Source organism: Streptomyces sp. NRRL S-87, from assembly GCF_000719335.1.
Taxonomy (GTDB): domain Bacteria; phylum Actinomycetota; class Actinomycetes; order Streptomycetales; family Streptomycetaceae; genus Streptomyces.
The window spans coordinates 173,015-230,685 of the sequence record NZ_JOGB01000005.1; the positions used below are offsets into that span (position 1 = coordinate 173,015).

Annotated in this window: 48 protein-coding genes (2 of these 48 running past the window's edge); 15 read left to right on the top strand and 33 right to left on the bottom strand. The window is 73.6% G+C overall.

What is annotated here, in order from left to right; translation table 11 throughout:
• The 3 genes in view from kdpB to kdpF are tightly spaced (at most 6 nt apart) and all read right to left on the bottom strand, a layout consistent with a single transcriptional unit that may run on beyond the window.
• Positions 1-319, bottom strand: the 5' portion of a protein-coding gene (kdpB, locus tag IF43_RS0105285) for a potassium-transporting ATPase subunit KdpB (protein WP_030194484.1). Its footprint begins 1,784 nt before the window's first position; only the first 319 of its 2,103 coding nucleotides appear in the window; it begins with the start codon at positions 317-319; its stop codon lies beyond the left edge, outside the window.
• Positions 316-1,980: a potassium-transporting ATPase subunit KdpA gene (gene kdpA, locus IF43_RS0105290; protein WP_030194487.1), complete on the bottom strand. Its 1,665-nt coding sequence runs from the start codon at positions 1,978-1,980 to the stop codon at positions 316-318. The genes kdpB and kdpA overlap by 4 nt, the downstream gene beginning before the upstream one ends.
• 6 nt (positions 1,981-1,986) lie before the next feature.
• Positions 1,987-2,076 carry a K(+)-transporting ATPase subunit F gene (kdpF, locus tag IF43_RS38655; RefSeq protein ID WP_037884112.1) on the bottom strand — a complete coding sequence of 30 codons (90 nt, stop codon included), beginning with the start codon at positions 2,074-2,076 and terminating at the stop codon, positions 1,987-1,989.
• Between the two features lie 262 nt (positions 2,077-2,338).
• Between kdpF and IF43_RS0105305 the strand changes: the two genes are divergently transcribed.
• From IF43_RS0105305 to IF43_RS0105320, 4 genes are all read left to right on the top strand, one after another.
• Positions 2,339-2,566, top strand: a complete 228-nt coding sequence (locus tag IF43_RS0105305) for a hypothetical protein (RefSeq protein WP_030194492.1) — start codon at positions 2,339-2,341, stop codon at positions 2,564-2,566.
• Positions 2,567-2,769: 203 nt separating this feature from the next.
• Entirely contained in the window at positions 2,770-3,102 is a 333-nt protein-coding gene (locus tag IF43_RS0105310) for a PadR family transcriptional regulator (protein WP_030194494.1), read from the top strand.
• Between the two features lie 2 nt (positions 3,103-3,104).
• On the top strand, positions 3,105-3,482 hold the full coding sequence (locus IF43_RS0105315; RefSeq protein ID WP_030194495.1) for a DUF1048 domain-containing protein: 378 nt from the start codon (positions 3,105-3,107) through the stop codon (positions 3,480-3,482).
• A gap of 167 nt (positions 3,483-3,649) precedes the next feature.
• Complete coding sequence (locus IF43_RS0105320; protein WP_030194498.1) at positions 3,650-4,888, top strand: serine hydrolase; 1,239 nt, start codon at positions 3,650-3,652, stop codon at positions 4,886-4,888.
• 72 nt (positions 4,889-4,960) lie between these two features.
• On the opposite strand, the gene IF43_RS0105325 is transcribed toward IF43_RS0105320, so the two are convergent.
• The gene (locus tag IF43_RS0105325; RefSeq protein WP_234331956.1) at positions 4,961-5,644 is read right to left on the bottom strand and encodes a HemK2/MTQ2 family protein methyltransferase; all 684 of its coding nucleotides are present in this window, start codon (positions 5,642-5,644) and stop codon (positions 4,961-4,963) included.
• A 42-nt stretch (positions 5,645-5,686) separates the two neighbouring features.
• Positions 5,687-5,935, bottom strand: coding sequence for a DUF6479 family protein (locus IF43_RS0105330; protein ID WP_030194503.1), 249 nt, complete (start codon positions 5,933-5,935; stop codon positions 5,687-5,689).
• Between the two features lie 187 nt (positions 5,936-6,122).
• Between IF43_RS0105330 and IF43_RS0105335 the strand changes: the two genes are divergently transcribed.
• The gene (locus tag IF43_RS0105335) at positions 6,123-6,524 is read left to right on the top strand and encodes an ATP-binding protein (protein ID WP_030194504.1); all 402 of its coding nucleotides are present in this window, start codon (positions 6,123-6,125) and stop codon (positions 6,522-6,524) included.
• Positions 6,525-6,685: 161 nt separating this feature from the next.
• Here the strand turns inward: IF43_RS0105335 and IF43_RS0105340 are convergent, their stop codons facing one another.
• From IF43_RS0105340 to IF43_RS0105365, 6 genes are all read right to left on the bottom strand, one after another.
• Entirely contained in the window at positions 6,686-7,708 is a 1,023-nt protein-coding gene (locus IF43_RS0105340) for a DNA topoisomerase IB (protein ID WP_030194507.1), read from the bottom strand.
• A gap of 8 nt (positions 7,709-7,716) precedes the next feature.
• Positions 7,717-7,908, bottom strand: a complete 192-nt coding sequence (locus IF43_RS0105345; RefSeq protein ID WP_030194509.1) for a hypothetical protein — start codon at positions 7,906-7,908, stop codon at positions 7,717-7,719.
• 66 nt (positions 7,909-7,974) lie between these two features.
• On the bottom strand, positions 7,975-10,356 hold the full coding sequence (locus IF43_RS0105350) for a molybdopterin oxidoreductase family protein (RefSeq protein ID WP_030194511.1): 2,382 nt from the start codon (positions 10,354-10,356) through the stop codon (positions 7,975-7,977).
• Between the two features lie 150 nt (positions 10,357-10,506).
• Positions 10,507-10,911, bottom strand: coding sequence for a hypothetical protein (locus tag IF43_RS0105355; protein WP_030194513.1), 405 nt, complete (start codon positions 10,909-10,911; stop codon positions 10,507-10,509).
• Positions 10,912-10,940: 29 nt separating this feature from the next.
• Positions 10,941-11,387 carry a roadblock/LC7 domain-containing protein gene (locus IF43_RS0105360; protein ID WP_234331957.1) on the bottom strand — a complete coding sequence of 149 codons (447 nt, stop codon included), beginning with the start codon at positions 11,385-11,387 and terminating at the stop codon, positions 10,941-10,943.
• A gap of 93 nt (positions 11,388-11,480) precedes the next feature.
• Positions 11,481-12,278: a hypothetical protein gene (locus IF43_RS0105365; protein ID WP_051794706.1), complete on the bottom strand. Its 798-nt coding sequence runs from the start codon at positions 12,276-12,278 to the stop codon at positions 11,481-11,483.
• Between the two features lie 328 nt (positions 12,279-12,606).
• Here IF43_RS0105365 and IF43_RS0105370 point away from each other — a divergent pair, with 328 nt between their 5' ends.
• Positions 12,607-13,026, top strand: a complete 420-nt coding sequence (locus tag IF43_RS0105370) for a hypothetical protein (protein WP_158939163.1) — start codon at positions 12,607-12,609, stop codon at positions 13,024-13,026.
• Between the two features lie 147 nt (positions 13,027-13,173).
• On the opposite strand, the gene IF43_RS0105375 is transcribed toward IF43_RS0105370, so the two are convergent.
• Entirely contained in the window at positions 13,174-13,371 is a 198-nt protein-coding gene (locus tag IF43_RS0105375) for a hypothetical protein (RefSeq protein WP_030194521.1), read from the bottom strand.
• A 121-nt stretch (positions 13,372-13,492) separates the two neighbouring features.
• Here IF43_RS0105375 and IF43_RS0105380 point away from each other — a divergent pair, with 121 nt between their 5' ends.
• Positions 13,493-16,363 (top strand): helix-turn-helix domain-containing protein, encoded by a 2,871-nt coding sequence (locus tag IF43_RS0105380; RefSeq protein WP_063753269.1) that lies wholly within the window; start codon positions 13,493-13,495, stop codon positions 16,361-16,363.
• A 72-nt stretch (positions 16,364-16,435) separates the two neighbouring features.
• Here the strand turns inward: IF43_RS0105380 and IF43_RS0105385 are convergent, their stop codons facing one another.
• Positions 16,436-17,236, bottom strand: coding sequence for a BTAD domain-containing putative transcriptional regulator (locus IF43_RS0105385; RefSeq protein ID WP_037887400.1), 801 nt, complete (start codon positions 17,234-17,236; stop codon positions 16,436-16,438).
• A gap of 371 nt (positions 17,237-17,607) precedes the next feature.
• On the bottom strand, positions 17,608-18,291 hold the full coding sequence (locus tag IF43_RS0105390; protein WP_030194529.1) for a 1-acyl-sn-glycerol-3-phosphate acyltransferase: 684 nt from the start codon (positions 18,289-18,291) through the stop codon (positions 17,608-17,610).
• A 200-nt stretch (positions 18,292-18,491) separates the two neighbouring features.
• On the opposite strand from IF43_RS0105390, the gene IF43_RS0105395 reads away from it, so the two are divergent.
• Complete coding sequence (locus IF43_RS0105395) at positions 18,492-18,737, top strand: acyl carrier protein (protein ID WP_030194534.1); 246 nt, start codon at positions 18,492-18,494, stop codon at positions 18,735-18,737.
• A gap of 69 nt (positions 18,738-18,806) precedes the next feature.
• Here the strand turns inward: IF43_RS0105395 and IF43_RS0105400 are convergent, their stop codons facing one another.
• The 10 genes from IF43_RS0105400 to IF43_RS0105445 all read right to left on the bottom strand — a co-directional run bounded on the left by IF43_RS0105400 (position 18,807) and on the right by IF43_RS0105445 (position 34,319).
• The gene (locus tag IF43_RS0105400) at positions 18,807-20,561 is read right to left on the bottom strand and encodes a polyketide synthase (RefSeq protein WP_234331958.1); all 1,755 of its coding nucleotides are present in this window, start codon (positions 20,559-20,561) and stop codon (positions 18,807-18,809) included.
• A 23-nt stretch (positions 20,562-20,584) separates the two neighbouring features.
• Positions 20,585-26,863: a type I polyketide synthase gene (locus tag IF43_RS0105405; RefSeq protein ID WP_030194541.1), complete on the bottom strand. Its 6,279-nt coding sequence runs from the start codon at positions 26,861-26,863 to the stop codon at positions 20,585-20,587.
• Positions 26,864-26,933: 70 nt separating this feature from the next.
• Positions 26,934-28,145, bottom strand: coding sequence for a beta-ketoacyl synthase N-terminal-like domain-containing protein (locus IF43_RS0105410; RefSeq protein ID WP_030194544.1), 1,212 nt, complete (start codon positions 28,143-28,145; stop codon positions 26,934-26,936).
• Entirely contained in the window at positions 28,142-29,449 is a 1,308-nt protein-coding gene (locus tag IF43_RS0105415) for a beta-ketoacyl synthase (protein ID WP_078909931.1), read from the bottom strand. Before IF43_RS0105415 ends, IF43_RS0105410 begins: the two co-directional genes overlap by 4 nt.
• Complete coding sequence (locus IF43_RS0105420) at positions 29,430-30,173, bottom strand: SDR family NAD(P)-dependent oxidoreductase (protein WP_030194550.1); 744 nt, start codon at positions 30,171-30,173, stop codon at positions 29,430-29,432. The genes IF43_RS0105415 and IF43_RS0105420 overlap by 20 nt, the downstream gene beginning before the upstream one ends.
• Positions 30,173-30,469 (bottom strand): acyl carrier protein, encoded by a 297-nt coding sequence (locus IF43_RS0105425; RefSeq protein WP_199922675.1) that lies wholly within the window; start codon positions 30,467-30,469, stop codon positions 30,173-30,175. The genes IF43_RS0105420 and IF43_RS0105425 overlap by 1 nt, the downstream gene beginning before the upstream one ends.
• A gap of 36 nt (positions 30,470-30,505) precedes the next feature.
• A complete protein-coding gene (locus IF43_RS0105430) occupies positions 30,506-31,300 on the bottom strand; it encodes an SDR family oxidoreductase (RefSeq protein ID WP_030194556.1) in 795 nt (264 codons plus the stop codon).
• A complete protein-coding gene (locus IF43_RS0105435) occupies positions 31,294-32,319 on the bottom strand; it encodes a beta-ketoacyl synthase N-terminal-like domain-containing protein (protein ID WP_051794712.1) in 1,026 nt (341 codons plus the stop codon). Before IF43_RS0105435 ends, IF43_RS0105430 begins: the two co-directional genes overlap by 7 nt.
• A complete protein-coding gene (locus IF43_RS0105440; protein WP_030194562.1) occupies positions 32,319-33,512 on the bottom strand; it encodes a beta-ketoacyl synthase in 1,194 nt (397 codons plus the stop codon). Before IF43_RS0105440 ends, IF43_RS0105435 begins: the two co-directional genes overlap by 1 nt.
• 3 nt (positions 33,513-33,515) lie before the next feature.
• Positions 33,516-34,319 carry an alpha/beta fold hydrolase gene (locus IF43_RS0105445; RefSeq protein WP_051794714.1) on the bottom strand — a complete coding sequence of 268 codons (804 nt, stop codon included), beginning with the start codon at positions 34,317-34,319 and terminating at the stop codon, positions 33,516-33,518.
• A 272-nt stretch (positions 34,320-34,591) separates the two neighbouring features.
• Here IF43_RS0105445 and IF43_RS0105450 point away from each other — a divergent pair, with 272 nt between their 5' ends.
• The 7 genes from IF43_RS0105450 (at position 34,592) to IF43_RS0105480 (ending at position 43,974) form a co-directional block, all read left to right on the top strand.
• Positions 34,592-35,524, top strand: a complete 933-nt coding sequence (locus IF43_RS0105450; protein ID WP_030194570.1) for a sterol desaturase family protein — start codon at positions 34,592-34,594, stop codon at positions 35,522-35,524.
• A complete protein-coding gene (locus tag IF43_RS0105455; protein WP_051794716.1) occupies positions 35,521-37,122 on the top strand; it encodes an MFS transporter in 1,602 nt (533 codons plus the stop codon). Before IF43_RS0105450 ends, IF43_RS0105455 begins: the two co-directional genes overlap by 4 nt.
• Positions 37,119-37,793 (top strand): 4'-phosphopantetheinyl transferase, encoded by a 675-nt coding sequence (locus IF43_RS0105460; protein WP_030194576.1) that lies wholly within the window; start codon positions 37,119-37,121, stop codon positions 37,791-37,793. The genes IF43_RS0105455 and IF43_RS0105460 overlap by 4 nt, the downstream gene beginning before the upstream one ends.
• 112 nt (positions 37,794-37,905) lie before the next feature.
• Positions 37,906-39,507 carry an isocitrate lyase/phosphoenolpyruvate mutase family protein gene (locus IF43_RS42370; protein WP_063753270.1) on the top strand — a complete coding sequence of 534 codons (1,602 nt, stop codon included), beginning with the start codon at positions 37,906-37,908 and terminating at the stop codon, positions 39,505-39,507.
• On the top strand, positions 39,504-40,622 hold the full coding sequence (gene aepY, locus IF43_RS0105470) for a phosphonopyruvate decarboxylase (RefSeq protein WP_234331959.1): 1,119 nt from the start codon (positions 39,504-39,506) through the stop codon (positions 40,620-40,622). Before IF43_RS42370 ends, aepY begins: the two co-directional genes overlap by 4 nt.
• Positions 40,619-41,746 (top strand): 2-aminoethylphosphonate aminotransferase, encoded by a 1,128-nt coding sequence (locus tag IF43_RS0105475; protein WP_030194585.1) that lies wholly within the window; start codon positions 40,619-40,621, stop codon positions 41,744-41,746. The genes aepY and IF43_RS0105475 overlap by 4 nt, the downstream gene beginning before the upstream one ends.
• A complete protein-coding gene (locus IF43_RS0105480) occupies positions 41,743-43,974 on the top strand; it encodes an FAD/NAD(P)-binding protein (RefSeq protein WP_051794719.1) in 2,232 nt (743 codons plus the stop codon). The genes IF43_RS0105475 and IF43_RS0105480 overlap by 4 nt, the downstream gene beginning before the upstream one ends.
• Positions 43,975-44,071: 97 nt before the next feature.
• On the opposite strand, the gene panD is transcribed toward IF43_RS0105480, so the two are convergent.
• From panD to IF43_RS42375, 9 genes are all read right to left on the bottom strand, one after another.
• A complete protein-coding gene (gene panD, locus IF43_RS0105485; protein WP_030194591.1) occupies positions 44,072-44,491 on the bottom strand; it encodes an aspartate 1-decarboxylase in 420 nt (139 codons plus the stop codon).
• A gap of 83 nt (positions 44,492-44,574) precedes the next feature.
• Positions 44,575-46,266: a carbamoyltransferase N-terminal domain-containing protein gene (locus IF43_RS0105490; RefSeq protein WP_234331960.1), complete on the bottom strand. Its 1,692-nt coding sequence runs from the start codon at positions 46,264-46,266 to the stop codon at positions 44,575-44,577.
• Positions 46,267-46,425: 159 nt separating this feature from the next.
• Entirely contained in the window at positions 46,426-47,259 is an 834-nt protein-coding gene (locus tag IF43_RS0105495) for a hypothetical protein (RefSeq protein ID WP_030194597.1), read from the bottom strand.
• 30 nt (positions 47,260-47,289) lie between these two features.
• A complete protein-coding gene (locus IF43_RS0105500) occupies positions 47,290-48,864 on the bottom strand; it encodes a carbamoyltransferase C-terminal domain-containing protein (protein ID WP_030194599.1) in 1,575 nt (524 codons plus the stop codon).
• Positions 48,858-50,387, bottom strand: a complete 1,530-nt coding sequence (locus IF43_RS0105505; RefSeq protein ID WP_051794721.1) for an amino acid adenylation domain-containing protein — start codon at positions 50,385-50,387, stop codon at positions 48,858-48,860. The genes IF43_RS0105500 and IF43_RS0105505 overlap by 7 nt, the downstream gene beginning before the upstream one ends.
• 219 nt (positions 50,388-50,606) lie before the next feature.
• Complete coding sequence (locus IF43_RS0105510) at positions 50,607-51,839, bottom strand: MFS transporter (RefSeq protein ID WP_037887401.1); 1,233 nt, start codon at positions 51,837-51,839, stop codon at positions 50,607-50,609.
• Positions 51,836-52,063, bottom strand: a complete 228-nt coding sequence (locus IF43_RS41445; RefSeq protein ID WP_030194612.1) for an MbtH family protein — start codon at positions 52,061-52,063, stop codon at positions 51,836-51,838. Before IF43_RS41445 ends, IF43_RS0105510 begins: the two co-directional genes overlap by 4 nt.
• Positions 52,064-52,089: 26 nt before the next feature.
• Positions 52,090-56,061, bottom strand: coding sequence for an amino acid adenylation domain-containing protein (locus IF43_RS36090; RefSeq protein ID WP_158939165.1), 3,972 nt, complete (start codon positions 56,059-56,061; stop codon positions 52,090-52,092).
• Between the two features lie 17 nt (positions 56,062-56,078).
• Positions 56,079-57,671, bottom strand: partial view of a phosphopantetheine-binding protein gene (locus IF43_RS42375; protein ID WP_051794726.1) — the 3' portion only. It continues 321 nt past the right edge of the window; only the last 1,593 of its 1,914 coding nucleotides appear in the window; its start codon lies off the right edge, out of view; it ends in the stop codon at positions 56,079-56,081.

Consider the following 57,671-nt stretch of genomic DNA (forward strand, 5'->3'; position numbering starts at 1 on the left):
CCTTGCCGCGGCCCTCGGCGACCGCCTCGGCGAGGTTCGCGAAGATCGTGGTCATCCACAGCCAGGCGGTGATGGCCCAGCCGAACCAGTCCGTCGGGTCCTTGATGGCGAGGACGGTGGTGACCACCGAACCGATGAGGACGACGAACATGACCGGCGACTTGATCATGACGCGTGGGTCGAGCTTGCGGATCGCGTCGGGGAAGGACTTGACCAGTTGCGTGGGGTCGAAGAGGCCGCCGCCGACGCGGTCGGCAGGCGGCTTGTGGGCCGTGGGAAGGTCCTCGTGCGGAGCACGGGTCGGAGTGGCGGTGCTCATGATGCGAGCCCTTCGGCGAGCGGCCCCAGCGCGAGGGCGGGGAAGTAGGTCAGACCGGTGACGATGAGGATCGTGCCGACGAGCAGGCCCGCGTAGAGCGGCTTGTCGGTACGGAGGGTGCCTGCCGTCTCGGGGACGGGCTTCTGCTCGGCCAGCGAGCCGGCCAGCGCCAGGACGAACACCATGGGCAGGAAGCGGCCCAGGAGCATCGCGAGGCCGATCGTGGAGTTGTACCACTGGGTGTCGGCGTTCAGGCCGGCGAAGGCGGAGCCGTTGTTGTTGGCGCCCGAGGTGTAGGCGTACAGGACCTCGGAGAAGCCGTGGGCACCCGGGTTCAGCATCGAGTGCGGCGGGGTGGGCAGGGCCATGGCGGCGGCGGTGAAGCAGAGCACCAGGGCCGGGGTGACGAGGATGTAGCAGGCGGCGAGCTTGATCTCGCGGGTGCCGATCTTCTTGCCCAGGTACTCGGGCGTCCGGCCGACCATCAGGCCGGCGATGAACACCGCGATGATCGCCATGACGAGCATGCCGTAGAGGCCGGAGCCGACACCGCCTGGGGCGATCTCGCCCAGCTGCATGCCCAGCAGCTGGATGCCGCCGCCGAGGCCGGTGTAGGAGGAGTGGAAGGAGTTGACTGCGCCGGTCGAGGTCAGGGTCGTGGCGACCGAGAAGATCGCGGAGGCGCCGACGCCGAAGCGGGTCTCCTTGCCCTCCATCGCGCCGCCCGCGACGTCGAACGCCGGGCCGTGGTGCGCGAACTCGGTCCACATCATCAGCGCGGTGAAGCCGATCCAGATGGCGGCCGTCGTCGTGAGGATCGCGTAACCCTGGCGCAGGCTTCCGACCATGCGGCCGAACGTGCGGGTCAGCGCGAACGGGATGACGAGGATCAGGAAGATCTCGAAGAGGTTGGAGAACGGGGTCGGGTTCTCGAACGGGTGGGCGGAGTTGGCGTTGAAGTAGCCGCCGCCGTTCGTGCCCAGCTCCTTGATGACCTCCTGGGACGCGACCGCACCGCCGTTCCACTGCCGGCTGCCGCCCGTGAACTGGCCGACCTCGTGGACCCCGGCGAAGTTCTGGATCGCGCCGCAGGCGACCAGCACGATCGCGCCGATCACGGCGATCGGCAGGAGGATCCGGACAGTGCCGCGGACCAGGTCCGCCCAGAAGTTGCCCAGCTCACCGGTACGGGAGCGCGCGAAACCCCGTACGAGCGCGACGGCGACGGCCATGCCGACCGCGGCGGACACGAAGTTCTGCACCGCCAGGCCGCCGGTCTGCACGACGTGCCCCATGGCCTGCTCGCCGTAGTACGACTGCCAGTTGGTGTTGGCCACGAACGACGCGGCGGTGTTGAAGGCCTGGTCCGGGTCGATCGACTGGAAGCCGAGCGAGCCGGGCAGGACGCCCTGGGCGCGCTGGAGCGCGTACAGGAAGAGGACGCTGACCGCGGAGAAGGCGAGGACTCCGCGCAGGTAGGCGGGCCAGCGCATCCCGGCGGACGGGTTGGCGCCGATCGCCTTGTAGATCCACTTCTCCGGGCGGTAGTGCCTGTCGGAGGAGTAGACGCGGGCCATGTAGTCGCCCAAGGGGCGGTAGGCCAGCGCGAGCGCGGCGATCAGTGCGAGGAGCTGGAGCACACCAGCGAGAACGGGACTCATCGGTGGCTAGAACCTCTCCGGCTTGACGAGGGCGAGGACGAGGTAGCCCAGCAGGGCGACGGCCACGACGAGGCCGACGATGTTCTCGGCGTTCACAGCTTGGTCACCCCCTTGGCGATGAGAGCCACCAGCGCGAACACCGCGACCGTGGTGACGACGAAGGCCAGATCGGCCATCGCGAGCTCCTGAGTGAAGTGGGTCGATGAATCGGCCAGATGGCCGATGACGAGACAACCGTGTCTTCAAGCCGGCGTTAAGGCGCCTTGACGGTGTCCATACGGGCGCAGGGGAACTCTTAACGCCACCCTTGCGGGAAGGGACGGGAAGGCCCGGTCAGCCCAGGTGGGGCAGGCCGGCTGTGGCCAGGGCGGAGCCGGCCTGCGCGACCAGTGCGACGGCCAACTGGCGGTCCTGTTCCGTGGGCAGCGGGCCGGGGCGGGGTTCCGGCGCGGAGACCGAACCCGCCCACCTGTGGCAGCGGCTGCTCCAGAACCAGCGCGGCTCCGTCGTCGCCCACGCGGTCCGCCGCGACACCGAAGCCGTGATCTGCCGGCTGCGCTTCCGGCTCACGGCCGACGCACGCTGATGGGCGTTGACGCACCTCTGACGGCGACTTGACGGTGGTGCCACCCCGCCGGCTCGTCCGGCGCAACGTCAGCGCCATGAGCGGACGCGCCGTCGAGGCCGCCGGGGAACCCCTTCGCTAATCCGTCTTGCTAAGTACCGGTAGTCGGCGTTACGGTGTACCGGTAGTCAACGTTGCTTAATAGCTCAGGGGGGAGGTGTTCCATGGCCAAGCTGCTGACCGAGATGCTCAAGGGCACGCTGGAGGGCGTCATCCTCGCGTCCCTGGCCGGCAGACCCGCCTACGGGTACGAGATCACGGCGCGCCTGCGGGAGCAGGGCTTCTCCGACATCGCCGAGGGCACCGTCTACGCGCTGCTCGTCAGGATGGAGAAGCGCGGTCTCGTCGACGTGGAGAAGGTCGCCTCGGAGAAGGGACCGCCGCGCAAGGTGCACTCCCTCAACGCCCAGGGGCGTGAATATCTCGAAGAGTTCTGGAGGACGTGGAGCTTCCTCGCGGAACGACTGGAACAGCTCCGCGAAGGGGAGGGCGGGTAGCCATGTCCGAGGTCGAGAAGAGCGGGATCATCGCGAAGGTGATCGGGCCCAAGAAGCGGTGGAGGGCCTACAAGGCGCGCGTCAAGGAGCTGCCCGCAGGCCACCGCACGGCGGTCGGGGCGATCGAGCGGCACCTGATGCACTTCGTGCCGGTCGACGCCGACAGCAATGCGGCGATGTTCGAGGACCTGGCCGACCTGTTCGAGGGGGCCGCCGCGGACGGCACGCCGATCCGCGAGATCGTCGGCGAGGACCCGGTGGAGTTCGCCGAGGCCTTCGCGCGGAACTACTCGGACGGCGGCTACGTCCCCGCCCGCGCGCGCAAGCGCCTCACCGACGACATCGAACGCGCCGCCGCCGAAGCGGCCGGGACGGTCTGACGGCGGCACGGCGGCACGGCGGCACGGCGAAACGGCGCACGTCCACGGGGGTGGCTCCCGGCGGGCCACCCCCGCCGCATGTCAGCGGCGGTGCCGCGAAGGCGACCGCACACATCACGGACGCCGCATCGAACTGGAGCTCGTAAGAACGGGCAGGGGGATTCACGATGGGACGAGGCAACAAAGGCTTCTCCGCGGCAGGACTTCGCAGACTGGGTGAGGTGCTGCGACGGCACGTGGAGTCCGGGAGGATCCCCGGGCTCGTCGCCCTGGTGAGCCGGGGCGAGGAGACACACGTCGAAGCGATCGGGACGATGCACCACGATGGCGGCCGTCCGATGCGCCGGGACACCATCTTCCGGATGGCCTCGACGACCAAGCCGGTCGCGTCCGCCGCGACGATGGTCCTGCTGGACGAGTGCCGCATACGGCTGGACGACCCGGTGGACCGGTGGCTTCCCGAGCTCGCCGACCGGCAGGTCCTCAAGCGGGCCGACGGGCCGCTCGACGAAACCGAGCCGTCGCGGCGCCCGATCACCGTGCGGGACCTGCTCACCTCCACGCTCGGCCTCGGGCTGGACATGACGGCGCCGACCTCTCCGATCATGGGCGCGATCTTCGAGCGAGGCGTGTACGGCCAGGAGGACGGCTGGCTGCTGCCGGCACCGGAGCCGGACGAGTGGATGCGCCGCCTGGGCACGCTCCCTCTGATGCACCAGCCCGGCGAGCGGTGGCTGTACAACGTCGGCGACGACGTGCTCGGAGTGCTGGTTGCCAGGGTCACCGGCCAGTCGTTCGAGGCGTTCCTGCGCGAGCGCGTCTTCGAGCCGCTGGGGATGAAGGACACCGGCTTCCACGTGCCCGCCGACAAGATCGACCGGCTGCCACCCCTGTACGCGCCGGATCCGCAGACCGGCGAGTTCACCGTGGCGGACGCGGCCGAAGGGGGACACCACAGCCGGCCCCCGGCGTTCCAGTCGGGCGGCGGCGGACTCGACTCCACGGTCGACGACTACCACGCCTACTTCCGGATGCTGCTGGATCACGGGACTCACGGCGGCCGGCGGATCCTGTCCCGGCCCGCGGTCGAGCTCATGACCACCAACCGCCTCCCCGCCGAGCAGCTGGCCGAGCGGGAGGACCGGGCCCGCAACCTCGTCCACCTGTCACACGGCCAGGGGCAGCACGGCGGCTGGGGCTTCGGGATGGCGGTGCGCACGTACCGCGGCGATTACGCGCCCGTCGGCCAGTTCGGCTGGGACGGCGGAACAGGCACCACCGCGTACGCCGACCCGGACCACGGGCTCGTCGGCATCCTCCTCACCCAGACCGGGATGTCCACACCGGATTCGGCGCGGGCCATCAGCGACTTCTGGACCACCCTCTACCAGGCGATGGACGACTGACCGGCCCACCTGGTCGAGGCAGACCCGACGCCGGCCAGAGCGTCAGAATCGACGCCGGCCGGACGATTGCCGTCAGAGTCGCCGTGCGCGGACGACGACCAGTTCCTCGCGGTCGGCGCCGTCCTGCACCAGGCCCTGGGCCTGCAACCAGGCCCGCCGTGAACGCAGGACCGGCCCCCACGCCACCTCGGCGCGGTCGGTGACCTGTGCCGGGAGCCCGTGGTCCGCCAGGAGGGCCAGGGTCCGCTCCGGCCCGCACAGCTGGGAGTGGACCATCAGCAGGACGCCCCCGGGCCGCAGCACGTCCGCGGCGGCCGCGCAGACACGGTCGATGACGGCCCGCCCGTCGGCGCCCGCGTCCCAGGCCCGGGCCGCTCCCTTCGGCGGAGAGGCGTCGGGCGTGGGGACGTAGGGCGGATTGGCCAGCATCAGATCGAAGCGGGCCCCCGCGGTACGGGCGGCGAAGTCGCCGTGCAGGACGCGCAGACGCAGGCGCCGGCGCCAGGCGTTCAACCGGGCCGCCAGAACGGCGCGCCACGCGATGTCCACGGCCGTGACGGTCGCGCCCCGGGCTGCCGCACGGAGGGCGAGCGCTCCGGTGCCCGTACCGATCTCGAGTACCTCGTCACGAGGTCCCAGGCGCTCCCTGGCGAGGGCGTCGGCGAGCAGCAGGGTGTCGGCCTGGGGGCGGTACACGCCGGGCGGCGCGATCAGGCCCGTGACGGGGATCTCGTACGTCGAGGCGGTGCTGGTCACCCGTACCTCCGGCAAGGCGCGCCCGACCACGAGCGCTGCGGATCAGCGGTGGCGCGGCCCGTCGGGGCCGCCGGTCGACTCGTCCGGCGTCTGCCAGGAGTCCTCACGGGCCCGGGCGGGCGGCGTGTGGTCCATGGGCCGCGCACCGGGATCCCTGCGCGCCCGGACGCGGCGGGAGCCGTACCAGAACGCAGAGATCAGCACCGCGACCACGACCACTCCGGCCGCGATCATCCACAGGCTCGGGGATCCGACGGCGGCAAGGGGAACGGAGGCGAGAGAAGCGATCATGCGCCGCGTCTACCCCTGGTCCCGGATTTCTCACACAGGAAGTGTCCGCTGCACCGCCCGGTGAGCGGGCGGCGCGTCGTCGACGTCGCGCTACCGGGGATCGGCGGGTCCAAGGGGGAATGGGGTCGGCGACGTGGGGCAGCAGCGCGGGTCAGAGCCGGTAACGCGAGCGGTTCGAGGAGGGCTGATGGCCCATCCCGTACGACGCCGGTGCGACTGCGGCACCGTGGGGGCCGCGGCCCGGGCGCGCGAGGAGGTCCGCCGCTTCGTCGACGACGCCCGCACCTGTGGCCACGTCGTCCCCGCCGTCGTCCAGGAGACCGCGCTGCTGGTCGTGTCCGAGCTGGTCACCAACGCCGTCCGCCACACCCCGGGGCCCTGCACCCTGGCGCTGGCCTGGGCCGGGGGCGGCATCGACGTCGACGTCACCGACACCAGCCCGGAAGTCCCCCGCCTGCGGGCACAGGACGTGGCGGGCGCCGGCGACGGGTTCGGCTGGCGACTGGTGAACCGGCTGGCCGAGGGCGTGGAGGTCCGACCGACGCCCGAGGGCGGCAAGACCGTCCACGTCCACCTCGCGGCGGCCTGAGCGCCGACCGGCTCGGGGGCATGCCGGCCGGCCGTACCGTGGTCGGGATCGGAGTCCTGCGCACAGGACCATCCTCAGGACCCGGCCCGCTTGCAGGAGCTCGGCAGGACCGGCCCGCGTGCACGGGCTCGGTCAGGACCGGCCTGCTTGCACGGGCTCGGTCAGGGCCGGCCCGCGTGCAGGAGCCTCAGAACGGCCCGCTCGACCGCCCCCTGGGTGGCGGGCCGCCCCAGGGGGCCGTCCTCGCCCAGGACGCCGAGGGCGGGGGCGACGGTCCGGCCGTCCTCGTAGAGCTCGATGACGCGGGGGTCGATGTAGGAAGCCCTGCACACGGCGGGCGTGTTGCCCAGGTATTCGCTGACCTCGCGCACGGCGCGCGCCTCGATCCTGCCGCGCCGGACGGGGGACGCGTCGGCCGCGCCCTGGGACACGGCCAGTGCCACCGCCGCGAGCACGGTGGCGTACCAGGTCCTGAAGTCCTTCGCGGTCACGTCCCGACCCGACCCCGCCCGCAGGTACGCGTTCAGGTCCTCGGCGTGGACCTCGTGCCACGCCCCGTGCTCCCAGTACGCGAAGAGCCGCGGCCCGGGTTCCCTGCGCCGGATCAGCGCCCTGACCACCCGGTGAGCCTGCTCGTCCACGAGCGTCCGGGTGATCGTCCGGCCGGACTTGGCCGGGAAGTGCAGCCGGATCTCGCCCCTCCGGCACGTGGCGTGCTCGCGCAGCAGCGTGGTGAGGCCGAAGCTTCCGTTGTCCCGGGCGTACCGTTCGCCCCCGATCCGCAGGAACCCCAGGTCGAGCAGCCTGGTCATGCAGGCCAGGACCCGGGCCCGGGTGAGGCCGCGCCCGGCGAGGTCGTGCGTCACCTGCGCGCGCAGCCGGGGCAGCGAGCGGGCCACGCTCTGGACGTGCCTGTGCTTGGCGGCGTCCTGCTGTTCACGGAACGCGGGGTGGTAGAGGTACTGGCGTCGCCCGGCGGCGTCGGTACCCACGGCCTGGATGTGGCCGTTCGGCCACGGGCAGATCCAGACGTCCTTCCAGGCGGGGGGTATCACGAGGGCGCGGGCCCGCCGCAGGTCCGGCTCCGCCGGCGGGCGGCCGTCCGCGCCGAGGTACCGGAAGCCCCGGCCGTGGCGCACCCGTCGCAGGCCGGCCACGTGGGGGTCGCTGGTCCGCAGCCGCACGGCGGCTGTCAGTCCGTGTCAGGGTGTGCCTGCGTGCGCAGGGTCCACGCCTGTCCCGAACAGTCGTAGGGCAGCGGCGGGAAGCGGTGCCCCCGTACGTCGGTGCTCTTGCTCCACAGGTGGACCTTGCCGCAGTCGCAGGCGTAGATGCCGCTCTGCGGCACGACCTCACCCGGCTTCCATGGTCCTGGGTCGCTCATGCCAGGCGTCTACCCGCACGGACGCGGTCACACCCCGGCGGTGGCGGTGGGTTCGTGCGCGGCCGGTCAGACCTTGAGGGGGCGGCCGGGGCGGCCGGGGCGGCCGGCTCGTTCGACGAGCCTCAGGGCCGCTGCGGCCGTCTTGAACTGCGGCTGCTTGGAAACGGGATCCCAGACGGTGGCGATCACCTCGTTCGCGGCCCGCCCCGGAACTCCGGAGCGCGGGGCGCAGCCGGCCGGGGTGTCCCAGTACCCGTAGTGGAAGGGCACGAACAGGACTCCCGGGCGGACGGAGCCGATGCGCAGTCGTCCGCGCAGTGCTCCGCACCGCGTGGTGACCTCGACGAGGTCGCCTTCCGCCAGCCCGAGGCGGGTGGCGTCGGCGTCCGCGATCTCCACCCACACGTCCGGGGCGGCGTCCGCGAGTTGGGGCGTGCGTCCCGTCTTGGTGCGGGTGTGGAAGTGGTAGAGGGTGCGTCCGGTGGTCAGGTGGAAGGGGTGGTGCTCGTCCGGCCACTCCTGCGGCGGGACGTAGGGGGCGGGCCTGATGAGCGCCTTCCCGTCGGGGTTCACCGACCGGTACCACTCCTCGCCCAGCGGCTCGCCGGTCACCAGGTCCTTGCCGTACGACTCGCACAGGTCCGGATGGGCCCAGGCCGCGCCGTGGCGGTAGAGGCGGTCCGTGCCGTCGGGGGCGTGCCCGGTGCACGGCCACTGGATGCCGCTGGGGCCGCGGAGCTTCTCGTAGCTCAGCCCGCTGTAGTCGCAGGGGCGTCCGGCGCTGCACCGCTTCCAGGCCTCGAAGGCCTCCTCGGGACCGCTCCAGTGGACCAGGCGGCCGCCGTCCTTGTCCTCGAAGCCCATACGGGCCGCGTAGTCGAGGAAGATCTCCAGGTCCGGCCGGGCCTCGCCGGGTGGGTCCACGGCCTTCTCGGACAGGTGGACGGTGCGGTCGGCGTTGGTGAAGGTGCCCGTCTTCTCGCCCCACGTGGCTGCGGGCAGCACCACGTCGGCGAACTGCGCGGTCTCGGTCAGGAACAGGTCCTGGACGACCGTGAACAGGCCGTCCTGGGAGAGGATCGAGCGGATCCGCGCCAGTTCGGGCAGGGACACGGCCGGGTTGGTGGCGCTGATCCACAGCATCCGTACCGCGCCCTGCTCCGCCAGGCGGAAGATCTCCATGGCGTGCGTGGGAGGTCCGTCGTGGGGGATGGCCGACGGTTCCACGTTCCAGAGCCGCGCCAGGTCGGCCACGTGGTCCTCGTTCTGCCAGTTCCGGAAGCCCGGCAGGTCCCCGTCGGCTCCGCACTCGCGCGTGTTCTCCGCGGTGGGCTGGCCGTTCATCTGGAGGACCCCGGCCCCGGGACGGCCGAGCATGCCGCGCAGCAGGTGCAGGTTGTTGACCTGGACGGCCGCGGCGGTCGCCTGGTTCGCCTGGTAGAACCCCTGCAGCACCGTGGACAGCAGCCGGTCGGCGGTGCCGAGCAGCTCGGCGGCCTCCTCGATCGCGACTGCCGGTACGTCGCAGATGTCGGCGGCCCACCGGGGCGTGCACGGTTCGACCTGCTCGCACAGGGCGTCGAAGCCGACCGTGTGCCGGGCGATGAACCCCGGGTCGGTCCAGCCGTTCCGGACGACCTCGTGCAGCAGGGCGTCGAGCAGTGCCACGTTGGTGCCGAGGCGGGGCGCGAGGTGTACGGTCGCCCGGCGCGCCACCGGGGTGCGCCGCGGGTCGACGCACAGCAGACGGGGCGGGTCCGGACCGTCCAGCCGGTCCAGGATGCGCATCCACTGGACGACCTGGGTCTCTGCGATGTTGTGTCCGAACAGGGCGACGGCGTCCGCGTGGTCGATGTCCTCGTACGAGCCGGGCTGGCCGTCGCTGCCGAAGGACTCCTTCAGCGCCTCCGCCGCCGTCGCCGTGCACAGACGGGTGTTGCCGTCGAGATGCGGGGTGCCGATCCCGGCCCGGGCGAGGACGGCGAGCGTGTAGTACTCCTCCAGGAAGAGCTGCCCGGAGGTGTAGAAGGCGAGCGCCTCCGGCCCGCGGGAAGCGATGAGTTCCCGCGACCTGGCCACGATGCGCCCCATCGCCGTGGGCCAGTCGCTGTCGACGAGGCGTCCGCCCTCGCGGACCAGCGGCCGGGTCAGCCGGTCCGCGGAGCCGTTCGCCTGCCACGCGTACAGGTCCTTCGGCTCCAACCGGCCCCGGTTGACGCGGTCGCCGGACCGGCCGCGGACCCCGACGATCCGCCCGTCCCGGACGGCGATGTCCATCGCGTCACCGTCGGAGTGCAGGAGCGAAGCCGCCCGCACCCATACGTCCACGTCCTGCTCGGACACCCCCTCGGCCAGGCAGGAGTCGGTGCGTACGGGCCACTCCCCGCCCCGGCCGTAGGGGGTGCGGCGCCCCCACGGATCGGCGATCCGGTCACCGGACCCGCCCATCGGACTCCGCCTCACGGCCGCTCCTCTCCACCGTCCGGCGCCGTCGGCGCCGAACCCTTGACGGACGGCGCCTACCCGGAGCGCGCCGTCCGACACGGTGCCGTCAGGGGCGGAGGGCTGCGCCGGACGCGCGTACGGGCGCGGGGCCGCTCACAGCTGTCCCTGGTCCTTCAGGACGCGGCGGGCCTGGGCGAAGAGCATGCCCACGTTCACCGTCTTGCGGCAGACGACCACCGCCACGACCTCGTCGTCGCTCTCCACCCTGAGGAAGAGGTGCGCGAGGTTGTCGCTGTTGACGAGGATCTCCTGGAAGTAGTGGCGGTCGCTGACGACCCCGCGGCGCTCCTTGAAGATGCCCTCGATCATCAGGACGTTGCGGCCCTGGAACAGGTCGAGGGTGGCCGCCGCCAGCATGTCGAGCACCTCCGGCGGGTGCGAGTCGACGGTCTCCACCGACAGCAGCATGCCCGTGGACATGTCGATGACTCCCGCGGCCACGCAGTCCGGTACTTCGGCGCGCAAGGCCTTGACGATGCTCGTGACCCGCCCCGCCATGGTCTGCGGTCCTCGCGATTCCGACCCGCTCATCGTGCTCCTTCTTCGGTTCCGTCGGGCTGTCCCGCTGCCGGGTACCGCGGAGCGGCCGCGTCCGCCTCGGGTTGGGTGAGCAGGGTGGTGATGCGTTGCGCGGAGGCCTGCGCCTCGATGTGCAGGCGGGCGATGTCCATGCCCGCGTCGCCGAGCACCCCGATCAGCGCCATCTCGCCGAGGGCGTGGGTGACGAGGTAGCCGTCGGTGAACCGGGACACCGTGTGGTGGAGCATGCCCCTGCTGGTCATGGACCCTGCCCGGCGGGCGATGCTGAGGGTCGCCGCGGTGAGGGCGGCCAGGCTCTCGGGTTCCGCGGTGTCGTCGGTCTCCGCGGTGATCAGCAGGCCGTCGACGGAGGCCACCACGACGTCGGTGACGCCGACGACCTGTTCCCTCAGTGTCCTCACCTCTGCTACCAGCTGGGCTTTCCTGGTTGTCACTGCTCTCCTGTCATGTTCGTTGTGCGTGTGCCGCCGGTGGCGGTCGACGAGGGCGTCCGCCACCGGAACGTGCTGCTCGGCCCCGCCGGCCCGCTAGTGACCGGCCGCCGGCCTGAGCGGCAGGACGTCGTTGACGCCGCTGGCCCCCGGCAGGCGGCGCGGCAGGCCGCCCGCGGTGGTGCCGGGTCTGACGAGGTGGTCCCTGGGCCGGGCGGGTACCACCGCCTCGGCCAGCCCCTCCATCAGCAGCCGGGACACCTCCACCGCGACGGCGTACAGGCTGCGGCCGAGGAGGAACGCGATGTCCCTGGCGCTGCGTCGGCCGTTCAGCCGGAGCAGGACCTCCCGACGTTCTCCGGTCGCGGCGGTGTCCAGCGCCGCGGTGCCGGCCTCCGTCCGGCTCAGCCGGGTGCGGAAGGGCGAGAAGGGGTGGCGGCGCGAGACGAGGGCCCGGATCCGCCGTTCCGCCTCGCGTACCAGCCAGTCGGGTTCGATGGCCTGGGGGGCGGCCAGTCGACAGCCGTATGCGTCCCGGTCCAATCTGAAACCATCAATTCTGCCCATTCCGACGGCGAGGGCTCCGTCCAGCGCTGCGGCTACGCATATCAGCTGCAATTCCGCGGCGCCGACCAGTTCGCGGGCGATGAGCTCGGCTCCGACGGCATGCCCCGCGGTAGTCGACCGGGTGGCGGAGGCCCAGTCCGCCTCGCTGAGCCGGCCGGATCGCAGGAGCAGGGTCTCCGCCCCGGGCGCTCCCGGTGAGACCACCTCGACGATCGCGCCGCCGCTGAGGTGGAAGGCTCCGCCAGGATCCCCGGCCACCAGCAGTGTTCCGGAGATCCGGTCCAGCGGCGCCTCGGTCAGGGCCCTGGCGAGTTCCAGCCCCCTCACGTGCGACGGTTTCCTGAAGGCCGGTACATCAATTTCTGACATTCCCCTGCAATCGGCCGCGCTTTCCATGGATTCCCGTCACTGAAAATCCTGATGCGTCAGCCCGGGAAGAGATAGTCAGCCTAAAGGGTTAATGGACGGCGGGCGGCTTGACGTCCGTTTATTCGCGCCAAGTGAACTTTTGTGATCTGTTCAAATCCTCTTGGTTTCGGATTTGGTTGCTCTGCTCGGAGGATCTGTGCTGTGCCTGCCGGGGGCTCGCCGCCGGGTGGTCGGCTGCGTCATGACGGCGGGTGCGCCGCCCGGCCGCGTTGTCAGGCTGCGCGCCATGGACGACGATCTCGAGCTGCGTACGTTTCGGGTCGGCGAGATCCGCGCCGAGTTGCGTGAGCTGCGCATCCGGGACGACCTCGAAGGCATGCTCGAGGGCACGCCGTACCTGCACCGCCGGTTCAGGATCCTGCAGTTGGAGAAGCGGCTGGCGAAGTCGCAGGGTCTGTACGTGCACGACCTGGACCGCATTCGGGCCGATGCGGCCGCGCGGGTGGACACCTGGCTGCCGCGGGCCAGGGTGGAGGCGAGGCTGAGTGCGCCCTGGCTGCCCGACGGCGTGGTCGAGGACGGTCATACCGAGCTGTCGGTGGTGTGGTTCCAGCAGCCCGGCGCGGACCCCTTCGGCCGGTTGGCCGAGATCCTGCGTCCGCTGGACTGGACCGCGCTGGCCCGGTTCGAGGCGGACTTCGACTGATCGGCCCGCGTGGCAGACCGAGGGCATCTGGACCACGCCGCCCCCGTGAGGGCCGAGCGGGCGTGACGGTCGAAGGGCGGGTGGGCAGGCGTGGGGGTCCGGGGGCGTAGGTGGCCGCAGGGGTCCGGGCGGCCGCGACGAGGGCCGTCACACCACCGAGGCCAGGGCGGAGGTCACGGCGGCCGCGAGCGTCAGCACCGCGGCGAACGTCACGGCGGCCCGTGCCAGGGCGGTGGCGTAGGACGCGCCGTCGAGGCGCGCGAGCTTGCCCGCGCCGGCCGCGGCCAGCAGGGCGAACAGCAGCACCAGCGCGGTGACGACCAGGACGAGTACGGGAGTGGGCACGACGACTCCGAGCGGTTGACCGGCCAGGGGCAGGACCGAGCGTCGGGGAAACCGTGTTCGCCGTGGTTCGGACGGGGGATGATGAACACCGACGAACACGCGGGGCGAGAGGGTCGGGCAGGTGGACAGTGGACGCCGGGAGCGCGACGCGGCACTCGCGGAGCTGCGCAGGCGGCTGGACGACGGCCTCGCCCTGGCCGGTCTGACCAAGACCCAGCTCGCCGCCCGGGCCGAACTGGGGCGCACGACGGTGCAGGAGGCCTTCAACCACCGGGCCCCGGTGCCCACGGCCGGCACCGTCGCCGCCCTCGCCGACGCGCTCGGCCTGCCGGTCGCCGAACTGCTCGGCCTGCGCCGGTCGGCGACCGCGGCCCCCGAGGGGCCGGCGGAGGCCGGGCCCCTCGGCAAGCCGATCGGTGACTGGGACCCGCATCACCTGGAGGTCCACCCCGCCGGACCCGGGGTCGGCCCCACGCCCGTTCCGCTGCTCTCGGGGTACGTGTCGCGGGAGCACGACCGGGTACTCGCCGACGCGGTCGCGGCGGCCGGTGCGGGGCACCGCCAGATGGTGGTGCTCGTCGGGTCGTCCTCGACGGGCAAGACGCGGGCGTGCTGGGAAGCCGTACAGCCCTTGGCGGCGCAGGGGTGGCGGCTGTGGCACCCCTTCGACCCGTCACGGGTGGAGGCCGCCCTCGAGGATCTCGCCCGCGTCGGTCCGCGCACCGTCGTCTGGCTGAACGAGGCCCAGCACTACCTGGGCGACGCCCGCCGGGGGGAGCGGGTCGCGGCCGCCCTCCGCGCGCTCCTGACTGCCCCGGACCGCGGCCCGGTCCTCGTACTGGGGACCCTGTGGCCCGAGTACGCGCGCCGGTACACGGCCCCGCACACCCCGGGCGCCCCGGACCCCCACAGCCACGTACGGGAGCTCCTGGCGGGCCGGATCGTCCCGGTGGCGGAGGTCTTCGACGCGAAGGCGCTGCGGGAGGCGACCGTACGGGCGAAGGCGGGTGACCGGCTGCTCGCCGACGCGCTCGGCCGGGCCGGGACCAGTGGGCGGGTGGCCCAGGACCTGGCGGGGGCCCCGCTGCTCCAGCACCGCTACCTGACGGCGAGTCCCGGCGCCCGGGCGCTGCTCGAAGCGGCCATGGACGCACGCCGTCTGGGCGTGGGGCTCCACCTGCCCGAGGACTTCCTGACCGCCGCCGCCGTCGACTACATCGGCGAGGAGGACTACGACGGCCTCCAGCACACGGCCGACTGGGAGCGGGCGGCGCTGAACGAGCTGGCGCAGCCGGTCCACGGCAAGCAGGCTCCCCTGCGGGCGACCGGAACCCGGCCCGCTCGCCGGCCACCCGACGGGGCGTCCGGGACCGCTCCCGGCGAAGTGCCCGGTGCCGGGCGGATGTTGCGGCTCGCCGACTACCTCGAGCAGTACGGTCGCGGCGCCCGGCGTCGAGACTGCCCTCCCGAGTCGTTCTGGAGCGCCGCCCACGCGCACCTCACGCACGCCGACGACCTCCGCTCCCTGGCCGCACAGGCGACGGCCCGGCACCGTCTCCGGTGGGCCCACCACCTGTCCCGCCGGGCGGACTCCGTCGAACGGGGCGGGACTCCCGCACCTCCGGCGCAGGGGGTGACGGCGGAGGACCGGCTGCACGACCTGATGGACCTCGTGTGGGAGAGCCGGGACCCGCGGGACCCCGAGGTCGTGGCGGCCTTCGCCCGGGACGCCGCCGCCTGGGGGCCCGTCACCCTCCACACGAGGGGGATCTGGCGGGTCGAGGAGGGGGAGTTGGCCGAGGCCGCGGAACTCTTCCGGCAGGCGGCGGAGAGCGGGCACCCGGAGGCGCTGGGCGACCTGGCGATGCTGCGGGAGGGCGCCGGGGACCCGGACGGTGCCGAGGACCTCGCGCGCGCGGCGGCGCGGGCCGGTCACACCGCGGCCCTGCAGCACCTGGCGGAGCTGCGGGAGCAGAACGGGGACCGCCCCAAGGCACTGGCGTCGGCCCGGGCGCTGGCCGACGCCGGGTCTCCCGGGCTGCTGTGCGACCTGGCTTCACGCAGCCGGGAGGAGGGCGACGCGGCGGCCGCGGAGGAGCTCTACCGCCACGCCGCCGACGCCGGCTCCGTCCGCGCCCTCCACCTCCTGTCCCTGTTGCGGGAGGAGGCCGGCGACCGGACGGAGGCCGAGGCCCTGGCACGGCGGGCGGCCGACGGAGGCCGCGTGCAGGCCCTGTTCGACCTGGCGGTCCGACGCGCGGCGACGGGCGACGTGGCCGCCACCGACTCCCTGTTCCGGCAGGCGGAGGCGGCCGGCCATCCCGGGGCGACGCGGGCCCTGGTCGTCCTCCGGGAGCGTGCGGGCCGCCCCGAGGACGCTGAGGCCCTCGCACGGCGGGCGGCCGGCGACGGTCGCCCCGCGGCGCTGCGCGACCTGGCCGTCCTGCGTGCGAAGACCGGTGACGGGGCGGGTGCGGAACGCCTCTTCCAGGAGGCCGCCGACGCCGGCCATCCGTACGCGATGCTGGAGCTGATCCGGTGGCGGGACGAGAGCGGCGACCGACCGGGCGCCGAGGCGCTCGCCCGCCGGGCCGTCCACACGGACGTCCACAGGCGCCACCACCCCCTGCACGAACTGGCGCGCTGGCGGGACAGGGACGGCGTCAGCGGTGATACCGAGCCGCTCTACCGCGAAGCCGCCGCGCTCGGGGACGACGACGCCCTGATGGGTCTGGCGGTGTCCCGGGACCGGGACGGGTGCCACGGCGACGTGGAAGGCCTGTACCGGGAGGCGGCGGACGCCGGCAGCGTCGACGCGCTGCGCGTCCTGGGGCGCCGGTACGAGGAACGGGGGGACGAGCGGTCGGCCGCGGCCCTCTTCCGGGAGGCGGCGGACGCCGGCCAGGGGCTCCACTTCCGCCTCGGCAGCCGGTGGCCGGCCGGTCTGGACGCGGACGGCGAGCCCACGCCCCCGTGGGGCGACGAGGGCTGAGGGCGTACGGCGCACTGCGGGTCCCGGGGGCAGCGGGCGGGTGCGGGAGGGGCAGCGTACGGGGCCGCCGTGTCAGATGCTCCGCGCCGCCGTGCCGCTGAGTTCGAAGTGGGCACCCAGGGACGGGTCGTGCGTCAGGACGGCATGGTGCAGGCGCTGGAGCCGGGGAGCGGGCTCGATGCCGAATTCCCCGACCAGGTTGCGTCGGATCCTGTCGAATATGGACAGCGCTTCCGCCGTCCGGCCGCCGCGGTACAGCGCGAGCATCAGGTATTCGTGAAGGTTTTCCCACGTCGGCCGGTCGTCGACGAGGGAGTAGAGTTCGCCGACGATCCCCTTGTGATTGCCCAGTTCCAGCTCGATCTCGAACCGCTGCTCCTGCGCGAAGGAGAGCCGCTCGTCGAGTTGACGCCCGATGGAGTCGAAGAGGGGGAGCTCGCGGAGGTCCTCGAGGGCCCGGCCCTGCCACAGCGAAACGGCCCGCCCCAGAACCTGTGACGCCCTTTCCGGGCAGCCGCGCCGGCGGAGTTCGGCAGCGGTGGTGAGCAGGGTGTCCAACTCGGCGACGTCGAGAGTGTAATCACCGGGGTTGAGACGGTAGCCGGGGGGCTGCGTGGTGATGACCGAGGAGGCGTCCAGTCCCAGACCGTCGAGGTGTTTACGGAGTTTTGAGACGTAAACGTGGAGCGCGGTCGACGCGGTGCGCGGCGGGGCGCCCGACCAAAGGGCCTCGGTGAGTCTGCTGGAGGAAACCGCCTCGCCGCGGTGCACGCAGAGATAAGCGAGAAGGGACCGCAGCTTCAGGGCTTTCGGGGTCGCCTGGAACCCTTCCCCCGTCTCGATCTCGACAGGTCCAAGCACCCGGAACCTCATATCCCCTACCTCAGTCCGATCCGATGCAACGGCGACAGGGAAGGGGCACTCGCCTCCCCCCAAGGCCAGCTGACGTGATCATGACTTAGGGGTTCGATGCCAGTCAACACTGGCTTGAACGCACAAGGCGGATTTGAGGTCGATTTGAGGTTCGTAATGATTCCGTTCCGCCGAATCGAGATGCGCGGTATTGATGCGGAACGGCATTGGTCCGAAATGGTGGGCATTTCGGCCCGTTGGGTGCCGGGTGCGTCAACTGGTCGGGGATGCGCGGTAGTTGCCCACATCGGCGCCGGGGGGCCTCGCGTGACGTCGCTCACAGACCGGGCCGGGAGTTTCGTCGGGGACCGCCGGCACCGGCCGCGGCCCGTTCACGTTCCGGTGGTTTGTCGGCTCTTCACGGTCGCCGCGTACACGTGGACGTACTCCTGACCCGTCAGTGCGGCGATCTGCTGAGTGATCTGGTCGGTCACGGCCCGCCTCACCCGGCGCTCGGATTCCCTTCCGACGTGTTCGTCGAAGGTCATCGGGGCGCCGAAATGAACGTCGAAGCGCGCCACGTAGAGCCGCTTGGCCCCGGCGGGATGAACCCGCTCGGTCCCCGCCACCCCGCAGGGGACGACCGGCATACCGCTGCGCAATGCGATCCACGCGGTGCCCGTGTTGCCCTTGTACAGGCGACCGTCGGGCGAGCGGGTGCCCTCGATGTGGACGCCGACGGCGTTTCCCTCGCCCAGGACGCGCAGCGAGGTTTCCAGGCCGGCCATCATCCCCGAGCCGTTCGCGCTGTCGACGGAGATCATCCCGACGGCGCGGAAGAACAGCCCCTGGAACCATCCCTTCAGGCCCGGCATCGTCAGCCAGCCCTGCTTTCCCACGAAGTACAGGGGACGGGGGGTCAGCAGCGCGATGAAGATGGAGTCGAAGAACGAAAGGTGGTTCGCCGCAATGATGAACGGTCCGGTAGCCGGTATGTTCTCGACCCCGAAAACGCGCGGGCGCAGAACCACCTTGAGCGGTATGACGAGAAGCCGCCTGGTGAGCATTCGAAGCATGTGCAGGTCCTATCGTCCTCGGACTTCCGGCCGCAATCCTAGGAGCGACCCCGGTCGCGGGCAAGGCCGATCAGCGGGGGAGTCAGCAGCGCGAAAGAGTTGTTTTAGGTGCCGCGAAAGCGGTGCTTTAGCGGGAGGCAACACCGCCGTGGTTAGACTCCACCGCGTTTCCCTGTACGAAAGAGAAAGACGAGGATGCCGTGTCCCGACCTGCCGACCTTGCTGCCGTCCGCGCGTTCGTCGAGCGGGAACTCGTCGACTTCGGCGCGGAACCCGGCACGATCTCGGACGGGGCCAGGCTGGGCGAGCTGGACATCGACTCGCTGGGCGTCGTGGAACTCACCGCCTCCATCAAGCACGAGTACGCCGTGGACGTGCCGCTCGAGGCGCTGACCAAGGACCTCACCGTCGCGCAGGTCGTCGACCTGATCCGCGCGGCGGCCTGAGGCACCTCCCGGCCAGGGGTTCGGCCCGGACACCGTCCGGGCCGAACCCCTTTCGCATGCGCTCCCGTGCTACGCCGGCGGAGCGTGGCGCCGGCGCTCCCACGGGTAGGCCGGCAGGTCGATCACCCGGCGGGGCAGGTCGGTGAAGCCCGGGGAGCGGTGCGCCGGGAGCCCCGCGACCGCCGGGGACGCCGCGTCCGCCGGGGACACCGCGTCCGTCGGGGACGCCTCGCCCGTCGGGGGCACGACGCCCCCGGCGAGGGACCGCAGCGCCGCCGCCGCCTCGTCCCGATCGCCCGCAGTGATCCGCACGGCGGTCGGCAGCGGGGCGCGGCCGTGGGTCACGGTGTAGGCGAACGCGGGGTAGTCCCCGTCCTCGACCGAGGCGAGCCGGTCGGCCAGCAGCGCCGCCCACGTCCGCAGCGCCTCCGGCGTCCGTGCGGACACCTCGAATCCGGTCACCGGTGCCACGGGGCCCCCGGGCGCCTCCGGCTCGGGCGCCGCACCGACCACGACATGGGCGTTGGTGCCGCCCATGCCGAACGAGCTCACCCCCGCGTACGCCCCCGCCCCCGCCCGCCACGGCTCCAGCGCCGTGGGGACCCGGAAGCCGGTGCCCGCGAGGTCGATCCGCGGGTTGAGCGCGGTGAAGTGCGCCACGGGCGGCACCGCGCGGTGGCGCAGGCTCAGCACCGCCTTGAGCAGTCCGAGCACCCCCGCCGCGGACTCGGTGTGGCCGATGTTCGCCTTGGCGGACCCCAGCAGCACCGGTGCCCCGGAGTTCGCCCGCCCCAGGGCCTCGGCCAGCGCCTCCACCTCGATCGGATCCCCCAAGGAGGTACCCGTGCCGTGCGCCTCCACCAGGCCGATGTCCGCCGGTTGCAGACCCGCGTCGGCCAGCGCGGCACGGATCAGCCGGGTCTGGGCCAGCACGTTGGGTGCCGTGAACCCGGACGAGCGCCCGTCGTGGTTGACGGCCGAACCGTGCAGGACGGCGTGCACCCGGTCCCCGTCCCGCAGCGCGTCGGACAGGCGCTTGAGCACCACGATCCCGCAGCCCTCGGAACGGGTGAAGCCGTTGGCCCGCGCGTCGAACGGCCGGCACAGCCCGTCCGGCGACAACGCTCCCGTGCGCGCCGCGAGTTCGGTGGCGAGCGGGGACAGCACCAGGCTGACCCCGCCCGCCACCGCGACGTCGCACTCGCCCGCCCGCAGCGCCTGGCGGGCCAGGTGCACCGTGACCAGCGACGAGGAGCACGCCGTGTCCACCGCCAGCGCCGGTCCCGCCAGCCCCAGGGTCTGCGCGAGCCGGCCGGCCGCGGACCAGTGTCCGTTGCCGGTGGCCCAGTACGCGTCGGGACGCCCGCCCATCCACTCCCGGTAGTCCTGCCCCGTGACCCCCACGTACAGGCCGGTGCGCCCGCCCGTGGCGCCGCGGGCCGGGATGCCCGCGTCGTCCAGGGCCTCCCACGCCACCTCGAGCAGCAGCCGGTGCTGCGGGTCCATGGCCCGCGCCTCGCGCGGGGCGACCCCGAAGAACGGGGCGTCGAAGGACAGGACGTCGTCGAGGAAGCCGCCGCGGTGCGGCACGGCGTCCCAGGCCTGCCCGAACGGTCCGCGCCGCTCCTCGGGCAGCGGACCCACCGCGTCCACGCCCTCCGCCAGCAGCCGCCAGTACCCGTCCAGGTCACGGACGCCACCCGGCGCGCGCAGCCCGGCGCCGACCACCGCCACGGGCTCGGCGCCCCGCAGGGCCGCCAACTCGGCGCGCAGCGCACGGATCGTCTCCATGGCCCGCGTCATGGGGGTCACCCGTGCGGGCACCCCTTCCTCCTGAGGCCGTGACATCACGCCTCCCCTTCCGTGAGTCGCTCCGCCAGGGCCCCGGCCAGGGGCCGCAGGCTGCCGTACGTCCACAACAGCGTGGGTGACAGCACCAGTCCGAGGTCGGCCTCGAGCCGGTTGCGCAGCTCCAGGCTCATCAGGGAGTCCAGGCCCAGGGACTTGAACGGCGTCTCCCGGTCGATGGACTCCGCCGGGATCCGCAGCACGCGGCCCGCCAGCTCCCGTACCCGCTCCTCGACCAGCTCGGCACGGCGCTCCGGCGCACAGTCCGCGAGCCGCTGCCGCACGTCGGCCGCCCCGGACCCGGCGTCCCGCGCCGGACCGAGCAGCGCCGACCAGCTGGGCCGGCCCGCCGCGTCCGGATACGTCTCGAACCAGCGGCGGGCGTCCAGCTCCACGTAGCCGACGACCACCTCGCCGGCGGTGAGGAAGTCCTCCAGCGCACGCCATGCCTCGGCGGCCTCGAACCCGCCCATGCCGCGGTCCGCGAGCCGGTCGCCGCGCCCGGCCAGCCGGGCCGCCAGACCGATGTGCTCGAACGTGCCCCACTGGACGCTGAGCGCGGGGCGCCCCGCGGTGCGGCGGGCCTCGGCCAGCGCGTCGAGGTAGGTGTTGGCCGCCGCGTACGCCGCCTGGCCCACGTTCCCGACCAGGCCGGCCGCCGACGAGAACAGCACGAACAGGTCGAGCGGATCGTCGGCGGTCAGCCGGTCCAGGTGCGCCGCACCGTCGACCTTGGGTGCCAGCACCTCGGCCACCCCGGCGGGTTCCAGGCTGCGCACCACCGCATCGCGCAGCACACCGGCGGCGTGGAACACGCCTCGCAGGGGCGGAAGTTCGGCCCTGACGGTGGCCAGCGCCAGATCCAGCGACAGGGCGTCCGCGACGTCCGCGTGCACCACCGCCACCCGGACGCCGGCGGCCCGGAGCACCTCGATGCGGGCCGCCGCGTCCGGGCTCGGCGCCGAACGGCCCAGCAGCGCGAGCGAACCCGCCCCGCGCTCCGCCAGGTGCGCGGCCAACGACAGGCCCAGGTCGCCCAGGCCACCGGTGATCAGGTAGGTGCCGTCCGCGCGGAACCGGCCGTGCGGCAGCGGATCGGCCACGACCCGCCGCACCTCGTGCGGCCCCTGCAGCACGAACTTGCCGATGTGGTCGCCGTGCGAGAGGGCGCGCAGCGCCTCCGCGGCGTCCGCGAACCCGTACGGGGTGACCGGCAGCGCCGTCAGCCGGCCGGCCTCGACCTCGTCCCACACCGCGCGGAACAGCCGGGCGAACCGCTCGGGCCGGCGCATCACCAGGCCCTCCAGGTCGACCGCCGCGAAGCTGACGCCCTTGCGGAAGGGTGCCAGGCCCAGCGTGCGCTCCCCGTAGATGTCCTTCTTGCCGACCTCGACGAACCGGCCGTCCTCCGCCAGCACCTCCAGGCCGCGCGGGATCGCCGCCCCCGTCAGGGAGTTGAGCACCACGTCGACGCCGCGGCCGCCGGTGCGCTCCAGGACCGCGTCCGCCCACGACAGGTCCCGCGAGTCGAAGACGTCCGCGATGCCCATGTCCCGCAGGTAGGCCCGTTTGGCGACGCTGCCGGCCGTCGCGATCACCTCGGCGCCGAGCAGCCGCGCCACCTGGACGGCGGCCAGGCCCAGCCCGCCGGCGGCGGAGTGCACCAGCACCGTCTCGCCCGGCTCGATCCGGGCCAGGTCGCGCAGCGCGTACCAGGCCGTCGCGGCGACCAGCGGCAGCGCGGCGGCATCCTGCTGGGTCATGGCCGGGGGCACCGGCCGCACGTGGTCCGCACGCACCGTCAGATGGGAGACGACCGCCCCGAACTTGCAGGCCACCACCCGGTCGCCGATCCGGAACCCGGAGGTGCCCGGGCCGACGGCGACGACCCGCCCGGCGCAGTCCCCGCCGAGCAGCTCCTGACCGCCCGAGGCGTCCGGGTAGGTGCCGACGGCCTTCATCACGTCGATGAAGTTCAGCGAGGCGGCGTCCACCTCGATCTCCACCTCGCCGGGGCCCGGCTCGCGGCGTACGAGCGGCAGGTAGCGCAGCGACTCCCACAGGCCCGGGCGCGGCCCCGGATGCAGCCGGAACGGTTGGCGCGGTGCGTACGGCGGTGTCGCGGCCGCCGCGTCGGACGGCTGCCCGCCGCGCTCCAGCCGCCCGGCCAGGCGCCGCCCCTCCCGCAACAGGACCTGGTCCTCCCGCTCGGCGGCGAACAGCTCGCGGCGGACCCCCGCCGCCCAGCCCGGCTCCCGCGCCGTGTCCACCAGCCGGGCCGCCAAGGCGGGGTGCTCGCCCTGGAGCACCCGGACGAACCCCCAGTACAGTGCGGCACCCGGATCGGGTGCCTCGGCCGGCCCCGCCGGCCGGGCCCGCGTGGTGAGCACCGTCAGCCGGGGGGCCCGGGGCCGGTCCACGCAGGCGCTCGCCAGCGCGCCCAGCGCCAGCAGGCCGGCGCGCTGCTCGGCCTCGGCGGCCGCCCGGTCGCCCTCGTCCCCCGCGGCCGCGTCCCCGGGCCGGCCGGGGGTCCCGGCCGGCGCCACGAACACGACCTCGGCGACGTCGTGCCCGTCCAGCGCCCCGGCCCAGGCGGCCCGGTCCGCGGACGCGCCCGGCGGCAGCGTCACCGCCTCCGCCCCCAGCTCCCGGGCCAGTTCCGCGACGGCGTCGGCGGCCGACCGGGGGCCCGCCACCCGCCACCTGCCGCGGACCTCGCCCGGTTCCCCGTGCTCGCGCTCGCGGAACGTGAAGCGGTGCACCCGCGCCGCGCCCGCCCCGGGCTCCTCGCCGAGGGCCAGGGGACGCAGCTCCAGCCCGACCACCTGGGCCACCGGCTGCCGCTCGGGCCCGTACAGCGAGAGGTCGAACCGGCCGTCGGCCCGTCGCACCGCGCGCACCCACAGCTCGGTCACGCCCGCCGGACGGCCGGGCAGCAGGTGCAGCCGCTCCATGGCGACCGGTACGACCGTGCCCTCCTGCCCGCACAGCGCGAGGGACACCTGGAACGCCCCGTCCCACAGGGCGGGATGCAGCAGGAACCGCCGCGCGCCGGGACGGCACCCGTCGGGGAGCACCACCCGTCCGAGCGCCTCGTCGCCCGCGACCCGGAGTCCGCGCACGCCCTGGAAGGCCGGACCGTAGTGCAGCCCGCGGGCCGCGCACGTCCGGTAGAACTCGGCGGCGTCCACGTCCCGGGCGGCCACCGGCTCGCCGGGGAAGGCCGGCACCTCGGGCCGGTCGTCCTGGTAGGAGGCCCGGGCGCGCACGTGCCGGACCCAGCCCTCGGCGCCCGGCGGCAAGGAGGACAGCTCCAGGCTGCCGCCCTCCCCGGTGTCCTCGCGCCACACGCCGCCCAGCCGCAGCGGCCCGTCGGCGGGCAGCGTCATGTCGCTGTGGAACGCCAGGTCGCGCAGCGACGGAGGCACGCCGCCGGTGCGGCCCAAGGCGGTGCCCAGGCACAGCTCGATCGCGGCGGCGGCGGGTACCACCACGGCGTCGTGCACCCGGTGGTCGGCGAGCCAGGGGTGCGAACCGGTGCCGAGCTCCAGCGTGCCGTGCCGTACCCCGCCCTCGGTGGGCAGCGGCGCGAGCGGGAAGGCGAACGCCGCCGACCGGTCGGTGCTCTGCGCGGCCCCCACCCAGTAGCTCTGCCGCTGCCACGGATAGGGGGGCAGCCCGGCGTCGCGCGTCGTCGGCCGCGGACCGTACGGGGTCAGCCCCGCCACATGGCCTCGGGCGAAGGCCTCCGCGAGGTCGGCGCACGACCCGCGGTCGCGGTGCAGGGTGCCCAGGACGGCCGGGGGCTCCTGGCGCAGGGCGCCGAGCCGCTCGACCGCCGGGACCAGCACGGGATGCGCGCTGACCTCCACGACATGGGTGACGTCCTCGTCCAGGAGCCGGTCGACCACGGTGGCGAACCGCACCGGGCGGCACAGGTTCTCCACCCAGTACGCCCCGTCCATCTCCGCGCCGCCGAGCGCCTCGGCCCGCACGGTGGAGACCAGTTCCAGCTCCGCCGGGCCCGGTCGGACCGCGCCGAGCACCTCGTGCAGTTCGTCGGCCAGCTCCAGCATGAGCGGGCTGTGGGAGGCGTAGTCGACGTTCACCAGGCGGCAGTACGTGCCGTCCGCCTCCAGGAGTTCCTTCAGCAGCAGCACCGATTCGGCGTCCCCGGACAGCACGCAGGAGCCGGGGCCGTTGTGCACCGCCAGCGCCACGCTGTCCTCGAACCCCTCCAACGCGGCCCGGGCCGCGTCGGCGTCCAGGTCCACCGCGAGCATCCGGCCGGTGCCGGCCGCGGTGCGGCGCAGCACGGCGCTGCGCCGCGCCACCACCAGGGCGGCGTCCTCGAGGGAGAGGACGCCCGCCACGGTCGCGGCGGCGATCTCGCCCTGGCTGTGGCCGACCACGACGTCCGGCTCCACCCCGGCGGCCCGCCAGGCCGCCGTCAGCGCCACCGACACCGCCCACAGCACCGGCTGCACGACGTCGACGCGCTCCAGCCACGCGTCGCCGGCCGCACCGGTGACCACCTCGACCAGGTCCCAGTCGGTGTGCGGGGCCAGCGCCACCGCGCACCGGTCGATCTCCCCGGCGAACACGGGGTCCTGCGCGTACAGGTCCCGCCCCATGGCCGCCCACTGGGAGCCCTGCCCGGGGTAGACGAACGCGGTCCGGCCGCGCCGGCGGGCCCGCCCGGTGACCGTGCCGGGCCGGACGGTGTCCGGTGCCGCGGCGTACGCGTCCAGTGCCGCCCGCGCCTGCTCGCCGTCCGCGGCCACCAGTCCCGCGCGGAACGGGAACTGGTCGCGCAGCCAGCCCAGCGCGGCCGCGATCTCGCGCGGCCGGGCACCGGGCCGGTCCAGCGCTGCCCGTACGTCGCGGGCCCGCTGGGCCAGGGCGGCCCGGCTGTGGGCGCTCAGCGGCAGCAGGAACGGCGCGCCGGCTCCCGCCGCGTCCGGCGCGGGCCCGGCATCCGCGTCCGTGGCCGCCTCGGCGGGAGCCGGGGCGACCACGGCGTGCGCGTTGGTGCCGCCCCAGCCGAAGGAGCTCACGCCGATGTAGACCGGGCCGTCGGACGGCAGCGGCAGCGGCTCGCGCACCACCGACAGACCCAGGTCGGCGAAGGGGATGTCCGGGTTCAGCTCGGCGGAGTGCAGGCTGGGCGGCACCACCCCGTGCTTGAGCGCCAGCACCGCCTTGAACAGGCCCGCGAGCGCGGCCACCGGCTCCAGATGGCCGATGTTGCTCTTCACCGAGCCGATGCCCAGCGGAGTCGTCCGCCCCGGGGCCCGGCCCAGTACGGCGCCCAGCGCGCCCGCCTCGACGGGGTCGCCGACCCGCGTGCCGGTGCCGTGCGCCTCCACGTACAGGACCTGCTCCGGCGGGATCCCGGAACCCTCGTACACCCGGCGCAGCAGGTTCTCCTGACCCTCCCGGCTCGGGGTCACGACGCTGTCGCCGCCGCCGTCGTTGTTCACCGCGGTGCGCACGATCACGGCGTGCACCCGGTCCCCGTCCCGGCGGGCCTGCTCCAGGGTCTTGAGGTAGACCGCGGCCACCCCCTCGCCCCGGACGAACCCGTCGGCCCCGGCACCGAAGGCGCTGCACCGGCCCGTGGGCGACAGCCCGCCGAAGTGCGTGAGGCCGATCGTCACGTCCGGGGTCAGCATCAGGTTCGCGGCGCCCACCAGCGCCCCCTCCACGTCCCCCGACAGCAGCGCCTGGCACGCCAGGTGCAGCGCGACCATCGACGACGAGCAGCCCGTCTCCAGGGTGAGGCTGGGGCCGGTCAGCCCCAGGAAGTACGAGATGCGGGCCGACAGCATGTCGAGCGCGTTGCCGGAGATCGAGTGCTGGGTGGGACGGGCCCCGCGGTCCTCGCGCAGCCGCTCGTAGTCCTGCCACAGCCCGCCGAAGTACACGCCCGTGCGCGAACCGCCCAGCCGGGCCGTGGGGATGCCGGCGTCCTCCAGCGCGAGCCAGCTGGTCTCCAGCATCAGCCGCTGCTGCGGGTCGAGCACCTCGGCCTCGCGGGGCGAGACGCCGAAGAACGCCGCGTCGAACCTGCTGACGTCCTCCAGGAACCCGCCGTGGCGCTGGATCTCCTTCTCGGGGTCCAGCGGGCCGTCCGCGTTCCAGCGGTCGGCGGGGACGGGGCGGACGGCGTCGTGGCGGTCCATCAGCATCCGCCAGAAGCGGTCCGTGTCGGGAGCGCCGGGGAACCGTCCCGCCATCCCCACGATGGCGATCGTCCCGGCCGGGTCGTGCTGCACTTCCTACCTCCGTACACGGGTTCCGGGAGACCGGGCCCGTTCGATCACGAGTTCTCAGCTGCGGCGGGGTTCAGGGGCGCGGGGCGCGCACCAGGACCGCCGACGCGTGGCCCTGGACGTCGGTCGTCAGGACCAGCGCGGGCCCGTCCCCGGGTGGGTGCGCCCCGCCCACCGCGAGCTCCGGCAGCCGCGGGTCCCAGCCGTCCAGGCCGGGCGTCGGCGGCGTGCGGCCCTCGGTCAGGGCCTTCGCCGCCAGCGCGACCTGGAGCAGGGCCGTGCCCCCGGCGCAGTCGCCCAGGGCGCCGAACGGGCTGAAGACCGGGGTGCCGCCGGTGGTGGCGGCGGCCAGCGCGAGCGCCTCGTCCCGGTCGGTGGCCTCGTCGCCGCAGGCCGAGGAGACCACCAGGCCGATCCGCTCGCCCCCCGGGCCGGTGGCGGCCACCGCCCGGCCGATCGCGCGGTGGGCGGTGCCGGCCACATCGGTCCCGCGCAGGGCTTCCAGGCCGGTGACCTCCGCGTGCACCCGGGCACCCCGGGCCCTGGCCCGTGCGGCGTCCTCCACGACGAACACCACGGCCGCCTCGCCGGGCAGTGCTCCGGCGCGCCCGGCGGCGAACGGGGCGGGGTCGCCGGTGCTCCGCCCGGCGGCCAGCCGGACCGGGTCCAGCACGTCCACGGCCGCCACCAGCACGGCCCGGGCCTGGCCGGTGCGCAGCCAGTCGGCCGCCACGGTCAGCGCGTGCGCGCCCGCGCAGCGCCCGGCGGTCAGGGTCAGGACGGGCCCCTGGGCGCCGGCGGCGATGCACAGGTCCGAGACGGCCGCGTTCAGGCTGCCCTGCGGACCCTGGTACGGGCTGACCAGCTCCGGACCCAGCGTCAGCCCGTCGTGCAGCACCTGCAGATAGCCCGTCAGGCCGCCCGCCGCGGTGCCCAGGACCACGCCCACGTCCTCCGCGGCCCACGGGTGCGGGTCCGCGCCGCCCGCCCCGGCCCCCGCCGGGTCCAGCCCGGCGTCCTGCCAGGCGAGCAGGGCCACCCGGGAGGCCAGCAGGGACTCCCGGCTCAGGGCGCGCAGCCGGCGCCGCCCGAAGGCGGGTACGTCCGGCAGGTCGTCGGCGAGCGCGGCGGCCCGCGAACGGGCCGCGCCGGGGTACAGCTCGCCGGGCGCCGCCCGGTCCGCGAAGGGGGTGCGGCCCGCCAGCAGGCCTTCCCAGACCGCGTCCAGGCCCTCGCCGAGCGCGCAGGTCAGGCCGATGCCGGTGAGGGCGACGGAGCCGTTCATCGAGTGCTTCCTGCCGGGATCGTACGGACGGGTCGGGCGAGGCCGGGGCGGGTGGAGCCGGGGCGGGTGAACACCGTGCACGCGGTGTTGCCCCCGAAGCCGAACGCGTTGTTCACGGCCACGCGCACCGGCAACTCCCGGGCCCCGCCCCGGACCACGTCCACCGGGCACTGCGGGTCCAGGACGTCCAGGTGCGCCGTGGGCGGCACCACCCCGTCGCGCAGCGCCAGGACGCAGGCCACCGCCTCGATCGCGCTCGCCGCGCCCTGGGTGTGGCCCAGCGCCCCCTTGAGGGAGGTCACGGCGGGTGCGTGGGCGCCGAACACCGCGCGGATGGCAAGGGCCTCGACGCGGTCGTTGGACGGAGTGCCCGTGCCGTGCGCGCTGATGTGGTCGACGCTCTCCGGGGCGAGCCCGGCCCGGGCCAGGGCCCGGCTCATCGACAGCACCGCGCCGCGGCCCTCGGGGTGCGGGGCCGTCATGTGGTGGGCGTCGGCGGCCGAGGCCCAGCCGGCCAGCTCCGCGTACACCCGTGCCCCGCGGCGGTGCGCGTGTGCGGCCGACTCCAGGACGAGGACGGCGGCACCCTCGGACACCACCAGCCCGGCCCGGTCGCGGTCGAAGGGGCGCAGCGCGTCGGGCGCGAGCGAGCGCAGGCTGGCGAACATCGTCATCACGCCGCTGGACAGCTCGTCGACACCGCCGGCCAGCATCACGTCGGCGCGCCCGGCGCGGATGGTGTCCGCCGCGTGCGCCAGCGCGCTGTTGCCGGATGCGCACGCCGTGGCCACCACCAGGCTGGGCCCCCATGCACCGAGGTGCCGGCCGACGACGTCCGCGAGGTCCACGATCGGCGCCCCGGCGGGCCCGGCGAGCGGCCGGTCCGGTACCGGCGGGCCGCCGGCGGCGGCCCGGTGGAAGGCGGTGACGGCCGGCTCCAGACCGGCCCGGTTGCCCAGCAGGGTGCCCAGGCACACGCCGGTGCGGTACGGGTCGGCGGGTCCGCCGTCGAGGCCGGCGTCCGTGGCGGCGGCGGCCGCGGCGGCCACGGCGAGCCGGGCGCTGCGGTCGCCGCGGCCGCGCGGCGCGTCGAAGCCGGGGACCTGGCCCGCCAGCGCGGCGGGGAAGTCCGCGGCGTCGGGCCGGTCCAGCGGTCCGGTGCCGACCACTCCCTCCAGCGCCGACCGCCAGAAGGTCTCGACGGTGGTGCCGATCGGGCTGAGCACGCCGAGCCCGGTCACCACCACGGTCGTCTCCGGGTCGCGGACCACGGGGCCCGTGCCCTCAGTTGCTGACGCCGCCATCGACCCCGATCACCTGCCCCGTGATGTAGCCGGCCCGGTCGGAGGCCAGGAACGCGACGGTGTCGGCGACCTCCCGGACCGTGCCCGCGCGGCCGAGGGGGATCTTCGCGAGCAACCGCGTGCGGGCCTTGTCGGACAGCCCGCCCGCCACGTCGGTGTCGATCAGGCCGGGCGCGACCACGTTGGCGCGGATCCCGAACCGGGCCACCTCGTCCGCCAGGGACCTGGTGAAGCCGATGATCCCGGCCTTGGAGGCGGAGTAGTTGGTCTGCGAGGCGCTGGCCCGGACGCCGGCCACGGACGAGATCGTCACGATGCTGCCCCGCTGCCGCCGCATCAGCGGGAACACGGCCGCGCGGCACACGTGGAAGGTGCCGGTCAGGTTGGTGTCGACGACCTCGTGCCAGGCTTCGGCCGTCATCGTCGCCAGCGGCCCGTCGCGGACCACGCCGGCACTGGTGACGACCACGTCGAGCGGGCCGAGGCGCTCTTCGGTGTCCTCGACGAACGCCGCCACCGCGGCCGCGTCCGTCACGTCGAGGGCGGTGCCGTGCACCCGGACGCCGTGGTCGGCCGCCAGCCGCTCCAGCGGACGGGTGTCCTCGGGGAGCGAGCGCGCGCAGTAGGCCACGTCGTGGCCGTCCTCGAGCAGTCGCTCCACCACCGCCCGGCCGATCCCCCGGGACCCGCCCGTGACGAGCGCGACCTTGCGGGAGCCCGCCATCAGGCCGCCCCCAGCTTCTCGGACAGCAGGTCGTAGGTGGCCTTCAGGGAGCGGACCTCCTGGAGGTTGGACTGCTCCATCCTGACCTGGTACTTGCGCTCCAGTGCGACCAGGATCTCCAGGGCCAGCAGGGAGTCGACGTCCAGGTCCTCCTTGAAGTCGGCGGTGTCGGTGACCTCGTCGGTGTCGACGTCGATGATCGACGCGAGGGTGCTGCGCAGGTCCTCGAGGTCGAGCACGGCGGCAGCCGCAGCGGCAGCAGGAGCGGTGGCAGGGGTGGGGGTCCGGTCGGTCATGGCAAGTGCCTCCATCAGGGGTCGGGTGTGCGGGGGTCAGACGAGGCCTTCGCCGCCGTCGACGTCGATGACGTTGCCGGTGATCCAGGACGAGTCGCTGGCCGACAGCATCACCACGGCCTCGGCGACGTCCTCCGGAACGGTGATCCGGCCGTGGGGGTTCGCCTCGGAGGCCCGGCGGGCCAGTTCGTCACTGCCCGGGATGCGGATCAGGGCGGGGGTCAGCGTCAGGCCGGCGCGCAGGGCGTTCACGCCGATGCCCGCGGGGGCGAGTTCGACGGCCAGCTGCCGTACGTGCGCGGCCAGGGCGGACTTGGCGGCGGACACCGCCCCGTAGTTCGGCATCACCCGGCTGTCGCCGCGGCTGGTCAGCGCGAGCACCTTGGCGCCGCGCCGGAGCAGCCCGGCGGCGTGGAGGTCCTGGACCCAGTAGACGAGGCTGTGGCCCATGACGCCGACCGTCATGTCCATCTGCCGCTGGCTGATGACGTCCTCGGCGTCCGGCCCGGGGATGTACGGCAGCAGGCTGCCGAAGGCCAGAGAGTGCAGCACCACCCTGATGCCGTCCGGACCGGCGGCCTCGGCCAGCAGCGGGACGAGCTCGGCGCGGGTCTGCCGGCTCGCCGCGTTGGCGTTGTGGAAGCGCACCTGTACGCCCATGGCGCGCAGGTCGGCCTCCAGGGCGTCGGCCTCCTCCTGCTGCACCGCGGTGCTGAAGTGGACACCGAAGACGTGCGCGCCCTCACGGGCCATGGCCAGGGCGGTGGCCCGCCCCATCCCGCTGGAGACGCCCAGGATCAGGCACCACGAGCCCTTGACGGAAGTCAGCATGTGTCACACCTCTTGGTCGGTTCCGGGCGGTTCGGCGATGAGAGCGCTGCGAAGGCGACGTTGCCCTGGGCGGCCGCGGCCACCACCAGCAGCGGGCGCGGCGAGCCGGTCAGGACGCCGTCCGCCAGCTCGGTGACCGGGGCCAGGGACCCGGCGCGGGGGCCGGAGCGGGCCGTCGAGACGGACGCCCGCCCGGCGGACCAGGCGCGTACGGCACGCTCGACCGCCCCGCCGACGGGGGAGGGGTCGGCCAGCAGCCGGATCTCCGGCGGCGCACCCCCGGTCGGGTGCAGCGACTCCAGCGCGTCGTGCACGGCCGCCGCGGCCCGGGCCCGGCCCTCGGGCGTGGTGAGCGCGGGCGGCGGCACGAACCGCAGCGTGGTGCGCAGCACCGCGGGGTCGTCGGGCGCGGCGGGACGGACCTCGCGCGCGGCGGCGCCCCGGGGCGCCACCCCGGGAGCGGGGTGCAGCAGGAGCAGCGCGGCCCCGTCCTCGGGCGCGGCGTCCCCCGCCCACGGGTCCGGCGCCTCCGCCGCCCCCGACAGGACCGTGTCGGCCCGGCCCGCGGCCAGCTCGCGCGCGGCCAGGTGCAGGGCCTCGACACCGGCCACGCGGGGCGAGGTGACCGTCAGGTTGAAGCCCTTGAGCCGGTGCTCGGTGGACAGCCGGACCGCGACGAGGTTGACCGAGAAGAAGGGCACCCCCATCGGGCTGAGCGCTCCGGCCCCGTCCCGGCGGACCGTCGCGTCGATGTCGGCGTGCACCGCGGCGACCGCACTGTTCGTGCCCACCACGGCGCCCCGCCGCTCCGCCGGCTGCCGCTCGGTCCAGCCGTCGACGGCGGCCAGGGCGTCCCGCCCGGCCGCGACCAGGTACTGGCCGGCGGCCGGCAGGAAGCGGTGGCCGCGGCCCAGCCGGGCCCGGTGGTCGAACCAGGGCGCGCCGGGGGTGTGTCCGGCCGGGGGCAGGACCAGCCCGGCGCCGTGGACGAGGGACTCGGCCACCGTGGCGGCCGCCATCACCGCACACCCCCGAACACCATGGCGAAGTTGCTGCCGCCGAACGCGTACGCGTTGATCAGGACGTCGGACCGGTGCGGCGCCAGCCGCAGCGGCGTGGGCGGCAGCCACACCGGGCAGGAGGGATCCGGGTACTGCAGCGGCGCGTTGGCGGGGACACGGCCGTGCCGTGCCATCAGCGCGGCGCCGACGGCGGCGAACGCGGCGGAGGCCCCGGCGGTGTGCCCGATGAACGTCTTGAGGCTGAACAGGGGGGTGTCGGCGACGCGTTCGCCGAACACCTCGCGCAGGACCCGGTACTCCACCTCGTCGTTGGGCGGCGTGCCGGTGCCGTGCGGGATGACGCAGCCGATCCCGTCCGGGGCCCTCCCGGCCGCGGCCAGTGCGTCCCGGGCCACCCGCACCAGCTGGCTCCCCTCCGGGTCCAGGGCCGTGGGGTGGTGGGCGTCGCAGCTCCACGCCGTGCCCCGGACCTGCCCGTAGACGGGGCGCCCGGCCGCCGCCCGGGCGGACTGCACGACGAGCATCGCGGCGCCCTCGCCGAAGACGGTGCCCCGGCGCCGCGCGTCGAAGGGCCGGCACCGCTCGGGGTCGGTGGCGCCCAGCCTGTCGAACGCGGCCGGCGGCACCCACGCGAGGCCCTCGGCGCCGCCGACCAGCACCGTGTCCGCCTCGTCGCGGCGGATCAGGTCCACGGCGACGGACAGCGCGTAACCACTGGCAGCGCACGCGTTGCTGACGCTGATGTTGGTGCCGAAGGAACCGAGCGCCCCGCCGACCGCCGCCGCCACCGAGAACGGCGTCCGCCAGCTCCCGCCGCCGGGCACCCGACCCTCGCGGACACCGCCGTCCCCGCCGGCGGTGCCGATCACCACGGCCATGTCGGCGGTGACCGCGGGGGACAGGCCCGCGTCGGCGAGCGCCTCGCGGGCGGCGCGCAGGGCGAAACCCGTGGCCCGGCCCCGGGCGTCTCCGGCGTCCCCGGCGTGCCCGGCGCCCCCGGCGTCCTCGGCGGGTCCGTCGGACACCCGGTACGCCAGGGCGTCCGGCACGTACTCCGTGAGCCCGGGCACGGGGACCGGCAGGGGGGCGCCCGCGTTGAGCCCGGCCCAGAACTCGCCCGCGGTGCCGCCCAGGCAGCTGACCGCCCCGATGCCGGTCACGAACACGTCGGTGGTGCTGACGGTGGCCACGTCTCAACTCGCTCTCGTGGAGGGGCCGAAGGCGGCCGGCCACAGTTCGGCCAGCAGAGCGTGGACGGCGTGCGCGAACGCGCCCGCCCGCTCGGTCATGGGGAAGTGCCCGCAGTCCGGCAGCAGGGTCCGCCGGCCGTGCGGCAGCGCGGCCGCCAGCTCCTCGGCGTCCTCGGGCGGGGCGAACCGGTCGCCGTCACCGGCCACCACCAGCACGGGCACGTCGACCCGGTCGACGTCGACGAACGGGCTGCGCAGGTACGACTCGTAGAAGCGGAGCCAGCCGTACGGGCCCACCCCGTCGCGCACCACCAGCGCCATGTCCCGCCGCGTCTGCGCCGGCAGCGCACGGGTCGAGCCGAGCCGCAGGGCCTCGTCGAACACGTCCTGGAAGACGGACAGGTAGTGCTGCGCGGTGTCCCAGTGGAAGTCCTCCGGGCGGCGCCGGTGGAAGGGCGAGACCAGCACCGCCGCGCGGGGCCGTGCCGCCGGCCCGGCGGCCGCCAGGTACTCCAGGGCGAGCACCGCGGCGAAGGAGTGCGCGACGAGCACGTCGACGCCGCCCGGCACCTCGGCGAGCGCCCGGCCGATCCACTCGGCGGGGTCGCCGGCGTGGCTCCACGCGGCACCGCCGGCGGGCCCCCACGGCAGCTCCGCCGTCCACAGCTCGACCGCCGGCGCGGCGTGTTCCGCGTACGCCCGCCAGGTGGTGCCGCTCGCGGCGAGACCGTGCAGGGCGAGCACGCGGACCGGGGGTCCGGCGTGCGCCGCCCGGGCCCGCCGGACGCTGAGGCAAGTGGCGGCCATCCGTCCCCCATTCCTAGGTCGTCGAGAAATTGGTTGCCGACCCGGAATTCGTGAATCTCGATCGGCGCGGGCCGGTGCTCTCTTCCAACGCGGTCTCGCGGGATCCTGGCCAAGCCGCTGGTCAGCGTAGTGGGATGGGGCTAAAGCCGACCTTAAACCCCCCTGTTGCGGGACCTTAAACGGTCGGCACGGACCGCAATTAAGTGCCGCTTTAGGGAGGTGTTTAGGAGGGCGTGCCTAGGGTGCTGGGAATCGAAAATCAAGGAGAAGCCATGCTCGACAAGGTGATAGACCGGCTGCACGATCCGGCGGTCTACGCTCTGCCCGCGATGGCGCTGCTCATCGGGATCGAGATGCTCGCCCTCAAGTACGGCGACGACCACGACGGGCGGCCCGGCTACGACCTGAGGGACCACCGGGCGAGCATCCTCACGGGCATCGGCGCCCTCGTGTCCTCCACGACGCTGCGGACCATCGCGCTGGCCCTGTACCTGCTCGTCTACGAGTACGTGGCCCCGTGGCACCTGTCCGCCCGCTCGTGGGTGACCTGGGTCGTCCTCTTCGTCGGCGTCGAGTTCCTGCTGTACTGGTACCACCGCGCCGCCCACGGGGTCCGGCTGATCTGGGCCGGGCACCAGGTCCACCACTCCAGCCAGTACTTCAACCTGTCGACCGCGCTGCGCCGCAAGTGGGCCCAGTGGTTCGAGAAGATGATCTGGTTCCCGCTGCCGCTGCTCGGCATCCACCCGGCGCTGGTGTTCACCATGCACTCGGTGCACCTCGTGTACGGCCTCTTCGCGCACACCGAGAAGATCGGGAAGCTGCCGCGGTGGTTCGAGTACGTCTTCGTGACCCCCTCGCACCACCGGGTCCACCACGGCACCGACCCGGAGTACCTCGACAAGAACTTCGGCAGCATCCTGATCCTGTGGGACCGCCTCTTCGGCACCTTCCAGCCCGAGGTCCAGCGCCCCACCTACGGCCTGACCAAGCAGCTGCAGACCTTCTCCATCTGGAAGATCCAGGTCCACGAGTTCGGCAACATGATCCGCGACGTGCGCACGGCCCGCACCCTGCGGCACAAGCTCGGCCACGTCTTCGGCCCGCCCGGGTGGAAGCCCGCCGAGGACACCGCCGGCCCCGCCGCGGGCGGCCAGGGTCCCGCGAAGGCTCCCGTGGGAGCGGCGGACGGGCTGCCGGCGTGAGCGGGACCGACCGGGCGTCCGCGACCGACGGGCAGGCGCCGCCGTCCCCGCGGCGGCGCATCGTGCGGGGCCACCCCTGGCTCACGCTCCTGACCCTGTCGGTCGGCGCCATGATGGTCTCGCTCGACGGGACCATCGTCACCGTCGCCCAGCCGGCCATGCAGGCCGACCTGGGCGCCGACCTGACCGGCATCCAATGGGTCACCAACGGCTACCTGCTGGCCGTGGCGGCGCTGCTGATCACCGCGGGCAAGCTGGGCGACCGCTACGGCCATCGCCGGATGTTCCTCCTCGGCGCCGCCGGGTTCACCGCCACCTCGGTGGCCATCGGCGCCAGCGGCCACCTCGGGTGGGTCATCGCCCTGCGCGTGCTCCAGGGCGTGTTCGGCGCGCTGATGCAGCCCGCCACGCTCGGCCTGCTGCGCGCCGCGTTCCCGCCCGACCGGCTCAACATGCCCATCGCCGTGCGCAGCGCCGTCATCGCCGCGTCCACCGCCGCCGGCCCCGTCGTGGGCGGCCTGCTGGTCGAACACGCCGACTGGAGCTGGGTCTTCTACCTCAACGTCCCGCTCGGTGCGCTGGCCCTCTTCCTGGGCGTCACGGTGCTGCGCGACGCGCCCCGCCCCGCCGCGCCCGGCCGGCTCGACCTGCCGGGCATGGCGGTGCTCGGCGCCGCCCTGTGCGCGTTCGTCGGCGGCCTGACCACGGTGGCCGACCAGGGCCGGGCCGATGCCCGCACCCTGCTCCTGCTGGCCGCCTCGGCCGTGCTGACCGGCGTGTTCGTCCGGTGGGAGCGACGTGCCGAGGACCCGCTGCTGCCGCTGCGGATGTTCGCCTCCACGCGCTTCACCGTGGGCGTCCTGGCGATGACCGCGATGGCGTTCGTGATGTTCGGCGCGCCCTTCGTCCTCATCTTCTACCTGCAGAACGTACTGGGCCTGGCGCCCGCCGCCTCCGGCGTCCGGGTCCTCGGCCTGACCCTGCTGATGATCGCGGGCGCCCCGCCGGCGGCGATCTGGATCAGCCGCTCGGGTCCCCGCGCCCCGGTCACCGCGGGGCTGGCCGTCACCGCCGTCGCCATGGCCGCCCTGTCCCAACTGGACGCCGACTCCGGCACCCTGCGGACCACGGCCTGCTTCCTCCTGCTGGGGCTGGGCTTCAGCCCGGTTATGGTCGGTGCCACCAAGCTGGTCATCGGCAGCGCCCCGGCCGAACTCGCCGGTGTCGCCGGCGGTGTGCAGCAGACCTCCATGCAGGTCGGCGGCAGCCTCGGCACGGCCACCGTCGGCGCGATCGTCGGCGGGTACGTCGCCGCGGTGCTGCCCGCGCGACTCGCCGCCGCCGGCATCGAGGTCCCCGAGGGCCGCGCCGGCACCGCGGTCCGTGGGGCGGCCGTCGGCCTCGCCCCCGACCTGGGCACCGGTACGGCGACCGCCGAGCTGACCCGGATCGGCCAGGCGGCGTTCCTCGACGGCATGCGCTACGCCCTGCTCGCCACCGCGGTGGTCGCCGCCCTGGGCGCCGTCGCCGGACTGTTCGCCGGCCCGGGCAAGGTGACCGCACCCACCCGTGCCGCCACCGGGGAAGCGGACGCGTGATCGAGCGGATCCTGCCGCCCGCCGTGGCCAGCTCCCACGAGTACGCCGACGTGCTCGACGCCGAGCTGTACCCGGAGGAACTCACCGTCGCCGCCCGGCAGAGCGCGCCGCGGCGCGGTGCCTTCACCACCGGGCGGCACTGCGCACGCCGCGCCCTGCACGGGCTCGGCGTGGCCGCCGGTCCGCTGCCCGTCGGCGCGGCCGGCGAACCGCTGTGGCCCGCGGGCGTGGCCGGGGCGATCACCCACTGCGACGGCTACCGCGCCGCGGCCGCCGCCCGGACGACCGAGGTGGCCTCGCTCGGCATCGACGCGGAGCCGCACGCGCCGCTGTCCGCCGGAGTCCTGGCCGCCGTCGCGCTCCCGCACGAGCGCGACCAACTGCGCGTCCTGGCGCGCGCGAGACCGGCGCTGCACTGGGACAAGGTGCTCTTCAGCGCCAAGGAATCCGTCTACAAGGCGTGGTTCCCGCTCACCGGCCGCTGGCTGGACTTCGCCCAGGCCACGGTGCGGTTCGCCCCGGCCGGCGCCCCGGAAGTCGACGCCCACACCGGGCGCTTCAGCGCCCGGCTGCTGGTGGCCGGGCCGCGGATCGGCCACCGGCGCCTCTCGACCCTGGAAGGCCGCTGGCTCGTCGCCGCGGGTCTCGTGATGACCGCCGTGACGGTCTGACCGCCGCGGCCTTCCCCCGGCATTCGACAACAACTCAGGTAACAGCACTGTGTGGGCCGCCCCGAAGACGCTGCGCCCCCCGTGCGCGACAGCGGACAACAGGAGAACCGGCATGACCGCAGGGACGAACACCGACCACAGCGGGGACCGCCCCGCCCACGGGGCCAGGCGGCTGCGCGACCTGTTCGCCCGGCCCGGCGCCGTACGCATCGTCGGCGCCCACAACCCGCTCGGCGCCCGGCTCGCCGAACGCGCCGGGTTCGACGGCGTGTGGTCCAGCGGACTGGAGGTGTCGGCCTCGCAGGGCGTGCCCGACACCGACATCCTGACCATGAGCGAACTGCACGCCGTGGCCTCCTCGATGGCCGCCGCCGTCGACGTCCCCGTCGTCGCCGACTGCGACGCCGGATACGGCAACGCCCACAACGTGATGCACATGATCCGCCGCTACGAGGCCGCGGGGATCGCCGGGGTCTCCATCGAGGACAAGCGCTTCCCCAAGGTCAACAGCTTCATCCCGGGCCGCCAGGAACTGGCGCCCGTCGCAGAGTTCTGCGGCAAGCTGCGCGCGGCCAAGGCCGCTCAGCGCACCGCCGACCTCATGGTCATCGCCCGGATCGAGGCCCTGATCGCGGGCTGGGGGACGGACGAGGCGCTCCGCCGCGGCGAGGCGTACGCCGAGGCAGGCGCGGACGCCGTACTCATCCACGCCAAGGGCAGCTCCCCCGAGCCGGTGCTGGAGTTCCTCGACCGCTGGCAGCGCCCCACCCCCGTCGTGGTGGTGCCCACCACCTACCACACCGTCACCGCCACCGAACTCGCCGAGGCCGGCGCCAAGATGGTGATCTACGCCAACCACGGGCTGCGGGCCGGCATCACCGCCGTCACCGAGACCTTCGACGCCATCCTGCGCGACGACCGCACCACCGGCATCGAGGACCGCATCGCCCCCCTGGCCACGGTGTTCGACCTCCAGGGCATGTCCCGGCAGAAGCAGCACGAGGCCGCCTACATCACCCCGTACGAGAACCGGCCCCGCGCCGCCGTCGTCCCCGGCGCCCCGGGCACCGCCGGAACCGGGGCACCCTTCGCCGACCGGCAGTGCGGCGCGCTGCGCCGGGCCGGCATCGAGTCGGTCGCCCTGGCCGCCGAGCCCGGCACGGACGCCGGCCCGCTGCCGCAGGACGTCACCGGGCTGACCGGCGGATCCGACGCCGCCGAAGCGCTGCTCACCCTGCCCGGGACCTGTCCCGGAACCACGGTCGTGCTCTGCGCCGACGCGTACGTCGAGCCCGAGCCCCTGCGCCGCCTGGCCGCCTCCGACGCGGACGTCGCCGTCCTCGTCGACGTCTCCGGGACCGCCGCCGGCCACCGCCCCGACGCGCTGCCGCTCACCCTCGGATCGACGGCCCGCGCCGGCCGCCGCCTGGCCGGGAGCGGCGGCGGCGAGGTCCTCGCCGCCGGCACCGGCGACGGCGAGTTCGCCGGCGCCGCGGCCTTCTCCGCCGACGGCTTCGCCGCCCTGCGCCGCGCCGCCGAGAAGCGCCGTGCCGACGGCACCGGGGCCGCCCTGGGCACCCTCCTGGCCGACCTGCTGGCCGAGGGGCACCGGATCCGCGCCGTCGAGATCGCCTCGGGCTGGCTGGAACTGCGCACCGAGCAGGACGCCGCCCGCGCCGCCGAGCTGCTCGGCACCGGGGAGGCCGCCCGGTGAGCACCCCCACCGCGCTCGACGCGCGCACCCTGGTCGACCTGCTGCGCACCCGCGGCTTCGGTCCCTTCACCGGAGTGCCCTGCTCGTTCCTCGGCCCCGTCATCTCCTGCCTGGAGGCCGAGCACCCGCGCGACTACCTGATCGCGACCAACGAGGGCGAGGCGGTCGCGCTCGCCGCCGGTGCCCACCTGGCGGGCCGCAAGCCCGTGGTCATCCTGCAGAACTCCGGCCTCGGCAACACCGTCAACCCGCTCACGTCCCTGTGCCACACGCTGCGGCTGCCCGTCCTGCTGTTCGTCACCTGGCGGGGTCGGCCCGGCCACCCCGACGAGCCCCAGCACGAACTGATGGGCCGGATCACCACCGAGATGCTCACGGCCATGGAGATCGCGCACGAGGTGCTCCCCGAGGACCCGGCCGGGCTCGCCGAGCGCCTCGCGTCGGCCGAGGCCCACATGGCCGCCACCGGGCTGCCGTACGCCTTCGTCGTCCCCAAGGGCGCCGTCGCCCCGTACCCCACCGCGCCGCACACCGCCGCCGGCCCGCGCCCGATGCGACGCGCCGAAGCCATCGGGCACATCGTCGACGCCATGGACCCGCGCACCCTCGTCGTCGCCACGACGGGCAAGACCGCGCGCGAACTGGAACGCGACTTCGACCGCCCCGGGAACCTCTACGTCGTCGGCTCGATGGGCTGCGCCTCGAGCGTCGCCCTGGGCGTGGCCCTGCACGCCCCCGGCCGCCGCGTCCTGGCCCTCGACGGCGACGGCGCCGCCCTCATGCGCCTGGAGGCCATGGCCACCATCGGCCGCCACGCGGACACCGACCTGTGCCACGTCCTGCTCGACAACGAGGCCTACGAGTCCACCGGAGGCCAGCCCACGGCATCGGCGGGCGTGGACTTCGCCGCGATCGCCGCCGCCTGCGGCTACCGCGCCACCGCCGACGTGGCCGACGCCGCCGCCCTGGCCGAGGCCGTCCGGCACGCCCAGGCAGCCGGCGGGGCGCAACTGATCCGGGTGCGCATCGCCCCCGGATCCGACCCGGGACTCGGCCGTCCCGCCCTCCGCCCGCCGGCCTCCGCGGCCCGTTTCAAGGGAGCGATCGCCCCATGACCGACACCACCCCGCCCGGTAGCGACCGGGTCGTCCTGATGAACCCCGGTCCGGTGATGACCGACGCGCGCGTGCGCGCCGCCCTCGCCGGGCCCGACCTGTGCCACCGCGAGCCGGAGTTCTCCGACCTCCTCACCCGCGTACGGCACAAGACCACCCTGGCCGCGGGCGGCGACGCGCGGCACACCTCCGTGATCCTCACCGGCTCCGGCACGAGTGCCGTGGAGGCCGCCGTCAGCTCGGCCGTACCCGCCGACGGCGGCCTGCTGGTCGTCGACAACGGCCACTACGGGGAGCGGTTCCAGCACATCGCCGACGCCCACGGCATCCGGACCCACCGCCTCGAACTGGGCTGGGGCACCGCCGTCGACCCGTCCGCCGTGGCCGCGGCGCTGGCCGCCGACCCGGGCCTGACCCACGTCGGCCTGGTGCACCACGAGACCAGCAGCGGCATGCTCAACGACGCGGCGGCGCTGACCCGGATCGCGCACGAGCACGGCCGCGAGCTCATCCTGGACGCCGTCAGCAGCGTCGGCGCCGAGCGGCTGTCGCTGGCGGAGGACGGCGTCGACTGGCTGGCCGGCTCGGCCAACAAGTGCCTCGAGGGCGCCCCCGGCCTCGCCTTCGTCAGCGCGTCCCGGGCCGCCTTCGAGGGGCTCGCCGCGGCGCCCCGGCGCAGCTACTACCTGGACCTGCACCGCCACTACACGGCCCAGGAGAAGGCGGTGGCGCCCGCCTTCACCCCGGGCATCCCCGCCTACTACGCCTTCGAGGCCGCCCTCGACCTGGCCCTCGCCGAAGGGCGCGAAGCCCGCCACGCCCGCTACACCGCGCTCGCGCTCCACCTGCGCGCCGGCCTGGCGGACCTCGGCCTGGACCTGCTGCTGCCACCCGCCCACCGGGCCGCCGCCCTGACCGCCGTCCGCCTCCCGCGGGACACGGCCTTCGGCGAGCTGCACCGCGCGCTGCGGACCCGGGGCTTCGTGGTCTACGGCGCCCAGGAGCAGTTGGCCCCGGACTGGTTCCGGCTGTCCACCATGGGCCGGATGACCACGGAGGACGTCGACCGCTTCCTCGCGGCGCTGGCCGGCCTGCTGCACGACGACCGGACGGGGCGCGGGTGACCACCTCTCGAGCAACCGCACCGAGCCGGACCGCCCCGGCCGCGGAGCCCTACCGGCTCGCCGTCGTCGGCGGCGGCCCCCGGGCGACGTACGCCCTGGAGCGTCTCTCGGCCACCATCGGCCGACTCCCGCGGGACCGGCGCCTGGAGGTCCGCGTCTTCGAGCGCAGCGGCGAGTTCGGGGCCGGTCAGGCCCACAGCCCGGCGCAGGCCCGCACGAGCTACCTCAACCGGGTCGCCTCCCAGGTCGGCTTCGCCGCCGACGACACGGTGTCCGGGGCGGGACCGGTGCGCCCCGCGGCCCACCGGCCCACCCTGCACGAATGGTGCCGCCGGCGCTTCGAGGAGACCGGCGACCCCGACTTCGACCTGAGTCCGCAGGACTGGCCCCGGCGCTACGTGCACGGGCTCGCCCTGCGGGACATGTTCGACGCGTTCGCGGCCGACCTGCGCCGTCACCCCGGCGTCACCCTCCACCTGCACCCCGCGGAGGTCACCGACCTGGTCCCGGTGGGCGACATCCTGGAGGTGACGACGGCCGACGGCGCCCGCCACCCGGCCGACGAGGTGCTGCTGCTCACCGGGCACTCCCACCACGACCCCGCGCGCTCCCCGGCCGGCCGGCGCCCCGCCGGGGCCGACGCCCGCGGCGGCACGCGGTACCTCCCGCACGCCTACCCGATGGAGACCGTGCTGGACGGGGCCGGCACCGGCCCCGGATCCGTGGTGGGCTGCGCCGGCACGGGCCTGACGGGCATCGACGTCGTGCTGCACCTCACCGAGGGCCGGGGCGGCCGCTTCGACGACGCGCCGGGCGGCGGCCTGGTCTACCGGCCCGGCGGCGCCGAGCCCGAAGCGATCGTGGCCTTCAGCCCGTCCGGCCTGTTCACCTTCGCCCGGCCCGACAACCACAAGCCGAGCGACGGCAGCGCCGACCACCCCGGCACCTTCCTGACCAAGGAGGCCGTCCGCCAGCTCCGCCGGCACGTCGGCGTCCCGGCAGGTACCGACGGCGGCCGGCGGCAGCTGGACTTCGACCGGGACGTCCTGCCCCTGGTCGTCCTGGAGATGGCGCACCTGCACTACGCCACCCTCTTCGGGCCCGGTACGGCACTGCTGCTGACACAGCGGGCCATGCCCGGCTACCTGGCCTTCCTCTCCGGCGCCGGGGCCCCCGGCGGGCCCCCCGGACACCTGACGGCCGCGCTGGAGGAGGCGGTGGACGGGATCACCGCCGTACTGGACTCCGTCCTGCGCGGCGAGCAGGCCCTGTCCACCGCCCAGCGCCAGGTCTCCTGGCCGGTGCGGGACGTCCTGCTGCACTGGACCCGGACGGTGTACGGCGGCACCGTGCAGGCCGAGGTGCGCCGGCACGTCGACCGCTCGATGCCGCCGCACCTGGTCACCGACGGCCTCGCGTCGCCCACGGGCCTGGACCCCTCGCCGCACGGCAACCGCTTCGACTGGGAGCGGGCGGTACGTCCCGTGCCGGCGGTCGGGGCACCGGGGGAGTGGCCGCGGCAGGTCGCCGCGTTCATGGCGCGCGACCAGCTGCGGGCCCGCCAGGGCAACCTGCGCAGCCCGCACAAGGCCGCCGCGGACGGTGTCTGGCGCGACCTGCGCTCGGTCATCTCGTACGCCGTGGACGACGCGGGGCTGACCGCCGCCTCGCAGCGCGCGTTCCTGCGCCGCCACGTCAGCCACCACAACCGGCTCGGCAACGGCGCCGCCCCCGAGGTCATGGCCAAGATCGCCGCCCTGATGGACTGCGGGCTGCTGGACGTGGGCGCCGGCCCCGACGCACGGGTCCGCCCGGGCGGCGCGGACGCCCGCGCGGTCGTCGAGGGCCCCCGCACCGGGTACGCCCGCCCCGTCGACGTCCTGGTCGAGGCGCGCGTCCACGGCTTCGACCCCCGCCTGGACGCCATGCCCCTGTACCGCAACCTGATGGACCACGGTCTGGTGCGTCTGTGGCGCAACGTCTCCGCCGACGGCGAGGTGTTCGAACCCGGGGGCCTCGACCTGTCGCCGGAGTTCCACCCCGTGCGGCGCGACGGGACCGTCGACCCCCGGATCACCGTCCTCGGGGTGCCGGCCGAGGGGGCCCGCTCGTTCCTGCTGTCGGCGCTGCGCCCGCACGTGGATCACTACGTCATGCAGGACACCCTGGTGTGGCTGCGCGGGTTCTGGGCGACGGTCGGCGACGGGAGCGCGTCCGAAGGGCTCTGACACCGCGGCGGCACCGCCGCCCGCGCGAGGACGGGCTCGCCCGTGGCTCCTGCCACGGGCGCGCCCGTCCCGCTCTTCCCGGGGGACCGGGGGCCGCTCAGGCCCCGACCGCCTGCGGGCTGCGCTCCTGGTCCGAACCGGGCACCGGCTCGGACGGGTCCGCCCCCAGGGCGACGATGCGGTTGCCGCCGTCCACGTGGACCACCTTCGGCTCCAGCGTCCGCGCCTCGTCGTCGGTGACCTGGGCGTAGCTGATGAGGATCACGAGGTCCCCGGGGTGGACCAGATGGGCGGCGGCCCCGTTGATCCCGATCACCCCGGACCCGCGCTCGCCCTCGATGACGTACGTCTCCAGACGGGCGCCGTTGGTGATGTCGACGATGTGGACCAACTCGCCCGGCAGCAGGTCGGCCGCGTCGAGCAGGTCCGCGTCGACGGTCACCGAACCCACGTAGTGCAGGTCGGCCTGGGTCACGGTGGCGCGGTGGATCTTGGACTTGAACATGGTGCGCATCATCGGGAACTCCTGGGGTTCTTCGGCTCCCTGCCGGGCTCCGGGCAGGTCGGGGGCGGTTGCCGGCCGTGCGGCGGGCGAGGGGCTCAGGCGCTGCTGTCCCGCGTGTAGAGGGTGCCGTCGCTCCACACCCGGTCGACCCTGCCCCAGGCGAGGGCCGACGCGACATCGGGGAAGAATCCGGTCCCGTTGAAGTTCGCGCTGGTGTTGCAGAGCACCGGGACGCCGCTCAGGCGGTGGTAGGCGGTCAGGACCGCGCGCAGCGTGGGGTCGTCGTCCGGGCCGACGGTCTGCAGGCGGGCGGTGTCGTCCAGGTGCAGGACCGCGGGGATGCGGTCGCGCCAGTCGGGGCGCACGACGTGGTCGAAGAGCATGTGGGGGTCCGGGCTGCCCGGGGAGAAGATCTCCGGTGCGTGCTCTTCGAGGCAGATGGGAGCGACGGGGCGGTAGCCCTCGCGCCCCTTGACCTCGTTCAGCACGTCCTTGGCGGACTGCTGCACGGGTGCGGCGAGGATGCTGCGGCCGCCGAGGGCGCGGGGGCCCAGTTCGGCCCGGCCGTCGAGGACGACCACGGGGAGCCCCGTGGTGTGGAGGACCTCGGCGAGCTCCTGCGGGCTGCACGGGCGCACCTGCCAGCCCTCGGGCGCCGGCGGCGCGGGGGCGAGGGCGGGTCCCAGGCGGGGGTTCCACCGGATCGGTCCGATGCCCGCGGCGTCGATCATGCCGAGGGCCGCCGCTCCGATGGCCGAACCGGAGTCGTTCGGGAAGGGCGGGACCCACACGTCGCGGAAGAGGTCCATGCGGCGCAGGGCGCTGTTCCACTTGATGTTGAGGGCGCAGCCCCCGACGAAGCACAGGTTCCAGGGGCCCTCGCCCTTCCAGGACCGCACCTTGGCGGCCAGGCGCTCGATCAGCACGTCCTCGAGGAACTGGTGCACGCTGGCGAGGACGTCCGCGTCGGACACGTCCCGGGGGATGCGGTCGCGGACGTCGCGGAAGAAGGCGTGCACGTACTTCAGGGACGGCTCCGCGTTGCTGCCGAAGCCGCCGACCTCGGCGCGGAAGACGGCCGTGTTCTCGTCGTCGGCCTCGAAGTGCTCGTGCAGGCACGTCCGCAGCACCTCGATCACCTGGGGCTGCGGGGTGCCGAGCGCGATGTAGGCCATCAGCTTGCCCGCGACCGACAGGTCGTCGACGGTGCTCGACTCGTCGGTCCGGCGGAACGGGCCGAAGTGGTGGGCGGCCGTGGCGTACGTGTGGCCGATCAGCGGGAAGAGTTCACCGCCGTTCTCGACGCCCGTCTCGGGGTCGACCGAGTACAGGCGGGGGAAGAGCCCGCCGTCCCAGACGAGGACGAGCGACGGCTCGTTCCGCTCGGCGAACGGGCTGGTGCAGTACGCGCTCGAGATGTGCCCGGCGATGTGCACGTGGCTGGTGAAGGGCAGGGGCTCACCGGCCAGGGGGAAGGTGCCGGACAGGCCCGGCGTGAAGACGTCCGGTACTTCCTCGGTCTCGCGGTAGGGCGCCAGGTCCAGTTCGACGGGGGTCCCGTGGTCGAGCAGGCTGACGTGGCCCGCCTTGGCACCGTCCCAGCCGTCGATGACCCACCGGTCCACGTCCTGGACCCGGTAGCCGAAGTCACCCAGCAGACGGACCACCACCGACAGGTCGTCGATCTGGCTGTAGCGGGCCGAGTTGTCCAACTTCTCCATCTCGACGCTGAAGATCAGCTCGTCGCCGTCGACGAGTGCGACGGCTCCGTCATGGGTCAGCTTCAAACCGCAGACGATCACTTCTGTGTTCCTCCAGTTGCTTGGTCCCGCGCTGCCGGCACGGGGAAGTCGTTCCCTGGCCGAGGGGCGTCCCGCACCGCGCATCCGGCTCCCCGGCGCGGGGGAGGCAGGTGCGGGACGGCCCTCGGCCTCGCCCTCAGGCGCTCACGTCCAGCTGACGACGGTGCGCTCGTCGACGAATCCCATGAGGAAGGACACGTTCGTCCGGTTGCCCTCGCAGGCGTCGACGGCGTGCACGTGGCGCCCGTTGAACACGTAGACGTCCCCGCTGCGGACGTCGAGGTGCAGGGCGTCGAACCCGTCGAGGGAGTCCGGCGGGTAGGAGAACCCCGTGTGCTCGATCCCCAGGGCCCGCCGGCTGTCGTCGTCGGGGCGGACGTTCCAGACGACCAGGCGGCCACCCACACCCTGCTCGACGCACATGTTGACGGCGCAGATCTCGTGGTCGGCCGCCCGCTGGATCTCGAAGCCGGCCTGCCGCGGGTCCTTGCACTGCGCTTCGTCCTCATGGGGGTCGAGGGCGAAGCTGCCCTCCTTGTCCCATGCGCGGATCAGCGCGGCGCAGGCCTGCTCGCCCTCGTGCTCGGCGACGCGGATCTCCGCGCCGTGCCGGGCGAGCTCCGCCGCCATCGCCGACCGGAACGCGTGCCAGGGGGAGCCGGGGACGTCGAGCACGTCGCGCACGGCATCGGCCGTCTTGGCGGAGTCCTCGAGGTATTCGTCGGTCGACTTGTTCCAGTGGTAGGAGCCGATGTGGTACGAGGGCTCCCCGTCGCGGCGCAGCAGTCCGGCGCTGTTCCAGAACCTGGCCACCGACTCCTTCCGCGCGTCCTCGGGTATCACGTCGCGGAAGACGACGCCCAGCCGCCGCCCCTGCAGGACGTCCATCACCAGCTCGGGGTCGAACGCGGTCCGCTCCTCGAAGCGGAAGAAGTCCGGGTCCGTCCGGACGCCCGTGAGTTCAAAGTTTTGCTGCATGACGAGATCGCTTTCTCTACGGCTGCTGCATCAGACCCGCGGGCTGCGGCGCACGGCGAACGTGTTGCCCACGACGTAACCGTCCAGGCCGTGCTCCTCGCCGTACTCGACCAGGTCGCTGGTCCGGTTGATGAAGCCGCGGCCGGAGTAGTTGAGCGAGGTGTTGCACAGGACGCTGTAGCCGGTGATGTCGCGGAAGGCCGTCAGCAGTCGTGCCATCTGGGGGTTCTGCTCCGGCGTCACCGTCTGGGTGCGCGCGGTGCCGTCGACGTGGGTGACGGCCTTCAGGGACTCGGAGTTCACCTGGCTGAAGTAGAGCATGTGGGGGTCCGGGATCGAGCCGCTGAACCAGTTCGCGGCCTCGGACTCCAGGCAGATCGGGGCGATGGGCCGGTAGCCCTCCCGCTGCTTGATCCGGTTGAGCCGGGTGGTCGTCTCCTCGGAGAACGGCGCGGCCAGGATCGACCGGTTGCCGAGCGCGCGCGGGCCCATCTCCCACCGGCCCTGGGCCCATCCGATGATGTTGCCGGCCGCCAGGAACGCTGCCACCTCGGCGAAGTCCAGCGGCTTGACGTCGTAGTCCTCGGGGGCGAACGCGGCGTCCTCGACGAACTCCTCACCGGCGTAGACGTCCCAGGACACCGTGGCCGAGCCCGTGTAGTGCAGCTGGGCGTCGATGGCCGTACCGAGGGCCGAGCCGCTGTCGTTCGGGCACGGCGGCACGAACACCTCGGGGAAGAGGCCGCACTCGCGCCAGCGGCGGTTCCACTCGCAGTTGAGGGCGCAACCGCCCGAGATCAGCAGCGGGTACCCCTCGGTGAGCTCCGCCTTCGCGTACTGGTAGAAGCGGTCGAAGATCGCGTCCGACATCTTCAGGGCCAGGTTGCGGTACTCCTGCGAGTCCACTCCGATGTTGTGGAAGGGGCTCCAGGTCAGCTCGTCCTTCCCCAGGGTCGTGATGATCCGGTCCTGTTCCAGGAGGAAGTCGATGAGCTTCTTCTCGTCCTTGGTCAGGGAGCCGGGCTGCGCGAAGCCCGTCAGGGCCATCTGCTTGCCCGCGTCCTGGAGCCGGAGCACGCCCTTGTTCGCCGTGAACTTCGGGTCGGCCAGCGCGAAGAGGTAGGCGTACTTGTTGCCCGGGTCCGACAGGACGTGGCGGAGGTGGGTGACCTCGCCGCGCTCGTCGATCAGGTAGAACGACCCGATGTTGCCCTCCCACACGAGGCAGTAGAAGGGCTGCCCGGCCGGGAAGTGCGACAGGCCCAGCGCGGTCATGATGTGCGACCGCTCGTGGGTGGAGGAGAAGACCTTCACGTCCTGGCCGAAGAACGTGCCCACCTCGTCGGTGACCGAGCCGGGGCCGACCCCGAAGTAGCCGGTGCGGGTCTGGGGTTCGTGGGAGAACGTGCCCTTCACCCAGCCGCCGACCGCCAGCGCGTCGGGGATCCGACCGAGCTTCTCCGCCGCCCGGAGCAGGACATCGGCCGTCAGCCGGTCGTACCGGGGGAACGAGTCCTTCTCGGCCTCCAGCGAGAACAGGAGCTTGCCGTCCTCGATCGCGGCGACCGCGCCGTCATGGCCTTCCTTGAAACCCAGAATCAGCATTTCTTCATACCTCCGAGAGAGCTCTCCGCCCCAAGCGCGGGCAGAGCCTTGCGATCGATTTTTCCGTTGTGCGTAACGGGGAACGCGTCCAGGACGACGAACCGGTAGGGGACCATGAAGTCGGGCATTTTCTCCGCCGCATGGGCGCGCAGGGCGGACTTCGCCGTTTCGGCGCCCTGCTCCGGGCGGAGCGTCAGATAGGCGACGAGCCGGCGGTTCTCAGGCCTTTCGCCGGTGGCCACGACCACGGCCCGCTTGACCGCGGGGTGCGTCTCCAGTACGGATTCCACCTCGCCGAGGTCGATGCGGATACCGCGGACCTTCACCAGTCCGTCCACGCGACCGATGAATTCCAGCGGCCCGTCCTCGTGCCAGCGCACGAAGTCGCCGGTGCGGTACATGCGCCCGCCGGGCGCCGCGAACGGATCGGCCACGAACCGCTCCGCGGTCAACGCGGGCCGGCGGAGGTAGCCGTGGGCCACCCCGGCCCCGGCGGCGTACAACTCGCCGACCTCCCCGTCGGCCACCGGACGCAGCTCCTCGTCGAGTACGTAGACCTCCTTGCCGACCAGGCTGCGGCCGATCGGCACCGCCGTGCGCGCCGCGCTCTGCGCGGTGACGAGGTGCGTGGTCACGAAGACCATGCACTCGACGGGTCCGTATCCGTTGACGAAGCGCAGGTCCGGGAAGTCACGGACCACGCGGGCGGCGTGCTCGGGGGAGAGCGCCTCACCGCCGACGAGGAGGTCGCTGAGACCCTCGAGCGCCTCCGGGTACTCGTCCATGATCACGTGGAAGAGGACGGTCGGGAGGTTCATCGTCGTGATGCCGTGGTCGGCCACCAGGCGTTCCATCACGAGGGGGTTGGGCCGCCCGGGATGGAACACGCAGGTACCGCCGGTCAGCAGCGGACCCCAGAGCTCCAGGGCGAAGGCGTCCCAGGAGACGGGCGCGCACTGCAGCCAGACCGTGTCGGGGCCGAACCGCGTGTAGCTCTGCCCCAGCACGGTGCCGACCACCGTCCTGTGCGGCGCGGCGACGCCCTTGGGCCGACCGGTGGACCCGGACGTGAAGATGACGCAGGCGACGTCCTCGGCTCCGGCGCCCGCGGCTCCCCGGGGCAGGGGCCGGTCGGCGTCCCCGGCGGCCATGCGCACGAAGGCCGCCGGGGTGCCCAGCCGGTCCACGTCGGCCTCGCTGTCGGCGATCACGACGGCGGGCGCCACGTCCTCGACCATGTCCCGCAGCCGGTGCACCGGGAACTCGGGGTCCAGCATCGCGTAGCCCGCGCCGGCCTTCAGCGTGGCGAGGATGGCGACGACCATCTGCGCGCCGCGCTCCAGGTGGATCCCCACCAGGGAACCCCGACGCACCCCCGCGTCCACCAGGACCTGCGCCATCCGGTCCGCACGCGCGTCCAGTTCGCCGTAGGTCAGCTCCACGTCCTCGGACACCACCGCCAGCGCCCCGGGGGCGGCGGCGGCCCGCTCCTCGAAGGTCTCGTGCAGGCACTGTGTCGTCATGCCGGTCCCCGTTCCGCGGGGACATCAAAACGCTCGTTGTTGCGCAATTCCGCCTTCTTACGTCTACCGGATACCGGTCATCGTTCTGGTCTTTCAGCTGGCTCGGGGCATCGGCCAGCGCCGTCCGGCGAGGAGTCGCCCAGGGCGGTGAAGTGGTTCGTGCGCCCGTGGTCGGTGCGCCTTCGGCGCGCAGCGCGCAGCGGGCAGTGCGCCAGTGGGTCAGTGCGTCGCTGCGGCGGTGAGATCGGCGGTGTCGCTCGACCGTTCCTCGGCCGCCCGTCCCAGCAGCGCGTATCCGACCGCGGCCACGGTGCCGATCGCTCCGCACGTGATCCATACGGTGTCGACCCCGAAGTGGTCGATCACGTATCCGCCGGACAACGGCGCCACGAGCGCGGCGCCGGAGAAGGCGAGCTGGTACGTCCCCTGGTACCGCCCCCGCGCCGCGGCCGGCGAGAGGTGCGAGACGAGATTCATGATCACCGGCGCGAACGTCATCTCACCCAGCGTCCAGACGGCCACCGCCAGGAAGTAGAAGGGCAGTGAACCCGCGCAGACGACGAGGGCGAGCCCGTATCCGCAGAGCAGTGCCGAGGCGGCGAGGACCCGCCTCGGACTCACCGACTTCACCGCCCTCGAGAGGAGGACCTGCAGCAGGACGATCATGAACCCGTTCAGGCTGATGACCATTCCGTAATCGGCACTCGAGAAGCCCCTGATGCCCATGGTGATCGGCAGGGCGGTCGCGGCCTGTTGGAACAGCAGGGCCATGAGGAACGTCATTCCCACGATCCCCATGAAGGTCAGGTCCTTGCACACCGAGGCGTATCCGGCGAGGAAACGGGAATCCCGCACGTGCCCACGGATCCGCTGCGCGCCCGTCTCCGGGACCCTCGCGTACACGAGGATCCCGCAGACGAACGTGGCCGTGGCCTCGACGACGAAGAGCGGACGGAACCCGTGCTCGGCCACCATGCCCACGATCGCCGCGGAAGCGCCGAATCCCAGGTTGCCCGCCCAGTAGTTCAGGGAGAAGGCCTTCTGCCGCTCGGGGCCTTCCGTCAGGTCCGCGATCGTCGCACCGATCGCCGGCCGTGCCGCCGCGCCCGCCACGCCCACCACGAACGCCATGACGGCGATCACCGCGGCGCTGTCGGCGAACCCCAGTGCCAGAGTGGAAAGACCGGTCGTCACCTGAGCGGTCAAGATGGTGCGCGTACGCCCGATCCGGTCGGTCAGGAATCCGCCGAGAATTGCGGCCACAACAGCCCCGCCGCCGTAAAGCGACCCGACGAATCCCGTGAAGCTCGCAGAATAGCCTAGGCCAGTCGTGAGGTAGAGCGCAAGAAAGATCCCTACGAATCCGCCGAGGCTGTTGATGAGCGTGGCGGTCCACAGCCACCAGAACTCCCGGGGAAGACCGGAAAAGGATTCCCTGACGACGCGCTTCAATGTGCCGAACTCGTTTCCCCGGCCGTCGCGCGCACGAGGCTGGCGGGCCTCATGTCGGTCCACGTCGCGTCGATGAAGGCGAGGCACTCCTCGCGGGGTGCCGGTCCCAGGGCGGTCGACCACCCGTCCGGCACCGGGGCGAACGAGGGCCAGAGCGAGTACTGCCCCTCGTCGTTGACCAGGGCGAGGTACTGGCCGTCCGGGTTCTCGAACGGATTGGTCATGGTGTCCTCCTGTGGATGGGGAAGGGTCAGAGTCCGAGCTCGGCGAGCACGCGGGAGAGCTCGTCGGCGATGGCGGCGGCAGGGCCGGGCCGCAGCACGTGGCTGTGCCCGCAGTCCAGTTCGTGCAGGACGACGTCGGGCGCGAAGCGCTGCCACATCGCCTTCTTCGCGGCCGCGGGCAGGCTGTTCGGGTCGGCGACGGCCGCGAAGAAGTGGAGCCGGCCCCGGTACTCCTTGGGGCGGAAGGTGACGGACAGCTCGATGCTGTTGGCGCACACGTCGACCAGGCGGTCGAGCGTCCGCTCGCTCAACCCGTGCATCGGGCCGTCGGCGCCGTACACGGCGGCGACCGTCGGCCCGCGGTCGAGCGCGCCGGAGGTCGGATACGGTTCACCGGGCCGGCCCTCGCGCCACAGCACGCGCAGCGACTCCTGCTCGATGGCCTCGGCCCGCCCGGGGTCCGGCTCGCCGTCGGGCGCGATCTGGAGCGCGTCGAGCAGGCCGAGGAGTCCCACCGGCTCACCCTCCCGCTCGAGCTGCGCCGCCATCTCGAAGGCGACGAGCCCGCCGAAGGAGCGGCCCAGCAGCAGATAGGGCCCGTGCGGCTGGACGGCCCGGATGCACCGGAGGTACTGGGCGGCGATGTCCTCGACGCTCCGCACCAGCGGGTTCCCGTCGGTGAGCGCGGGGTCCTGCAGCGTGTACACCGGACGTCCCGGCAGGCGCGGCAGCAGGTTGCTGAACGACCAGCCGAGTCCCATCGCCGGGGCGACGCAGAAGACCGGGGTCAGCTCGCCCTGGGTGCGCAGGGCGAGCAGCGTGTCCAGGTGGCCCGCTCGACGTTCCGTCGGATCCGGTGCGTCCCGGGACCCGCCCGCCGGGACCAGAGCCGCCAGTCCGCCGGCCGTCGGGTGCTGGAACAGTTCCCGAATGCCCCAGTCGACCCCGAGGTCCGCACGGGCCCGGGACATCAGCCTGATGGCCAGCAGCGAGTGGCCACCGAGATCGAAGAAGTCGTCGTCGACGCCGACCGACTCCAGTCCGAGCACGTCGGCGAACAGCCGGCACAGCACCTCCTCCCGCGCGTTCCGCGGCCCGCCACCCGTCCGGTCGTGCCGCCGGGCCGGACGGGGCAGCGCCGTGCGGTCCACCTTGCCGTTCGGCGTGAGCGGGAACGCGTCGAGCACGACGACCGCGGCCGGGACCATGTACTCCGGCACGGCCCGGCTGCAGTACGTGCGCAGCAGGCGGCCGTCGACGGCGGCCGTCCCGTCGGCGGGGGTCACGTACGCGACGATGCGCTTGTCCCCGGGCCGGTCCTCACGCACCACCACCACCGCACGCGCGACGGACTCGTGGCCGGTCAGCACCGCCTCGATCTCACCGAGCTCGATCCGGAACCCCCGCACCTTGACCTGGTGGTCGATCCGGCCGGCGAACTCCAGCCGGCCGTCGTGGCTCCAGCGCGCCAGGTCCCCGGAGCGGTACATCCGCGAGCCGGCCGGCCCGAACGGATCCGCGACGAACCGCTCGGCCGTGGCCCGCGAACCGTTCACGTACCCGCGGGCGACCCCGGCGCCCGCGATGTACACCTCGCCCACGACACCGGCCGGCACGGGCTGCAGGCCGGTGTCGAGGACGTAGACCCGCGCGTTCGGGATGGGCCGGCCGATCGGCGGCACGTGCGACCCGTCGGACACCCGGCCCGTCGTCGTCCAGATGGTCGTCTCGGTCGGTCCGTAGACGTTCAGGACGGACTCGTTCATGTCGCGGAGCTGGCGGCCGAGGAGGTCGGAGAGGGCCTCTCCGCCGACCAGCGCCCGGACACCGTGCTTCCAGCGGACTCCGGCGTCCACGAGCGACTGCCACCACGGGGGCGTCCCCTGGACGAAGGTGACGCGCGCCCTGTCGACGAGCGACGCCAGACCCGCCGGGTCCTTCGCGTCGGCCCGGGTGGCGATGACCATCGCGGCGCCCGTGAGCAGGGGCAGGTACATCTCCAGGGCCGAGGTGTCGAAGGAGACGCTGGATACCGCGAGGAACCGGTCGTCGGGCCCCAGGCCGAGCTCGCGCTGCATGGCGCGGAGGGAGCTGACGAGCGAGCCGTTCGGGGTCAGGACGCCCTTGGGCTTCCCGGTCGACCCGGAGGTGTAGATCGCGTAGACGGGGTGCAGTCGGCAGGCGACGTGCGCGTCGTGGCCCCGCGCGGGGTTCGCGGACGGGAGTCCCTCCAGCAGCGCGGCGAACGCGGGGGAGTCGATGTCGATCCGGGCCACCCCGGTCGTCCCACCGGCGACGGTGGAGGCATGGCCGCCTCCGCCGGCGAGGACCAGGTGCGGCCGCGCGTCGCGGAGGATGAAGTCGATGCGGTCCGCCGGGTAGTCCGTGTCGATCGGGAGGTACGCCCCTCCGGCCTTCACGATGCCGAGGGCGGCGACCACCATCTCCACGGACCGGGGGACCGCCATCCCCACCAGCTGCTCGGGCCCGACGCCCCGCCCGATCAGGTAGTGGGCCAACCGGTTCGCCCGCGCGTTCAGCTCCGCGTAGCTGACCTCCCGGTCCTCGAACACCACCGCGACGGCGTCCGGGGTGCGGGCGGCCTGCTCCTCGAACAGCTCGGCCAGGGACCGCTCCGGTACCTCGCACGCCGCGGCGTTCGCCTCCACCAGGAGCCGGTTCCGCTCGTCGGCCGAGAGGATGTCGACCCGCCCCAGCGGCAGTTCGGGATCCGCGGCGACCGCTTCGAGGAAACGCACCAGCCGCGCCGCGATCGCTTCCGCCGACCGGTGGTCGAACAGGTCCGTGGCGTAGCTGAGCAGTCCCGTCAGCTCGCCCCCGGCATCGCTGATGTTGAAGCTCAGGTCGAACTTCTCGGCCTCCAGCCGCACCGGCAGCTCGGTCACCCGGACTCCGGAGAGTTTCCAGGCGGCCCGGGAGTTGTTGTCGAACGCCAGCATGACCTGGAACAGCGGGTGGCGGGCCATGGAGCGCTTCGGGTTCAGCGCCTCGACGAGCTTCTCGAAGGGCAGGTCCTGGTGGGCGTACGCCGCCAGGTCGACGGCCTTCACCCGTCGCAGGAGTTCGCGGAAGCTCGGATCCCCCGAGGTGTCGGTGCGCAGCACCAGGGTGTTGACGAAGAAGCCGACGAGGTCGTCGAGGGCCTCGTCCGTGCGGCCCGCGACGGCCGAGCCGATCGGGACGTCCGTTCCCGCCCCGAGCCGGGTCAGCAGGCCGGCGAGGGCCGCCTGCACCACCATGAACAGGGTGGACCCGGTCTCCTGCGCCAGGTCGGTCAGCCTGCCGTGCAGTTCCGGCCCGCACCGGAAGGTCACGGCATCACCCCGGTGGCTCGCCTCCGCCGGCCGCGGGCGCACCGTGGGCAGCTCCAGTACGTCCGGCACGCCGTCGAGCGCCCGCGTCCAGTACGCCAGTTGCCGGGAGCAGGTGCTCTCCGGGTCGTCGGCGTCCCCCAGGACGTCCGACTGCCACAGCGTGTAGTCCACGTACTGCGCGGGCAGCGGGTCCCACGAGGGTGCGAGACCGGCGCGCCGCGCCTCGTACGCCGTCAGGAGGTCCTCCGCGAGCGGTCCCATCGACCAGCCGTCGCAGGCGATGTGGTGCATCACCAGGACGAGCACGTACTCGTCCGGCCGCACGAGGAAGAGGGAGGCGCGGAGCGGGACGTCCGTCTCCAGATCGAAGGTCTCCTGTACGGCCCGGCCCACCCGCTCCTCGAGCTCCGCCTCCGCGACGTCCTCGACGTGGAGCGCCACCCGGACCGCGTCGGCCTCCAGGATCCGCTGGTACGGCTCGCCGGCAACCTCGGGGAAGACGGTCCGCAGCGATTCGTGCCGCGAGACGACGTCCCCGAGGGCCTCCCGCAACGCGACCGTGTCCAGTTCGCCCGACAGCCGGAACGCCGCGGGGATGTTGTAGGCCGGGTTCGGCCCGTCCAGTCGGTCGAGGAACCACAGGCGGCGCTGTGCGAACGACAAGGGGTGCATGGATGTCCTCACTTCCGGGGCATGCGGCGCAGTGCCGGTCGGGCCTTCTTCGCGACGCCCGTCAGCTCCGCGATGTCGGCCACGCGCGGGGCGTCGAAGACGGCGGCGAGCGGTATCTCCACTCCGAGGACCGCGCGGATCCTGCTGACCAGGCGGGTCGCGAGCAGCGAGTGGCCGCCCAACTCGAAGAACCCGTCGTCGATCCCGACCCGGTCCAGCCCGAGGACCTCCGCGAACAGGCCGCAGAGCACCTCCTCCTGGGGCGTGCGGGCGGACCGCCCGGAGACCGCCCGTCGCGCTCCCGGGGCCGGCAGCGCCGTGCGGTCGAGCTTCCCGTTGGAGGTCAGCGGGAAGGCGTCCACGAGGACGACCGCCGACGGCACCATGTACTCGGGCAGTGCGTCCGTCAGGTACTGGACGAGCGCCGCGGTGCGGCGGTCGTCCGGTCGGCCGGCGTGCGGCGTGTTGAAGAAGCTTCCGGTGCCGGACCGTTCCGCCGCCCCCGCGCCAGTGGACGTGACGTGGGGGGAGCCGTACGGGGCGAGGACCGCGTCGAAGCAGTACGGGGACCGCGCGGACCACGTCAGGGTGGCGCGGTAACCCCACTCCCGTGCGCGTTCGCACACCTGTGCCGGGTCGATCGCGCCGGTGCCGGACCACGGGTCGGGCACGTCCCCGCCCTTGCACGCGAGCAGCGTCCGGAGATCCGCCTCGAGCCTCGCGTTCGGCAGGCCCTCCAGGCGGACGACGCCCGGCCGGACCCGCTCGATGACGTCGGCCAGCCCGGCCAGGCCGTCCACGTCCACGCCCCACGCAAGTCGGTGGACCGTGCCCGGAGCCGGCGCCCGACCGTCGGCCTTGCGGAGCGCCACGTCGTACCGGTAGAGCGTGAGCTCGTTCCTCGCGTCCTGCTCCTTGAGCATGACCCGGCACGAGGAGAGGCCGCCCGTCTCCCCGGCGAACGCGGCGAAGAAGTCGGGGTCGACCAGGAGTTCCTGCTCCATCGCCATGCTGCGCCGTGCGGCCGCGGCGTGCTCGGGGCTGCCGGGACCCGAGGCGATCCCGCGCAGGGAGACGGCCGCGTGGAACGGTTCGAACAGCTGGAGGTTGCGCACGTCACCGAGGAACACGCTTCCCCCGGGGGCCAGGCGCTCGATCGCCCCGCGCAGGACCCGCTCCAGGTAGTCACCGCTCGGGAAGTACTGGATCACCGAGTTGAGGACGATGACGTCGAAGAACCCCTCGGGGATACCGTTGAAGTCGTCCGCGGGCCGGTTGAGCAGCCGGACCCTTCCGGCGATGTCCGGCTGTGCGGCGACGCGCCTGCCCAGGTTGCCGACGGCCTCGGCCGAAAGGTCGGCGCCCCAGTACGCCTCGCAGTGCGGAGCCACCTTCGACAGGATCAGGCCGCTTCCGACGCCGATCTCGAACACCCGCTTCGGACGGAGCTCCAGGATGCGGTCGACGGTCCCGGCGCGCCACGCCTCCATCTGCTCGAGCGGGATCCTCGTGCCGTCGTAGCTGCTCGTCCATCCGGCGAAGTCGTCCTCGGCCGCCGCGTCGCTGCCGTAGAGCTGCTCGTTGATCGACTTCCAGTCCGC

Excerpts from the sequence above, each read along its gene's own strand:
- IF43_RS0105450 (WP_030194570.1), top strand. The coding sequence starts at position 34,592 with ATGCTCGACAAGGTGATAGACCGGCTGCACGATCCGGCGGTCTACGCT.
- IF43_RS0105425 (WP_199922675.1), bottom strand. The coding sequence starts at position 30,469 with ATGACCGACCGGACCCCCACCCCTGCCACCGCTCCTGCTGCCGCTGCG.
- IF43_RS0105420 (WP_030194550.1), bottom strand. The coding sequence starts at position 30,173 with ATGGCGGGCTCCCGCAAGGTCGCGCTCGTCACGGGCGGGTCCCGGGGG.
- IF43_RS0105330 (WP_030194503.1), bottom strand. The coding sequence starts at position 5,935 with ATGATCGCTTCTCTCGCCTCCGTTCCCCTTGCCGCCGTCGGATCCCCG.
- IF43_RS0105390 (WP_030194529.1), bottom strand. The coding sequence starts at position 18,291 with ATGCTTCGAATGCTCACCAGGCGGCTTCTCGTCATACCGCTCAAGGTG.
- IF43_RS0105505 (WP_051794721.1), bottom strand. The coding sequence starts at position 50,387 with ATGACGACACAGTGCCTGCACGAGACCTTCGAGGAGCGGGCCGCCGCC.
- IF43_RS0105500 (WP_030194599.1), bottom strand. The coding sequence starts at position 48,864 with ATGCTGATTCTGGGTTTCAAGGAAGGCCATGACGGCGCGGTCGCCGCG.
- IF43_RS0105315 (WP_030194495.1), top strand. The coding sequence starts at position 3,105 with ATGTCCGAGGTCGAGAAGAGCGGGATCATCGCGAAGGTGATCGGGCCC.
- IF43_RS42370 (WP_063753270.1), top strand. The coding sequence starts at position 37,906 with ATGACCGCAGGGACGAACACCGACCACAGCGGGGACCGCCCCGCCCAC.
- IF43_RS0105320 (WP_030194498.1), top strand. The coding sequence starts at position 3,650 with ATGGGACGAGGCAACAAAGGCTTCTCCGCGGCAGGACTTCGCAGACTG.
- IF43_RS0105345 (WP_030194509.1), bottom strand. The coding sequence starts at position 7,908 with ATGAGCGACCCAGGACCATGGAAGCCGGGTGAGGTCGTGCCGCAGAGC.
- panD (WP_030194591.1), bottom strand. The coding sequence starts at position 44,491 with ATGATGCGCACCATGTTCAAGTCCAAGATCCACCGCGCCACCGTGACC.
- IF43_RS0105385 (WP_037887400.1), bottom strand. The coding sequence starts at position 17,236 with ATGAGGTTCCGGGTGCTTGGACCTGTCGAGATCGAGACGGGGGAAGGG.
- IF43_RS0105350 (WP_030194511.1), bottom strand. The coding sequence starts at position 10,356 with ATGGGCGGGTCCGGTGACCGGATCGCCGATCCGTGGGGGCGCCGCACC.
- IF43_RS0105335 (WP_030194504.1), top strand. The coding sequence starts at position 6,123 with ATGGCCCATCCCGTACGACGCCGGTGCGACTGCGGCACCGTGGGGGCC.
- IF43_RS0105410 (WP_030194544.1), bottom strand. The coding sequence starts at position 28,145 with ATGAACGGCTCCGTCGCCCTCACCGGCATCGGCCTGACCTGCGCGCTC.
- IF43_RS41445 (WP_030194612.1), bottom strand. The coding sequence starts at position 52,063 with ATGACCAATCCGTTCGAGAACCCGGACGGCCAGTACCTCGCCCTGGTC.
- IF43_RS0105475 (WP_030194585.1), top strand. The coding sequence starts at position 40,619 with ATGACCGACACCACCCCGCCCGGTAGCGACCGGGTCGTCCTGATGAAC.
- IF43_RS0105495 (WP_030194597.1), bottom strand. The coding sequence starts at position 47,259 with ATGCAGCAAAACTTTGAACTCACGGGCGTCCGGACGGACCCGGACTTC.
- IF43_RS0105415 (WP_078909931.1), bottom strand. The coding sequence starts at position 29,449 with ATGGCGGCGTCAGCAACTGAGGGCACGGGCCCCGTGGTCCGCGACCCG.
- IF43_RS0105370 (WP_158939163.1), top strand. The coding sequence starts at position 12,607 with ATGGACGACGATCTCGAGCTGCGTACGTTTCGGGTCGGCGAGATCCGC.
- IF43_RS0105310 (WP_030194494.1), top strand. The coding sequence starts at position 2,770 with ATGGCCAAGCTGCTGACCGAGATGCTCAAGGGCACGCTGGAGGGCGTC.
- IF43_RS0105355 (WP_030194513.1), bottom strand. The coding sequence starts at position 10,911 with ATGGCGGGGCGGGTCACGAGCATCGTCAAGGCCTTGCGCGCCGAAGTA.
- IF43_RS0105445 (WP_051794714.1), bottom strand. The coding sequence starts at position 34,319 with ATGGCCGCCACTTGCCTCAGCGTCCGGCGGGCCCGGGCGGCGCACGCC.
- IF43_RS0105435 (WP_051794712.1), bottom strand. The coding sequence starts at position 32,319 with ATGGCGGCCGCCACGGTGGCCGAGTCCCTCGTCCACGGCGCCGGGCTG.
- kdpA (WP_030194487.1), bottom strand. The coding sequence starts at position 1,980 with ATGAGTCCCGTTCTCGCTGGTGTGCTCCAGCTCCTCGCACTGATCGCC.
- IF43_RS0105430 (WP_030194556.1), bottom strand. The coding sequence starts at position 31,300 with ATGCTGACTTCCGTCAAGGGCTCGTGGTGCCTGATCCTGGGCGTCTCC.